The sequence below is a fragment of the Shewanella glacialimarina genome (assembly GCF_020511155.1).
Taxonomy (GTDB): Bacteria; Pseudomonadota; Gammaproteobacteria; order Enterobacterales; family Shewanellaceae; genus Shewanella; species Shewanella glacialimarina.
Genome location: NZ_CP041216.1, coordinates 4210011 through 4255000 on the forward strand (window position 1 = coordinate 4210011; position 44990 = coordinate 4255000).

Sequence of the window (44990 nt, forward strand, 5' to 3'; positions counted from 1 at the left end):
TCGTTCTTGTCTTTACGAAACCACGAGAAAAAACCTTTCTTTGCCATGTTTACTACCAGTGCTCAATATAAAATAAGTTCAATTACAGCGATTTTTTTACGCCAATAGGGGTTATTGGAGAATACTCAGTATTTTTGGTTGAGTTTAATATAAAATATCAGCTGTTTAGGGTGAGCATAGTCTACCACTTTCTTTTTCTTTGTTCAGACAAAATCACGAGGAACACATGGCACGACAAAATAGCAGTAGTGGACAGGTCAGAATAATTTCTGGGCAATGGCGTTCTCGCAAGCTGCCGATCCATGATTTAGAAGGCTTACGCCCAACAACAGACCGTGTGCGTGAAACCTTATTTAACTGGTTGTCGGTCGATATTCGGGGCGCTCGAGTATTAGATTGTTTTGCCGGAAGCGGGGCATTAAGCCTAGAGTCGTTATCACGTTATGCCGAATTTGCGTTAATGTTTGAATTACAAAAAAGTGCTGCCAACCAACTGACCAAAAATCTGCACACCCTTAACTGCATCAATGCCAAAGTGATTAATGGTGACAGTTTGCAGTTATTGGCGAAAGGAACAGATCAAGGTTTTGATGTGGTTTATATTGACCCTCCCTTTCGTAAAGGTTTGGCCAAACAGACTATTGAATTATTAATGGCCCATGGTTGGTTAAATAACGATGCACTCATTTATCTTGAAACCGAAACCGATCTTACTGATCTGGTTATTCCAGCAAATTGGTTCCCACTGAAACAAAAAACAGCGGGACAAGTGAGTTACCGTTTGTATGCTTATCAGTCTGAGACTTAAACAGCACATTTTTCAATGTTAGATCTGTCGCTTGTTGTCATAAGTTACTCCGGTGCCACTGTTAAAATTTATTTAGCTTCATCCATAAAAAAACCTCGTTCACTTGAACGAGGTTTTTTATTCAGTAGCCTAAACCAAATTACTTTTTAGGGTACGGATGGGCGACACCTTTATGACAATCAACACAGGTTTTTCTGTCTTCTGGTGCTTTTTTGAAATTATTTTCATGCATTTTTTTCGCCATTTTCTTCATGCCTTCGGGCTGATTTTCATATATACGAGTATGGCAATGACGACAGTTAGCTGAATCATTAGATTTGAAATACTTTAATGCTAGGTCTGCTTGCTCTTTACGGTTTTCATCTAACCATGCTTGAGTATTGAAATCATCTATCATGATAAAACCGTATAAATCTTTAGAAACAATGATTTTTTTGATCAAGTAATCAACTGGACCATGGGGTAAATGACAATCTTGACATTGAACTGTTACACCTGCATTGCCACCGCCATGAGCTGACGCTAATACTTCATCCTTTAAAGAGTGATTACTGTGACAAGACATACAGAAAGCATCAGTACTTGTTGCATGTAAGGTTTGCTGAGTTGCAAAGTAGCCAACTACACCTAAAATCACACCGACAATAATCAGTACGATAATGGAATATTTTGCGCTTGGTTTAAATAGGGCACGCCAGTTCATGACACATCTCCGTTTTACAGAATTTTATATATTATTAATTTTCAGCAAGTGTAGAGTGTTGTGATACTAAAAAAACAGATATGCCTCTAGGTTTAGGTAATAGGTAGAATTCATCACTTAAACTTTGAAGTTGATCAATAATTGACTAACTATTACTCACTCCAACCTTAAACTAAACTTAATACAACGGAGGTGACTTAACAACAAGACACAAAATATCAACGGTATAATTGCAACACAGATCTCATTTTATGCCATGACCCGCTAATTTAATTATTTATGTTGAGCCAAAATATGCTGTTTTTCACGGGCTAGTATAAGCATCTTCCAACCACCCCACAGCATTATCCCCCCACCGACAAGGATCATGGCGTAAATGATTTGTTGATCCGCCAACATAGGTAAAAAGTTTTTATCAAAGCCAGCAAATATGCCATACAAGCCTAAGCCAAACAGAAGGCTGCCTGGAAAATCAATAATGGCAATCATCAGCATTTTACGATCAATCGCTTTTAGTTGTGTTAGTAGCAGGTCTGACATAACAATTTCATCCTTAAATTAAAAAATTAACATAGCAATAAAAACAATCTGTTATCAACAAGTTTATTTTTTTATGTTTCATCTGCCTTATCACATGGAGGGGAACGTAATGATTAAATCATGCCTCCTTCATTTTCAATTCTTAACATAGGGTTTCACGTATCTTATTGCCCACAGTTAAGCTACAAAACGCCATAAGTGCAAAAAGTCTTCCGAAGAAGACTTTTTATTATGTAAGCCTGTCAAAAACCTACTGGTAAACCGGTAAAATATCCGCCATAGCCAACAAGTGACACGTGGCCGTTAATGCCCCAAATAACACCACAATCATGATCAACATATTGCCTCCTGGTACTTTAAAGCTTTGGCTATTTGGATATAGCTGACGGGTTTTATAAGCCAATAGTGCAGGTACAATAACCGCCCAGATAGTTGCGGCTAAAGCCGCAAAGCCGATAGCCATTAAAAAACCATTAGGAAAGAGTAACCCTAATACTGTTGGTGGAATAAACGTAATTGCTGCGGTTTTTAATCGGCCAGTACGAGAATCATCAAAACCAAATAAATCAGCTAGGTAATCGAATAAGCCTAATGTCACCCCTAAGAAAGATGAGGCAACCGCTAAGTTGGCAAATAAGGTCAGTACGCGTGACAAATTTTCGCTAGCGATAGATTCAGATAAAGCCGCCACTAATACCCCCATATTACCGCCTTGAGCAATAATATCTGAGAACATAGCACGAGAAATATTGCCCATAGTGACCACTAACCAACAGGCATAAATCACCAAGGCAATGGTTGTGCCTAGTACGATAGCTTTTACAATGGTTTTAGCATCTTTACCGTAATATTTAACCAGACTGGGTACATTGCCATGGTAACCAAAACTGGCGAGGCCAAATGGCAATGCAGCCAGCATATAAGGTAAATAACGAGCTTCACCGTCGGGTTCAAACAATCGACTTGGCTCTATTTCAATTAATAAGTTACCCGTAGCTAAAAAGAAAGTGATCACCATGCCACCAAGCATAATGGTGGTAATGCGATCAACAGCTTTAGTGCTGATTAACACAATAAGTGCTAGCACCAATGCAAACACTAATCCGGCGATACTTTGCGGTAAGCTGATGCCAATAGCCTGCAGACTATGATTAACAATCGAGCCACCGCCACTAATATAAGCGTATGTTAGGATGTACAACACAAAAGCAATTGATAAACCATTGACTATTCTACCAAATTTCCCGAGCGTATCACGCGTTAACGTGTCAAAACTGGCCCCTGGCTCAAAATGTAAATTGGCTTCCAGTAATAGTAAACCAGACATCAGCATACAAAACCAAATACCTACTAACATCAGTACAGAATAACTAAACCACATGCCTGCCCCGACCACAGGTAACGAGAACATTCCCGCACCAACGGTCGTACCAGCAATAATCATTGCCCCACCAATAAGAGACTTACTTTTGGGGCTATTTTTAGCCGCATTCATGTGGTTTGCCATTAATTTAAATGCTCCGCGTTTACGCTATCTTGAATGGTTTGTCGTACTGATGGACGTAATAATCCATTCGCGTGATCGCGTATGCGGAACACTTCATCTAATGGCTCACGACTGCATAAATAACCTAGCTCTTTTAGTTTAACGCTCAGGGTATTGTACAATTTTTTATCGTAGAACTCTGGCGCAGTAATACCGTGCAACGCCCCTAACCTTTGGGCCAATAAATGGCTGTCTCGTTCAAGTTCAGCACGCTCTAATTCAGGTTTGATACCTAGCAAATTAAAGATAATGGCATAACGCTGTAATGTTTCACTGACGGTTTCAGCTAATAGCTCTAACTGGGTGATATTCGCTTGGACAACAACACAACGTTTATCACCACTAATTAAATTCTCCTCAACCATTTGATCAAGCACTAAATCAACATAAGCGGGAAGATCAGCAATACCCATAAATAATTCTGCTTTCATCAGCGGGTAAAAGTCCTCAACCACTGCCAGAATTTGTTCACGGTTACACTCTTCATAGCGCACTAAACAACTGGCAATTAATGAAGGAATAATCATGATATGAATAATATTATTACGATAATAACTCAAGGTAATAGCATGGTTAGGGTCAATTGCGACAATGTCCCCGAGAGGGTCTTTTTCTAAGGTAAATTTATTGAGTGATAAGCAATGCTTAACAATGGATGGACCATCACCTTCTGCAACCGATGCATAGTCGGAATAAGGAGCTTGCTTTAACAGTTTTAAATAGAAATTTAGCTGACGCTCAAGCTGATGACGTTCTAACGCATTTTGCTCTGAGGCCAGTAATACTAAACTGGTTAACGTGACTGAACTTGCTGCAGCGGCACCATTTATGTTGGTCATCACTTGATTGGCTAGAAGATTAACTGCTGGCGTAACCCATGATGGTTTCTGGTCAGGATCTTTGGCAATTTCTTCACGCCAATCGGGAGATTGCTGTTTCAAAAAGTTTTGTAAATTGATTGGCTCGCCAAAGTTTACGTAACCCTGGCCAAAATTACCCAGCTTACGAATAGCACCAAATACCTGCCAAAGTGATTCCTTCTCTTTTTTCTTACCACTTAATTCTTTATGGTAAGTAGCCACTTCCATCACATGGTCATAACCAAGATAAACAGGCACTAACGTCACTGGACGTTCAATACCACGCAGTACACTATTAATTGTCATGGCTAACATACCGGTTTTAGGCGCAAGCAATCTGCCAGTACGTGAACGGCCGCCTTCGGTAAAGTATTCAACAGCGTAGCCCTTAGCAAACAGTTGATCTAAATACTCACGAAAAATTGCGGTATACAGTTTGTTGCCATTAAAACTACGGCGAATGAAAAATGCACCACCACGACGGAACATTGGGCCTGCAGGCCAGAAGTTTAAGTTGATACCGGCGGCAATGTGCGGCGGCACCATACCTTGGTAATACAAAATATAAGACAGCAGTAAATAGTCCATGTGACTGCGATGACAAGGCACATATACAATTTCATGACCGTCATGATGCAGTTGACGCACTTGCTCAGCGCCTTTGATGTTAATACCACTGTATAGCTTATTCCATAACCAGGTGAGAAAACGCTCGGCAATTCGTACTAAACTGTCTGAATAGTCGGCCGCGATTTCGTCCAGATACTCAATCGCAGTTTCACGCGCTTTTTCTTTGGAAATCTTCTTATTTGTCGCTTCTTCTTCAATGGCCTTATTGATCGATTCAGACTTTAATAACGAAGCAAACAGAGCTTGACGGTTAGGCAGTTGTGGTCCAGTCATTACTTTACGTTGACGGCGAAAATGTACCCGAGCCACCCGAATTAACTTATGAGCAATCGCCTCATCAGTACCATGTTCATCGGCTAAATAGCGTAATGACATTGCGTTAGAGAACTGCACAAAACTATGGCGACCTAGAAATAGAATCATTAACCATTTACGTAACCAGGTTGGATTCTCACGTTCAAGCACAGCAGCTTTCATCGTGTCATCTTCTTTGCCTGGAGTACGGCCCCAGTAAAGACTTACTGGCACAAGTTGAATATCTAATTCAGGCTGCTGACGGTGGAGCGCTAATAAACTGGTAAAACAGTTTAAAAACTTCTCACCACCCTCACGCTTACCAATAATAGGCTTTCGCCCCTCTAAACAAACAACTCGTGGCACTTTCATACCATCAAGTTGTAATGGCGCATAAGGACTTGGTAAGCCTAAACCTTGGGTCATTTCGCTTAATGCTGCAGTGTCACTTATCGACTCTGTCTTCATGACATAAACAATGGGCTTGTCTGGATCGAAGTTTAGATCTGCAAATGGGTCATGTGGCACAACTATCGTTTGCACCATCAGCTTTTGCACCCTACGCAGCAGTCTAAGCATGATTGAATCTGGTTTTGACATAATAATATTCGCAATAAAGCCCTTTTAATATGGGCACATAGGATACCAGAAACTGGTTACCTTTCACTATATGCTGTACACATCAAGCAAAGCTTTTAAATTCAATAACAAATAAATTAAAGCATGCAATTGATACATATAATAAAAAAACTATTTAAGATAATAAAATTAAAAAATAATTGGTGAATACTTGCGCAAACCAAAACACTGTATATAATGACAGTTACTGTATAGAAAGACAGGAAACAACATGAGACCCTTAACACCACGCCAAGCTGAAATTTTAGAGCTTATTAAAAACAATATCTCTGAAACTGGTATGCCGCCTACTCGTGCAGAAATCGCCACACGCCTAGGTTTCAAAAGCGCAAATGCTGCAGAAGAGCATTTAAAAGCCTTGGCTAAGAAAGGGTTTATTGAAATCATGCCCGGCACATCCCGTGGAATACGATTAACCCAAGAAGATGAACCCGAAGAAACAGGTTTACCTTTAATTGGACAAGTCGCCGCAGGTGAACCTATTTTAGCGCAAGAGCATGTTGAACAATATTATCAAGTTGACCCCAATATGTTTAAACCCGCCGCAAACTTCTTATTAAGAGTGCGTGGTGACAGCATGAAAAACATCGGTATTCTAGAGGGTGATTTACTCGCCGTACATAAAATACAGCAAGCCAGAAATGGCCAGGTAGTTGTTGCTCGTGTTGAAGATGACGTGACAGTGAAACGTTTTGAGAAAAAAGGCAATGTCGTATATTTGCACGCTGAAAATGAAGCGTATGCACCTATAGAAGTAGACTTAAGTTACCAAAGCCTGACTATTGAAGGGCTTGCAGTTGGTGTAATTCGTAATGGAGAATGGTTATGAACAAACTAATGGGTACATCCCCGCGTCATCCTGGTTTATGGGTAGATATACCAACTGCAGATATTAATTTAGCGCAGCCTATCACCACACTCCAAACCGAAACCAATGGTAAAGTGGAACTCGGTCAATATGCTAGCCAGTTGGCACTACTAAGCCAGCAAGGTCGATGGATTGTGCTAATTAACCCCGCCAATATCAATTACAAACAGATGTTAGCTAGTGCCGGGGTAAGAATGGACCGCGTATTGTTAGTACATGCAAAGGATGAAATTGAAACACTTTGGGCGATGGAAAAAGCATTAACCAGTGGCACATCCAGTGCGGTAATTTCATGGACTCAACCATTAGATGCACGCGATAGCCGCCGATTAGAGTTAGTGGCCAAAAGTGCCCGCGCATTAGGTGTAGTAATTGAGGATGTAAGCACTCACTTAGGCACTAATTTGGCAACCAAAGCAATTATTTCAAATCAAAATAATGCTGTTAAAACAATTAATTTCACTTCATTTCATTAGTACTAAACGCCGTGTTTACTGAGCCCTGTCTATGTACAGGGCTTTTTTATGCAAACTTTCAGCTAATTAGCTATAAAAGTGATCTTGATCAATGTTTAATCTACAAGTAATGTGTTTAACAGGGTTGAAACATTTTTAACCTAATTGAAACGCTACAGTCTAGATTTTATCTGACAGATAAAAGCGTCAAATCAGAATTGATAGGTTCAGTTGTAGGTATCAGCGTGGTGCACATAAATATAAATCCGTAAGCCTTACACGCTTACAACCACCAAGGTACTTTGAGGTCATCAAGCTTTTTTGGGAACCGAAGAGTTTACATAGAGCAGAGACTTACTGTGTGACTCTTCTTTGTAGTTGCTATTCGCAATTGGCAGAGGAGAAGTCTTGTGAAGCAATGGTTGTATTGTGTAATGGCGGTGTTAATGGCACCTCCACTTGGGGCAAACGAAATGCCCCTCAACATGACAAAGGGTGTAACGAATATCAGTGGCCAGGTTTATGACCTCCATATGATCATTCTTTATATTTGCTGTGCTATTGGTGTTGTGGTGTTTGGGATCATGATTTATTCAATGATCTATCATCGTAAATCCAAAGGCGCGGTCGCGGCAAATTTTCATGAAAGTACCAAAGTAGAAATTGCTTGGACCGTGATCCCATTCGTTATTTTAATTGGTATGGCCATTCCAGCCACTAAAACCCTTATCGCTATGGAAGATCCGTCTGACGCGGACTTAACCATTAAGATCACTGGTTCGCAGTGGAAATGGCATTACAGTTATTTTAATGAAGATGTCGAGTTCTATAGCATTTTATCCACTCCTCGCACCCAAATTGACGGTGATGAAACAAAAAGCGCAACCTACTTATTAGAAGTAGATAAACCTTTGGTACTGCCTCTTAATCGTAAAGTGCGTTTTTTAATGACATCGGATGATGTAATCCACTCTTGGTGGGTTCCGGCATTTGCGGTTAAAAAGGATGCTAACCCAGGCTTTATTAACGAAGCTTGGACACGAATTGATAAAGCAGGAACTTACCGTGGTCAATGTGCTGAATTATGCGGTAAAGACCATGGGTTTATGCCTATTGTCGTTCAAGCTCTGCCTGAAGCGGAATATGATGCGTGGCTTCTAGACCAAAAACAGCTTGCCAATAATGCAGCTGCCGCGGCTCAAGCAGCATTATCAGAAACCCTTTCAAAAGAAGAGTTAATGACCAAAGGCGAACAAATTTACCTCTCTACTTGTGCAGCATGTCACCAACCTAACGGTGCTGGTTTACCTGGTGTATTCCCATCTCTTATTGGCAGCCCACTCATTAAGGGGCCTGTCGATGGTCATATTAATATTGTGCTTAATGGTAAGCCTGGAACAGCAATGCAATCATTTGCAAAACAGTTAACCGCCAAAGATATTGCCGCGGTTGTCACCTATGAGCGTAATGCTTGGGGGAACAACTCCGGTGATGTTATTCAGGCTGTTGATGTAAGCAATGTTGCCAGTGGTACTCATGCCGCAGAACCTAATCCAGCAAATACGAGCACTCAAGCAGTTGCATCTGCCGATGCATCTGAGCAAGTCAATGCTGCAGTTACCAAAGCAGTCGACATTGTCGCCGAGGTGAAAGAAGTAGATTTATCGGAATTAACTTACGAGCAGTTAATGACCGAAGGTCTACAGGTATACACATCCTCTTGTGCAGCTTGTCATCAAGCAACAGGTGCAGGTTTACCTGGTGCGTTCCCATCATTGATTGGTAGTCCCATAATTACTGGCCCTGTTGATGCGCATATCAATATCGTTCACAACGGTAAACCCGGCACTGCGATGCAAGCTTTCGCCAGTTCATTATCACCTCGCCAAATGGCAGCGGTGATCACTTACGAGCGTAATGCATGGGGTAACAACTCAGGCGATACGGTGCAAGCAGCCGATGTTAATAGCCATGGACAGTAGGGGATAATTAATGAGTACATCTACACACGATACTGCAGTCCATGACGACCATCATCATGGTGCCCCTAAGGGCATTATGCGCTGGCTGCTAACCACTAACCATAAAGACATTGGCTCTTTGTATTTATGGTTTAGTTTTATTATGTTTCTAACTGGCGGTGCCATGGCAATGGTGATCCGCGCTGAGTTATTTCAACCTGGCTTACAGCTAGTTGAACCTAACTTTTTCAATCAAATGACCACAGTTCATGGCCTTATCATGGTATTTGGTGCTGTTATGCCAGCCTTTACCGGCTTAGCTAACTGGCTAATACCTATGATGATTGGTGCGCCAGATATGGCATTGCCTCGCATGAACAACTGGAGTTTCTGGATTTTACCCTTCGCCTTTACCATGCTACTTAGCACATTATTTATGGAAGGCGGTGGACCTAACTTTGGTTGGACATTCTACGCACCGTTATCTACCACCTACAGTCCAGATAGCACGGCATTGTTTGTATTCTCGATACACATTATGGGGATTAGCTCGATTATGGGCGCGATCAACGTGATTGTGACCATAGTTAATATGCGTGCACCAGGAATGACATGGATGAAGTTACCTTTATTCGTGTGGACATGGCTTATCACCGCATTCTTGCTGATTGCGGTAATGCCGGTACTGGCTGGTGTGGTCACTATGGTGTTGACCGATAAGTACTTCGGCACCAGCTTCTTTGAAGCCGCCGGTGGTGGTGACCCTGTTATGTTCCAGCATATTTTCTGGTTCTTTGGCCACCCTGAAGTGTACATCATGATTTTACCGTCGTTTGGCATTATCTCGGCCATTGTGCCCGCCTTTAGCCGTAAAAAGCTATTTGGGTACTCATCAATGGTATATGCGACCGCCAGTATTGCAATTCTGTCATTCTTAGTGTGGGCGCATCATATGTTCACCACGGGTATGCCGGTATTTGCAGAGCTGTTCTTCATGTACTGCACCATGCTGATTGCCGTACCAACGGGTGTAAAAATATTTAACTGGGTAGCAACCATGTGGCGTGGTTCTTTAACGTTTGAAACGCCCATGCTGTTTGCTATTGCCTTTATTATTTTATTCACTATTGGCGGTTTCTCAGGGTTGATGCTGGCCATTACACCGGCAGATTTCCAGTACCATGACACCTATTTTGTGGTGGCTCATTTCCATTACGTACTGGTTACTGGGGCAATATTTTCCATTATGGCCGCAGCTTACTATTGGCTGCCTAAATGGACCGGTCATATGTACAACGAAACCTTAGGTAAATGGCATTTCTGGTGCTCGGTCATTTCGGTTAACGTGCTGTTTTTCCCAATGCATTTCTTAGGACTTGCTGGTATGCCACGTCGAATTCCTGATTACGCTATTCAGTTCGCCGACGTTAACCAGATTGTATCAATTGGTGGATTTGCCTTTGGATTGTCTCAGTTCATTTTCTTAGCCGTAGTGCTTAAATGCATTAAAGGCGGAGAAAAAGCGCCAGATAAGCCATGGGAAGGTGCCGAAGGATTGGAATGGACCCTTCCGAGTCCTGCACCATATCACTCGTTTACTACCCCACCAGAGATCAAATGAGATGAATCAGCCAACAAAATCGAATCGTAAATTACTGACCATGCTTATTTTAGGCGCTGTGGGTATGTTCGGCTTTGGTTTTGCGCTGGTGCCTTTGTATGACGTGCTATGTGATGCCTTGGGGATTAATGGTAAGCCCCAAAGCACCGCCAGCACTTACCAAGCGGTGATTGTAGATAAAAGCCGCACCGTTACCATTGAATTTGTCGCGCAGGTGCAATCTGATATGTCGTGGGAATTTAAGCCTCAGGTCAATCGTATTACAGTGCACCCTGGAGAGCTTACCCATGCGAAGTTTTATGCCAGAAACTTATCGACAAAAGACACGGTTGGCCAGGCGATACCCTCAGTATCACCAGGTCAAGGTGCTGCCTATTTTAATAAAACAGAGTGTTTTTGTTTTAATCAACAACCGCTAGCGGCATCAGCAAGCGCTGAACTTCCATTGGTTTTTTACGTGGATCCTGATTTACCAGAATCAATTCATACATTGACTCTCTCTTATACCCTTTATGACATTACCGACAAAGTCGGCGGTGGTGTAAAGCAAGGAGCAGCAAAATGACCACAAAGCATGAAGCCTATTATGTGCCAGCACAAAGTGCCTGGCCTATCATTGGTGCAATTGGCCTATTTTTAATCGCCTTTGGCGCAGGCAGTTACGTACAACAACTATCAACTGAAGCCAGTTATGGCGGTTATATTCTAATAACCGGTATCGCTGTGATCATATTTATGATTTTTGGTTGGTTTAAAACCGTGATTGATGAATCTATGTCCGGTTTGTATTCGGCGCAAATGGACCGTTCTTTTCGTCAAGGAATGAGCTGGTTTATTTTCTCTGAAATCATGTTCTTCGGGGCATTTTTTGGCGCATTATTTTATGCCAGAATGATTGCAATGCCCTGGTTAGGCGGTGCATCAAATAATGCCATGACCCATGAAGTATTATGGCCAGCATTTGAAGCTGTATGGCCACTGGTTAAGACTCCAGATGGCACAACCACCGAAGCTATGCCGTGGACAGGTTTACCGCTTATCAATACGATATTGTTATTAACCTCTTCGGTAACATTGCATTTTGCTCACACAAGTTTAGAAAAAGCGAAACGTACTCCACTGAAAATTTGGTTAGGACTGACCATTCTTTTAGGTTCTGCGTTTTTGTTTTTACAAGTAGAAGAATATACCCATGCTTACCACGACTTGGGCTTAACGCTTGAGTCGGGTATTTATGGCAATACCTTCTTCTTGTTAACCGGTTTTCACGGTATGCACGTTACCTTAGGGACAGTGTTTTTAATTGTACTGCTTTTAAGGGTGCTGAAAGGTCACTTTACCCAAGACAAACATTTTGCCTTTCAAGCAGGTAGCTGGTATTGGCACTTTGTTGATGTGGTGTGGTTATGTTTATTTGTGTTCGTTTACGTGTTGTAGCAACAGGTAAATAGCGCATATTAGTAAGGCCGTGGGTTAGGCTCAATTATGCCTAGTCCCATGGCAATCAATAACAAAATAACTACGAATGCAGAAAACATTACCCTACGCCCTAAAAAGCGACTCATAGACTGGGTGTTTTCACCCTTTACCATAATAAATAATGCGCGGGCTAAATTAAATAGAATGAATACAAGCAGTAGCACTAAAACTAACTTAACGAACAGAGGGGCTGTCACAGGCAATCCTTTTGCGGGTTTAGGTTGGGCCGCGTTTGTTTTTGTTGCTATTACTGTGAGCGTGTTTAGCATTCTGGTCAAGCTAGGTTTGTGGCAACTTGATAGAGCCGAATTCAAACAAGCTTGGGAACAAACGTTAATTGAAAGACAAAATCAGCCTGCAATTACCTTTAAGTCCTTACAACAAATCATTGCTTCACAGACTACTGATGCGTCTGAGACAAATATTTTGACAGGCTACCGTGTAGCCGTTTCAGCTTCGCCAGCCTCTGACAAGGTTTTATTACTCGATAATCAAGTATACCAAGGTCAAGTGGGTTACTTGGCCTACCAAGTATTTCAAGTAAAGCAGACTGAGCCTCGATTATTAGTCGAACTAGGCTTTATACCAGCCAATAAAGATCGCCGTATTTTGCCACAAATTAACCCTATCTCTGCAGGACGATACAAATTACTCGGGCGAATTTATCAAAAGCAAACTAATCCACTTAGCGACCATCTTATGGCTGAAAGTGGAAATCCTATGCGCTTTCAAAATATTGCCATAGATGAGTTATCACAAACACTGGGGTATCCATTATTACCTGTGGTTTTACAACCTGACAATGTGCCCCATATGGACTTACCACAACCCTGGCAACCCATTCCATTATCGGCCCATAAACATCAAGGATACGCACTGCAATGGTTCACTATGGCCGCAGTGTTTTTAGGATTAATGACTTGGCTGACACTGAAAAAGTGGCAGCAATTAAGGCGTTAAATATTTTTCCATTATATAACAAGTAATAAGAGGAGAGAGAATGAACTCCCAACCTAGAAAAAGTAATAAAACATTAATACTTTTGTTTGTGGTGTTTTTAGTGCCTGTGGCATTGGCCAAACTAGTATTAAGTATGGATTTGTATCATGGCGGCGCAACCAATAAAGGCGCGCTACTCAGTACAGACCTTACTTACAGCACCCTAGATATGGACAACCCTAAGCCACATTTATGGCAATTGGTGTATTTGCTGCCTGAAAAGTGCGATGAACAATGTGTAGACAGATTATATATTATTAATCAAAGTCACATTGCCCTTGGGCGAGACCGCGACAGAATAGTTCCAATGATACTGCTGCAAGACAACAGTGATATCGAGGCACTTAAACAGCTACACATTCCTTTTGATACCGCTGTAATTAATAGCAAGATGGCTGAATTATTACGGTTACAACAAATGATTATCGTCGACCCATTAGGCAGTTTAGTCATGCAATATGACGCAGTATTGGGGCGTGATGCCAATATTGTTCAGGGCAAAGCGATCATTGCCGACCTACGTAAAATGCTTAAGTTGTCGAGGGTAGGCTAATGCATATTCCTCAACTGATTAAATTCACCTTAGTATTTACCTTAATGGTAATTCTAATGGGCGCTTACACCCGCCTGTCAGATGCGGGCTTAGGCTGTCCTGACTGGCCTGGGTGTTATGGTCATTTAACCGTTCCCAATGAAAGCCATGAACTGGCAAAAGTCGAAACCCATTTTCCTGAACACACTATTGAACCGAAAAAAGCTTGGCTTGAAATGATCCATCGCTACATTGCTGGCACATTAGGCCTTATGGTGCTGGTGATTTTAATCATGTGTTTAAAGCAACGTGAAGCGCCAAAAAAGTTGCCAATATTTATCTCAGCCTTAATCATTTTTCAAGCCGCGTTAGGGATGTGGACGGTCACCATGAAACTGATGCCGATTGTAGTGATGTCTCACTTAATCGGTGGTTTTGCCCTATTTTCACTATTATTCATTTTGTATTTACGTACTAAGCCTTTACGTATTCCCGGCGGTGATACTTATGCTCGAAAACTGGCGCCATTGGCTGCTATAGGCTTAGTGGTATTAGTGGTGCAAATCATGTTGGGTGGTTGGACATCCTCTAACTATGCTGCACTGGCCTGTACCACTTTGCCAATTTGTGAGGGGAATTGGATAGACAATCTGCGCTTTGCCGATGCGTTTTCACCCTTTCAAGGTGACCATCCCAGTTTTGAATATGGGGTATTAGATTATCCAACCAGAATGACGATTCACATCACTCATCGTATTTGGGGAGTATTCACCGCAGTAATGCTTGTTTGGTTGGCGTTCAAGTTATTAAAAGCACAATCATCCACCATGTGCACCAGTGCCTATTTACTTATTTTAATGGTAATTGTGCAAGTTGCGTTAGGCATCAGCAATGTGGTGATGAATTTACCATTAGGCATTGCAGTTTCACATAATGGCGGCGCAGCATTATTACTGCTCACCATGGTATTTATTAACTACGCCCTATGGCGTAAAGCGTAACTAGAGGACATAACAATGACAAAACCGATCATCCTCAACGCTCCAAGTGCGGCTCTCACATTCCAGTGGCGGGCATACTTTGAAATGACTAAACCCAAAGTGGTAGCATTAATGCTACTGACGGTATTAGTGGGTATGTGTTTAGCCTTACCGGGCGCAGTACCACTACAACCTTTAATTGTCGGTATGGTCGGCATAGGATTAATGGCAGGCGCAGCAGCCGCTTTTAATCACCTTATTGACCGAAAAATAGATGGCCTAATGGCGCGAACCTATAACCGTCCATTGCCTAAAGGTAAAATATCTGGCGTAAAAGCGGCAGTGTTTGCGGTATCTATTGGGGTGCTAGGATTTGTGATGCTGTATGCCTGGGTTAACCCCCTCACAGCTTGGCTTACCTTTGCCAGCCTAATTGGTTACGCCTTGGTCTATACCACGTATTTGAAACGTGCAACATCGCAAAACATTGTAATTGGCGGCTTAGCAGGCGCAATGCCCCCTTTACTTGGCTGGACCGCTGTCACCAATGAAATGCATGGTCATGCGTTATTGTTGGTGATTATTATTTTCACCTGGACACCGCCGCATTTTTGGGCGCTAGCCATTCATCGACGTAAAGAGTACGCAAAAGTAAATATTCCAATGCTGCCAGTCACCCACGGCGTTGAGTTTACCAAAACCTGTATTTTGCTATACACAATACTGCTCGCCATTGCGTGCTTATTACCCGTGTTAGTCGGAATGTCAGGCCCAGTTTATTTGGTTGGTTCAACGCTACTGAGTTGTGGATTTATTTATAAAGCTTGGCAGCTTAAGTACCATGACTACTCAGGTTTAGCGATGAATGTATTTAAATTTTCTATTTACCACTTAATGGTGCTATTTATTATCTTGCTGGTTGATCATTACTTGTGGGTGAATTAATTCGTTAAGTTTAATAGTGACTTACAATAACAATGCACACGCTAAATTGGCAGCTAACATCAATATCTAGGGAAGTGGTAAATGGGTAAGCGCAGTATTATTGTCGCACTGATAATTATGGCATTCGGGGGCATAGTCGCTAATCAATGGCTAAGCCCTGCAGATAATATGCCTACAACGTCACTTACTAAGTCGCAATACGACTCCCTAGATTTAGCCACCAGCTTTATTTACGATAATCCTCGTAAATTGGCGCCGTTTAGTTTGAGTGATCAATATGGCAACACGATTACCAACAAAGATTTAGAGGGGAAATGGAGCTTATTTTTTATCGGTTTCACCTCATGCCCAGATGTGTGCCCAACCACACTTAACAAACTGGCCGCAGCCTACCCAGCTTTACAGCAAATATCTGACACCATACAAGTGGTGTTTGTATCAGCCGATCCTGACCGTGACACGCAAACCAAACGTCTAGATTACATCAACTTTTTTAATAGTGACTTTAAAGCCATTAGCGCTGAACACGCTCAGCTATTTCCCTTTAGCCGCGATCTCGGCTTTGCTTATGCCATGGTAGGTGATGGTGATGATTATCAAGTCGACCACAGCGCATCATATGTGCTGGTCTCACCTAATGCGGAAAAAATAGCGGTATTTAAAGCCAAGCCTAAGCCGGGTGAGACACCTCAAATACTGAATAATGAGTTAATTGCTGATTTTAAAAAGATCGTTGATAACACTTAACAACTGTTGATTATGCATAAAAAACCGTAAGCCCTAAAAAGTACACTTTAAATATTTTATATCACTACCTTACACATCGGATACTTGATATTGCCTATAAAGGCACCAATACTTGAAAGGCACTCCCGCTCATTTTTCAAAAATAGGTGAACCAACGCATAACTCAACGTTCAAACCGTTATGAATTAATCACGCTCAAAGCCAGCATAACTTAACTACTGGTGTCTAGTTTATAGGACACGCTATTTATTTCGCCCGTAAGGGAGTAACGTATTATTATCACCACTTGAAAGGAGGCTAAATGATTAAAGTATTGGTCATAGATGATTCTGCCTTAATGCGCCAGCGACTCACTCAGATGCTTGATACTGATGATAATATTATTGTTGTGGGTGAAGCAGAAGATCCCTATGAAGCTCGCGAACTTATTAAACAACTTTCACCTGATGTGTTAACCCTTGATGTTGACATGCTAAAAATGGATGGGCTGGCTTTTTTGCGTAATTTAATGCGCCTAAGACCCATGCCAGTCTTGATGGTGTCTTCGCTCACTAAAAAGGCAGCCGACATCACCTTAGAAGCACTCTCTTTGGGGGCTATAGATTATATTGTTAAGCCACAAAACCATTATCAAAATAGCCTATCATTATTTCAAAATAATTTAGTTCAAAAAGTCACCGCTGCAGGACAAGTGTCCTTTGATGCACCACCGGCTATTCGCCATCATCATGCAATAGCTCCCCCAGTGACGGGGAAGTTTAAAAATGGACTTATCGCCATAGGGGCGTCAACAGGAGGCATTGAAGCGATTCAAACCATTCTGATGGCATTACCCGCAAATATGCCACCCATTGTGATTACCCAGCATATACAGCCAGTATTTAGCAGCTCATTTGTAGCTAGGCTAAATCAAAATTGCCACTTAAATGTGATAGAAGCCCAAGGTGGTGAAAAGCTCACCGCAGGTAACGTTTATATTGCCCCAGGGGATCAGCATTTAGCCATCGAACCTGAAGGCAACCACTTTAAAACAAAACTACTTAACACTGGGCCAGTAAACCGCCATAAACCCTCGATAGACGTATTATTTAATAGCGTCGCTGAACATGCGGCTCAAAACTCTGTTGGTATTATACTGACCGGAATGGGCGCCGATGGCAGCACAGGCCTACTTGCAATGAAACAAAAAGGGGCTTATACCATAGCACAAGATGAAGCTTCGTCGTTGGTGTGGCAAATGCCCAGTGCCGCGGTTGCCATTGAGGCAGCCAGTGAAGTATTACCTCTAACTCAAATTAGCGACAAACTACTGACCTTACTCACCATCAGTTAATGTGTTTTTATGAGAATAGGTTTCGCTATTCTTCACGCCAAGTGCCATCATTTTTAGGCCTTACCCAAGCTTGTGAAAACCAATAATAGCCTGTTTGGGTTTTACTAGGCACAGTACAATTGTAGCGCTTTCGTCCTGCGGGTAAATCGCGCTTCGCCTGCACAGAAAAAGTATTATCATTAATCCAAATAGCAGGCTGACTTCCCTGGCCCTGCACAAAACACATCATTTGGTGCTTATCAATATCAGTGGTGTCGACTGTTACCTCAAGCAAAGGGCGCCATTGGCCATTTTTTAATTGTGGATCGGTAATGTTTTGCTTAATTACCGGCATGTTCAAGCTGGTAAACTTGATCGTTAACTCAGACAAGTCGGCATAATCAAAGGCTACCGGGAAACGCGGTAATGCCGTGAGTGATGAATAATTCCCTGCTGCGCCAGATTGCTGACCCAAGCCAACAAAACCCAACTCATCCAGCAATGAGGTTAACTCAGCATTATATTCACCATATGGATATGCCAGCATTTTCACACTTTGCCCTGTTTGCTGCTTAATTTCAGCTTCTGTTTTCAACAGGTTTTGCCCAACCCGCTGCCGCCATTGCACAGTGGTTTCATTGGCAAGATAGCGAATTAAATGCTCATGCCCCCAACTATGATTGGCGATTGTCGCCCCTTGTTCAGTAAGTTTTTTTATCTGCTGCCAGCTCATCATCCCCTTATATCCTGCATCAATAGGCTTAACAGAGATAAACACAGTAAATGGGAATTGATGCTTAGCTAAAATCGGTGCGGCATTGTCAATAATGCTGTCATAACCATCATCAAAGGTAATAACGATTTGCTTAGGCGATCCAGTTTGCTGCAATTTTATTTGTTCAACAGCCTGAGTCAGAGACATAACCGTAAAGTCGTTGTCAGCCAAATATTGCATTTGTTCGGCAAATTGAGCAGGGGTAACTGAGGTACTTTTGGGTGTACTGTCAGACACATGGTGGTATTGTAATATCACCACGGCATTGGCCAATGACGATATAACCCCCGTTAATATTGCGCCCGCCACTAACATGACTTTTTTAAGCATAGTGTTTCCCAAATATGTCTGTGTTTCGTTTACTGTTAAATGGCGATAAAAACCGCCAATTAATGGCGCTAGCCATTCCAATGATTTTATCTAATATCACAGTGCCACTATTAGGTTTAGTGGACACTGCGGTTATTGGTCATCTTGGTGAAGCCTATTACTTAGGCGGAGTGGCGCTGGGCAGTACCATTATTACCTTAATAATATGGTTATTAGGCTTTTTACGTATGTCGACCACAGGGTTAGTGGCACAAGCTTTTGGCGCAAACGATCACCATACCCAGCAGCAATTGCTTATTCAAGGGATCAGTTTAGCGCTTTTACTGGCCTTTTTCGCCCTTCTATTCCAACAGCCAATATTGTCATTAGCGCTGCACTTAACTGAAGCCAGCGAACAGGTACAATTTTATTGTCGTCAGTATGTGGAGATCCGCATTTGGTCATTGCCTTTCGCCTTAACTAACCTAGTGTTATTAGGCTGGCTACTTGGTAGGCAACAACCCAAAGCTGCTATGTGGCAGCTAATTATTGCCAACATTGTTAATATTATTCTAGATGTGGTGTTTGTAATTGGTTTTCAATGGAACGTACAAGGTGCGGCTTTAGCATCGGTGATCGCTGATATGTGTGCATTTAGTGTGGCGGTAATTATGGTTAAACAGCAACTGCAAAAGCAGCCTGGTTTTACCTGGCCACAGTTAACCCAACACTTAAGCTTTACAGGCTTATCACGCTTACTCACCTTAAACCGCGATATATTCATTCGCAGCTTATGCCTGCAAGCAGCATTCAGTTTTATGGCTTTTTATGGCGCGGGGTTAGGTGACGATACCCTAGCCGCTAATGCGGTACTGCTCAATTTATTGATGTTGATATCGTATGCACTCGATGGGGTTGCTTACTACGCCGAAGCAGAAGTTGGCCGCGCTGTAGGGCAGAATAACCCCAGCTTATTGTTTGAATCAGTTAGCCTAGCATTTGCCTGGTCAGCGATTATCGCTGTTATTTTCAGTGTCTTCTTTGGGTTATTTGGCCAACATATTATCAACGCTCTGACCAATATCCCCAGCGTACAACAAACAGCCAGCACCTACCTTATGTGGCTTATCGCCATGCCTATTGTAGCCTTTGGCTGCTATTTATTTGATGGCGTTTATATTGGTGCCGCCCAGGGACATATTATGCGTAACAGCATGATTATCGCCACCTTTGGGGTTTACTTCCCACTCTGGTGGAGCTTGCAATCCTTTGGCAACCACGCCTTATGGGGCGCATTATGTGCATTTATGCTGTTTCGCAGCATTAGTTTGGGTTGGCATTATCAATATCGACTCAAACTAAAATTTGGGTAAATACTTTTGAAATACAATCATCTTGAATCAATCCACCACTCCCTATTGATTACAAAAAAATCACATAGTGATTATCGAAACGTAAACTCGCGGCTTTAAAGATGTTGATATCAACTGCTATGATACCGGCATACTGCTGAGTTTTAGCCCAGCGACTAACATCAAACAATTAATCAATAAGACACCCTATGACCTCATCAACATTGACAGATTTAATCATCAACGACACCCAAATAGGCACAGGTAAAGCCGCCGAAAAAGGTGCATTAATTACCTGTAAATATACTGGCAAACTAGCCGACGGTACTGTGTTTGATAGTTCGGATACATTTCAAGTGGTGATATCCGCTAAGCGGGTTATTCAAGGTTGGTATATGGGCATTATTGGCGACAATCCGATGAAGGTTGGTGGCAAGCGTCAATTGTCAGTGCCAGCAAACCTTGGTTACGGCGAGCGTCAAATTGGCGAGAAAATCCCACCTCATTCAGATTTGTTTTTTGACATCGAATTGCTTGAAGTGTTAACCCGTGATGATTAAGTCACGCCAATAATGGTCTCACACCCTCCACATCGTCCTCTGCAACACGCCGTAAACCCATCCATGGGGGCTTGACGAAAACATCCTGTTTTCAACAGTTTCATATGCCTATATGAAAGGATTATCCTACTGCTAATTTTGCAGCTTCATGCCACATAGCGTCAGGCATAGGCGTCATTAATTTCCAAGTAATACTCATGGGTTGAGTCCCCGAGTGCGCCATGTAAAGCACTTCGCCAAAATTGACAAAACCCATGGTGCGGCCGTTTTCATCTGTCGCTTGCTCACGCACAAACAAAATCAATTTACGGCCCTCTTTTTCATGCTCAATGTAACCCAGACCTCTGCCATATTCGGGTCTTGCACTATTTTGAGATTGCCAATGGAATAACGATTCATTGATCGCGTAATCATGGTACATGGTCGTTGGTGAAAATTGTTTAACTGACTTTTTCAAGGTCACAAACAGCAACTCAACATTAAGCGCTTTAAGGACTAAAACGCCTTCACGGGCTGTCGATTTTTTGCCAAAAGAACTTGCGCCACTGGCTGCGAGTATTTGCTCTCTGGTATACCTTGAATGCACTTTCAAAGATGGAATTGCAGGGATAAGCATTTCAAGTTCATTATGATGTATACGCTCAATAAGTAACGATATGACATCAAGGAGTTCAGCTTGTAACTGAGCATGTCTCAACGCCGCAACACTTTGATTAAGGTTGGTAAAACCTAGCTCGGCGCCCGACTTATCCCAAAAATTATAATGGCACATTAATGCAAATTGGCACTGGGTCGCATCCATATCGTCGAAACTGAAGTTATTGATAATTAGCTGCTTTAAAAACTGTAAATATGAGATAGAACTACAAGCGAACAAATGATTATTTATCGCGCGATAGTAGGCTTTCGCCAGACTTGTATCTAAATTTGGCTCATTTATTTGGTTTTTATGTGCGCTCTCAACGAGCTCTAGCCAGCTCATTTTTAGCTTATAAATATCTTCTAAATTAACATTCGGGTTAAAGCGTAAAAAATTAGCCAAGCTTAAGGTTAGCGTACTTTGGTGCTCGAAATTATTAATGAGCTGGCGCAACCTGCTAGCATTCATGGTTGCACGACTAATATTTCGTAAAATCATTGCCTGAGTCTGTTCTTCTAGCTCGATCCGACAGCCTAATGGCAAATGAGGAAAGTCATTGGTTATCTCATCTTTAATCGATTGATTCGTTTTACCAACCAACGCGCGAAACTTTTGTGAAAAGTCATATTCATCACGAGAATTACCCACAAAGTCCAATACCGTGCAGCACTGTTTATCATCGGTTAAACGCAATCCTCGCCCTAACTGCTGCAAAAAGATGGTTAAGCTTTCGGTTGGACGTAAAAACAATAATGTATCAACGTCTGGAATATCGACGCCTTCATTGAAAATATCCACCACGCATAAAATGTTCACATGACCGCTAATTAAACTCTGGCGTTTTTGTTGCCGTTCATGACTATTATCACTAGTAAGAACATCTGCACTAATACCGGCTAAGTTAAACTTCTTTGCCATATATTCTGCATGTTCCTTACTGACACAGAACGCCAAGGCTTTTATCTGACGAATGTCAGTGACTGTTTCCTTTAGGCTTCTAATAATGCGAGTAACTCGTTGTTCATTATGAGTATAAAGATGGCTTAGCTCTGCGATATCATATCGCCCTTGATGCCATTTAATTTTGCGAAGGTCGGTATCATCATCAATTGCAAAATACTGAAAAGGACATAAATAGCGCTGATTGATGGCTTCAGGCAAACGAATTTCTGCAGCGATTACCCCACAAAAGTCATCAAGGATATTTTGCCCATCATGACGCTCCGGCGTGGCGGTTAACCCCAATAAAATCTTGGGTAAGAAATGCGCTAGTAATCCTCGATAACTACTGGCTGCAATGTGATGTACTTCATCGATCACAATATAATCATAAAAATCAGCGGTGAGTGGCAAGCTTTCTAATTGCAGGTTTAAGCTTTGTACCGAAGCAAACAAATGCCGGTAGCTATTAGGCTTGTGCTCAGCAACCCACAATTCACCAAACTGATTATTCTTCAATACTCCACGATAGGCAGACAAAGCTTGCTTAAGGATCTCTTGTCGATGAGCCACAAATAAAAAATTAGCTTCTGGATGCTGTTTATAAAAACGGGCAAAATCAAACGCTGAAATAAGCGTTTTACCGGTGCCCGTTGCCGCAACGACTAGATTTTTATACCGCTGATGAACTGTGCGCTCAACATCCAGCTGCTCAAGGATTTCTCGCTGATGTGCAAAGGGCTTTATATCAAAATGAAATGCACTGTCGTCACTGTAACCGCCCTTAGCTTCCCGCAACGCCTCGTGAAGTTTGTTTTTAGATTCAATATCACCCTTAAACAATTCAAATTCACTCGATTGCCAATAGGATTCAAAGGTGTTGAGAGATTTGTCTATGATGTGGGGGATTTCTTGGCTGGTTATTTTTAAATTCCATTCAAGGCCACTGGTCAGTGCAGAATGCGACAAGTTAGATGAGCCGATATATCCAGTGTGGAACCCTGTATTACGCAAAAACAAGTAGGATTTAGCATGCAAGCGTTCACGCTTAGTGTTGTAACTCAATTTAACTTCTGTATTTGGCAGGCTTGCTAAAAACTCGACCGCTTTAGCATCTGTCGCCCCCATATAAGATGTCGTGATGATCCGCAGCGTTTTGCCGCTGCGAGTGAACTCTTCAAGTTCATTCTTAAAAATCCGAATACCGGCCCACTTAATAAAAGACACTAACCAATAAATTTTGTCTGCTGAGCGGATCTCACGTTTAAGCTCTGTTTCAAGTGAAATACCCGCATTGCTGCCACAAAACAATTCACTTTGACTTAAGCCTGTTAGAGGATAAATGGCCTTCGTAAACTCTGGGAAATCGGTTGATATTGGGTTTTTCTTTTCGAACAACGCCGTCAAAATACGGCCTTTACTATCAAGCAAGTTTTCAGATATCAACTGATCATCACTGACATGATCTTTTAGCCAAAAAACCAATTTGTTAGCAAGACTAATTTGATTCGCTAACTGGTCATCGCCTTTTGGAACGGCTTCTATCGCATACTTAATGATGTTTGTTAAAAATCTGGATAACCAGATACTGGCTTCAGCACTATCAAGCGGCCTTTCTCCTAAATAGAAAACATCACGATCTATGTTTTTATCAATAAGTTGAGTAATGAGCTTTTCATAAATACCAACTTGCTCCATGTCGGATATGCCTTTTCAAAGTACGGAAGATAAAAATATACTATAACAACACTCTTGTATGAGTAATCTAAATTTTAATATTTATCAATTGAATACAGAAGCATATACAAAACTCACAGCACCAACACATACCTTGTACTTCTGCCGCCCGCGCCAGTTTTGGCCAAACATTGTTGCTCTACAAGCTGGGCCAAATGTCGGGTTGCAGTGGCCCGGCTGACTTTGGCGACTGTCTGATATTGGCTACTGCTGATGCCATCGCTAAAGTCACCATCGAGTAATCTATTAAGCACTTTAACTTGTTCTGTTGTTAACGATGGGGTGAGTGAGCGTCGATCCAAACGAAGCCAGAATTGGGTTTTCGCAATGGTTTGTTCAATGTTATTAAGAGAGTTTTGAACGGCATCGTTTAAGGTTTCTAAAAACCAAAGAAGCCAAGGTGTAATATCGAGAGAAACCTGTTGGGTAGACTCTAATATCGCGTAATAAGCTTTACGTCGCTCAAGTATGCTCACTGACATAGCGTAAAAATGAATCGAACGATGTTCAGCCTGTGCTAAAGCTAAGTCCGTGAGTAAACGAGTGATACGCCCATTGCCATCATCAAGTGGATGCAAGGTGACAAACCATAAATGAGTGACTGCTGCCCGTACTAAAGGATCTAGATCAGCCTGTGTTATTGATTGATTAAACCACTCAATAAACTGTATTAAACTATTGTCTAGCGTATCTCGAGGGGGGGCTTCAAAATGGATCGTCGGTTTGTCTAAACGTCCAGATACCACCTGCATAGGCTCACTACCGCGCAACTGGCCGCCTACAACAGGATTAAACACAGCTTGGTTACTTGGAAACAACAGGGCATGCCAATCTAAAATACGCGTTAAATTCAGTGGTTGTTGCCAATTTCGTAATGCATCTATGGTGATCTCGGCTAAGCCATCTGTTTGTGCCGTGGTGGGATAAGGGTTTTCTTCACTCACCCCAAGTTTATTGGCTAAAGATGAACGTACAGATAATACATTGAGCTTTTCACCTTCTATAGCACTTGAATGGACGATATTGGCGATCATAGTATCAAGTGTCCATTGGTTGGCTGATTCAGTGCCTATTTTCCCAAGCAACAAACCTTGGTTAAATTGAATTTGACGCAATAAAGGATTTATACGGGTTTGATCCCATATAAAGTCAGGCCATTCTTGCTGTTGCCAAATCCACATATTAACCTCTGCTAGCTAACTAAAATACTGTATTGATGAGCACACCAAACTATTCTACTCACAAAATGAGGCAAATAACAAATTATTCGCCTCACATAATGAGGCGAATAGGGTTATTAATTGCCTCATCACGATCACTTTTCACTTCAATAACACTTTAAATAGTCATTTCGGTATAATCACTTACCGGCTAAATAAACACGATGCGAAAACGACTGAATGACTTCTAAGCTGCCCCATTCAACATCATCATTGTCAACGATACCTAATCCCACTTTGCCGAATAAACAGGCAAATAAAGTGTTTATTATTGGCCTGCCACGTACGGGTACGACTAGCGTGAGTGTGGCTTTACTTGAGCAAGGCTTAACGGTTGCTCACCAGGCCTTTACTAAGCAGGCGTTTATGTTGGCCGATGCGGTGTCTGATGCGCCGTGCTTTAGTGACTATCAACAACTTGATGCGCTATTTCCCAGCGCTAAGTTTGTTTATTTAGATAGGCCAATGGATAAATGGCTACCGTCGATGCAAATGTTGCTGAGTAAGATGATGGTGCATTTAGATAAAGACAATGGCCGTTTTCATCCGATAATGAAACGCAGCTTTAATCATTGTTTTGATATATGGCAGATTGAGGATGTATGTAATGAAGCGCATTTAGCAGAGTGTTATTTACGCCACCAGCAGCAAGTAAGCGATTACTTTGCGGGGCGGGATGACTTTATCAGTATTGATATTGGTCAGCCGAATAGCTTGCAAACCTTATTGACCTTTTTAGGGATAAAAGATGACGATGCTATCGACTTCCCTGTGCTTAATGTCGGTCGCAACGTGGCCAGCTGGGATGAGTATAAACATCCGCATAAAATCAGTAGCAATGCCGCTGGCCCTGATAAACGAAAGTTTTTTGGTTACACCTTACCTAAACCATAATAGCCATGGCTTAAGTCACCTCAGCTCAATGTATTATTCGTCTGCGTTTTCGTGAGGTTTTCGCTTTACGATCCGTTTGGTTACGGTAAGCCAATCTAAACTCACCCCTGATATGGCACTAAAGCCCTTAATACGGAATATGAGTTGTAAAAATTGCGGCCTTGGCCGAATTTTAGGTTCAATAGAGCGCGGAATAAACCATAACGTGACCATACAGCGCATCACAGTAGACACAATAAACACCACAAATATCGGGCTAGATAACCATTGATTAAGTCCGGTGAATACCAAGAAGTCATTGGCATAAGTGGCAATAAACCCACCGACCATGGCACCGACAAATACAAAACCTGCACTTAATGATGCCTGTAATGCGGCATAGGTCGCAAAGTCGCTGCGAAAAGGCCGAATGTCGTATAAGTAGTTAGCGGTACAAAGGGTAAAGCCACTCCACGCTAGACCTGAAAAAACTTGTAGGGCAATGATATACCCATAGTGATCAGAAAAAATCCACAATAGTGGCAAACAAGGAATTAAGCAGCTGGTGATTATCATCACAATTCTATTGCCATATAAATCGCTAAAACGGCCCCAAAACCGCAAAGTAACAAACTGGGTAAAAATGGAGGCGACACTGGCGAACACAAATTCTAAATAGGTAAAATGTAAGTCTTCTAACATGTAAACCGCAAAAAACGGTGCAGAGATTGCCACCATACATTGCATGCCGGCGACAAATAAACTGTATTGACGGAAAACCTTATCTGCCCAAGCACTGCGAAAATTGACCAATGTCTGGGTAAAATAGCCTTTCTCTTTTGCGCAACAAGGTTCAGGGTCATGCATTTGCAGTAATAACCATGCTGACACTAATCGTCCCATAAAGGCGATTGAAAACAGTAAACTAAACCCTAGCCAGGCCATTTGATAGCTGTCGGTAAGACTTAAAATACCGCCGCCAACAAAAAACACGCTCAAGGACGCTGCCATAGTTAATCTGGTGCGGGCAGCAAAAAAGGCTCCTCGACGTTTGTCGGGCACTATCGCCCCCATCCACGCTCGCCAATGGGGCTGAATCAAGTTAATAAAACCGTGATATAACACCGCTAAGCCAATAAACATCCACACTGCATTATCAGGCCTGAGGGCGGCGACTAATCCCATTGCCAATACCACCAGCGCTTGTAAGATGGCTGATGTGACAATAAAAAGTTTACGGCTAAAGTGACTGGCTAACCACACTGACAATAACTGCGATATCGCACCAAATAATTGCGGTAATCCGGTAACAAAACCCATTTGCCCCATGCTTGCGCCTAAAAATATGGCATAAGCATTAAAAAAGTTATCACTGGTGGCGGTCATGGCTGACGATGCTATGGCTTCTTGCTGAGAACGGCGCAACGTCCGTCGCAGCCACGACAATCTATCGCGACTGCGTGAACAAGGGTTAGTGCTGCTAGACGAATGTTCTAAAGCCATAAGATGTATGAATGCACGCCATTGATAAGTGATTGATTACGATTACTGATTAACGTTACTGTTTAAAATTATGTCTGATAAGTGTCCAGCTAACAATCTATAATGATCACATAATCCGCTATTATCATTGTAAGCTTTTATGTTTACAGTGCTGTTTAAGCCCTGTAAACATAAAAGCCCTGCTGGTATCCACCAGCAGGGCTTTTTGATAAATGGGTGTTAGCCAAACTATTCAAACCAATAACGCTATAGTTACGCTTTTTTGGCTGCGATGGCTGCGTTAACTTGATTAATCGCAGTGCCGCCCAGTACGTCACGTTTTTCTAAACACGCTTCAATGGTGAGGTTTGGATACACATCATCGCTAATCACTTGGGCAAATTTTTGTAACTCAGCCACGCTTAACGCTTCAATCGGCTTTTGCTGACCAATAGCAAATACCACTACTTCACCAACCACATGGTGCGCTTCACGGAACGGCATGCCTTTGGCGACAAGGTAGTCTGCTAATTCTGTCGCGTTAGCATAACCTTGCTGAGCTGCCACTAGTGCTTGCGGGCGATTCACTTTTAAGCCCGACAACACTAATGCGGCCATGTCTAAACAAATTGCCCAACTGTCGACCACATCAAACAAGCCTTCTTTGTCTTCTTGCATGTCTTTATTGTATGCCAATGGCAAGGCTTTCATTGTGGTTAAAATACCCATTAAACTGCCATATACACGGCCGGTTTTACCCCGAATAAGCTCTAACGCATCCGGGTTTTTCTTTTGCGGCATCAATGATGAACCAGAAGTGACTTCATCGGCTAGCGAGATAAAATTGGCTTCGCCAGAGTTGAAGAAAATTAAGTCTTCGGCCATACGGCTTAAATGCATCATGCTGATTGATGCTGCGCTACACAATTCAACCACGTGATCGCGATCTGACACACTGTCTAAGCTATTCAGTGTTGGGCGAGCAAAGTTTAACGCTGACGCTAACGCATGGCGATCTATCGGGTAGGCTGTGCCAGCAAGTGCACCAGAACCTAATGGACATGAATCGGCACGCCCCAATGCATCTTGTAGGCGACTAATGTCACGCTCATACATTTCAACATAAGCTAACGCCCAATGGCCAAATGTTACTGGCTGTGCACGCTGTAAATGGGTGTAACCTGGCATAACGGCGTCAACTTCACGTTCTGCTAAGGCAATTAACTCCGCATGTAATGTACCTAAACGAGCCAGCAGTGCTGCACCTTCTTTTTTACACCACAGTTTTAAATCGGTAGCAACCTGGTCGTTACGTGAACGGCCAGTATGGAGTTTTTTACCTAAGTCACCCACTTTGGCAATCAGCTTTTGTTCAACAAAGCTGTGAATATCTTCGGCGCCGTTGCTGATAATCGCTTGGGGATCATTACCCACTTCAAGAAGCAATTCATTTAATGCCGCTTTTAAATCACTACATTCTTTGGCTGTAATAATACCTACGCTCGCAATGGCGTCCGCCCAGGCGATAGAGCCGACAACATCTTGTTCAAATAAGCGGTAATCCACTGGCAATGAGTCATTAAATAATTTGAAAAGTGCACTGGTTTCGCCTTGAAATCTTCCGCCCCATAACGCCATCTCGGTATCCTCTTTTTTGCTATTCAATTAAGTCGATTAGATCAATATTGTCTTCTGGTAATCACTCTTTAAGCACTCTTTTATTCACTATTTTGTAAGAAGAAAAGTGATTACAAGAAGGGCGCTTTACAGCGCCCTTTTTAGATTGCTTAAGGTTTATTTCGTATTTAGCGCGCGAATACGGCTAGCTAATGAATATAAACGAATAAAGCCTTCTGCATGCTTTTGGTCATACACTTCATCTTCACCAAAGGTAGCAAAAGCTTCTGAATACAAGCTGTTTGGTGAGCGTTTTTTAACTGGTGTAGCTTGGCCTTTGTAAAGCTTGATCACCACATCACCATTTACTGATTCAGCTAGCGACTCAGATGCGGCAATAAGTGACTTACATAATGGCGTAAACCAACGACCGTCATAGACTAAATGCGACATTTGGGCAGCGATCTGCTCACGCCAAGTACGGCTAGTTTTATCTAGCACTAATTCTTCAATGGCACGAAGACCTGCAAACATCACAGTGCCGCCGGGTGTTTCATAACAACCACGGGACTTCATGCCGACTAAACGGTTTTCAGTAATGTCGATACGCCCTACGCCATGTTTACCGGCAATGTCGTTTAACTTCATTAATGCGGCATACGGCGATAATGCTTCATCGTTTACATGGGTGATTCGACCGTGTTTAACCGCCAGGGTTACATATTCTGGCTCATTCGGCGCATCTTCAGGCGCTACGGTTAAGGTCCACACACCTTTTGATGGCTCGTTCCATGGGTCTTCTAACTCACCGCCTTCGTGGGAAATATGCCATGCGTTAGCATCACGGCTATAAATTTTAGTCGCCGATGCACTGGTTTTAATATCACGCTCAGCTAAGTAGGCAAGCAAGTCTTCACGGCTACGCATTTCCCATTCACGCCAAGGGGCGATCACTTTTAAATCCGGTGCTAGGGCAGCAAAACAGCCTTCAAAACGTACCTGGTCATTACCTTTACCGGTACAACCATGACATACGGCGTCTGCGCCGACTTTACGGGCAATTTCAACCTGTGCTTTGGCAATAATTGGACGCGCCATTGAAGTACCTAACAAGTAAGTGCCTTCATAAATCGCGCCGGTAGCAATAGTTGGGTAAATATAATCAGCAACAAATTCTTCTTTCAGGTCAACGATGTAGCATTCTGATGCCCCTGAAGCGATGGCCTTTTCGTGTAAGCCCACTAATTCCTCTTCGCCTTGACCTACGTCGGCACAAAAGGCCACGATTTCACAATCATCATAGGTTTCTTTTAACCATGGGATGATGGCTGAGGTATCTAACCCGCCTGAATAAGCGAGGACGACTTTTTTAACGCCGGTTTTTTTCACTGCACTAGACATGTTTATTTTCCTACAATCGATTACGTATATTTTGATATATGAATAACGCCAATGGCATTACTGACTTAATCATCAGACTAACTTAATAAGGTGACCAATACTGCATTTTGAGCATGCATACGGTTTTCCGCTTGATCTAAAATTAATGAACCTTTGCCATCGATAACTTCATCAGTTACCTCAACACCACGGTGAGCAGGCAAACAATGCATAAAATATTTTGCACCCGCTTTAGTCATTAATGCTGCATTAACTTGGTATGGGCTAAAGCGCTCTTTAATTTCAGCTAAAGAGGTTTCATCACCCATTGAAATCCAGGTGTCGGTATAAATGGCGTCATGGCCTTCAATCTGATTGATATCAGTAGATAATGTCAGCTTACCACCATTTTGTGCTGCTAAAGCTTGTGCCTCGGTAACCACCAATGCATCAGGAAAATACCCTTCAGGGCAAATCACTGTCATGGTTAAGCCTAAAATAGCTGCACCATATATCAATGAGTGGGTGACATTATTGCCATCCCCTACATAGGCTAATCTCGCCTGACTAACATCATCAAACTTTTCTGATAATGATAAAAAGTCTGCCAATGCCTGGCATGGGTGATATAAATCAGATAACGCATTAATAACCGGTACACTACCGTACTTAGCTAATTTCTCTATTGTGCTATGCAGGTATGTTCTTGCAACAATGGCATCAGCCCAGCATGAAATATTAGTGGCAAAATCAGCCACTGACTCTCGTTCACCTAAAGCACCGTTTTGCTGGTCAAGGTACAAACAATGACCTCCTAACTTGTTGATGCCAATATCGAAGCTTACTCGGGTACGCAGTGATGGCTTTTCAAATAACATCACAACGCTTTTTCCATCTAACGCACGACGGTACTCAGCTGGGTTAGCTTTCATTTTTTTAGCTAAAGCTAAAATATCCAGTAACTGAGTTTGAGATAACTCTTTTATCGACAACAGGTGCTTCATAAACTACTCCATTAAGGCTGTATTTGGGTCCCAATGGACCCACCTTGTGCTAATGTTTTTAACTGTTCAGTATCTTGCCAAGAAGCAACTAAAACCGGCTTGCCCATCCATTGAGCCACTTCTAACGCGGCTTCAACTTTGACTTTCATGCCTTTTTCAATCACGCCTTCAGCGATTAGGGTATCAATTTGGCTTTTATTTAAACTTTTAATCACTTGCTTGTTCGCATCCCACACGCCTGACACATCAGATAACAGCACTAAAGTCCCGTTAACTAATTTGGCCAATGCGGTTGCTGCCTGGTCTGCATTAACATTGAGCATCTGGCCGGCATCTGAAATGGCGATTGAACTACAAATTGGCAGCCAGCCCTGCTGTAAAATGAAGTTTAAGTAGCTAGGATCATTTGGGGTCACTTCCCCAACCAGCCCTAAACGCTCATCTTTAATATTAGCCTTAACAACCTGGCCATCACCTAAACTCATGCCTACACTAACTACGCCAGCTTTGGCGGCTGCAGCTTGTAAGATTTTGTTCGATGTACCCGCTAATGCACCCACCACAATGCCAATTTGATCGGCTGGGGTAACGCGTAAACCGTCAAGTTTAATAATCTCTTTACCATTAGCCGTTAATTGCTCATCAACTAAGCAACCGCCACCGTGAACTAAAACAATTTTCTGCCCTGCGGCAGTCATGTCTTTAATCGCCGACATTAAATTAGCCATACCGGTTTCGGTTTGCAGTAATGCGCCACCCACTTTAAGTACTAAAACAGAATTAGTTATCATTTTTGTTATCCTTGTTTTATGTAGTGATTAAACGCCAAAGTGGATCTTGATGCACTGTAAACCTTGGCTTGCAGCACCTTTCATTAGGTTGTCAATCGCGCTGGCAACCACTAGATAGCCGCTGTTTTCGTCGTATTTCCAACCTAAATGACAGTTTGGTGTCAATACCACATCGTCCACTTTAGGAAATTGATTATGCTTAACCGTCACAATGGGTGAGCTGTCATAAACGCTATAGGCTTTAGCAACATCAGCTTCTGTTGTACCTGGCTTTAACTGCACAGTAATTGTGGCCAAAATACCACGCTTGAAATTACCTAAATGCGGTGTAAATATCACTTCTTGGCCTAATTGCGTGGCAATTTCAGGCTGATGCCTGTGACCTAATACGCCATAAGGTGTCAGGCTGACTTCACAAAAACTGGTATGTAAATGCGCTTTACGTCCCGCTCCTGTGACACCACTTACCGCATTAATCACTGGATAAGCGGCAGTAAGCAAAGGCTTCAAAGGTTTTAGTGCTGTTAATGATGCCGTTGGATAACAACCAGGCACGGCAATCATTTTAGTTTGCTTAATTTGCTCGCTATTCCATTCAGCTAATCCATATACCGCATCAGCAAGTACGTCTGGGTGAGTATGTTCAAAGCCATACCACTTAGGGTATTGAGCGACATCAGCAAAACGATAAGCACCACTTAAATCAAATACTGCTAAGCCTTTTTTATAAAATTCTGCCGCTAATTCCAAACTAATTGAATGCTCTGTTGCCAAAACTACGCCATCCGCTTCAGCAATAATGGTTGCTTTAGCTTCGTCGGTTAATGGAGATAGCACATAAGGCATATGACTATAAGTTGGATAAAGATCAGCAAGTTTACGCCCTTTATCTAGGCTACCTTCAGAGACATACAACCCCTGAACAGATAAATTAGCGTCAGCATTTATCAAAGACGTAATTTGTGCTCCTGTGTAACCACTGGCACCAATAATTGCGATGTTTTTCATTATGTTGTTGTCTTTTTTTGTTATAAATGGAAGTGTTAGCATAGTACATTTAGACGGGGGACGTCTAATCTAGAACTATCGTCGCAGGAAGTTCTTATTGATTATTGGTATATTGGATTTAACAGCAAAGTTACACATATTTATTTTCATTTCTTACATTCTAGTTGTAGTGCCTTAGTCATCTGTTTGCTAGACTAGCACACAATAATTTTTATGCAATATTATTGAATAAGTATTTTAATAATTTCCGACATAGGACAACTAATGAGTACACTCCCTGACCTAAAAAGTGCTTTTACACAGCTAATTGGCACTCCATCTATCAGCGCGCTTGAGCCGGAGCAAGATATGAGTAACCATGCAGTTATTGCCTTGTTACAAGATTGGTTCAGCGAGTTAGGCTTTAGCTGCGAAACCCCAACGGTTGAAGATTCACGCAATAAGCAAAACCTTATTGCTCGTATTGGCCAAGGGGAAGGCGGTTTACTATTAGCTGGCCACACAGATACAGTGCCTTTTGATCAAGGACGCTGGAGTCAAAGCCCATTTGAGTTAATTGAAAAAGATAATCGTTGGTACGGCCTAGGTACCTGTGACATGAAAGGCTTTTTTGCCTTGGTACTTGAAGCGTTAAAAGACATGCCTCTAGCAGACTTTAAACGCCCACTGACTATTTTTGCCAGTGCCGATGAAGAAACCACTATGAGTGGTGCCAAAGCATTTGCCGACTCAAAGGTCATTGCACCTGATTATGCGGTGATCGGTGAGCCCACCAGCTTAAAACCTGTTTATATGCATAAAGGGCATTTAGCTCAAGGTATTCGAGTCATTGGTCGCAGCGGTCATTCATCTGACCCAGCCCGCGGATTAAACGCCATTGAAGTAATGCATAAAGTCATGGGGCAGTTATTGAAACTTAAACAGCATTTAAGTGAAAACTATCGCGAAGATGCCTTTACCGTTCCCTACCCTACAATGAACTTTGGCCATATTCACGGTGGTGATGCAGCTAACCGCATTTGTGGTTGTTGTGATTTACACTTAGATATTCGTCCTTTACCAGGAATGGAATTGACCGATCTTGAACTCATGGTGCTGAATTATTTAAGTGACATTAGTAAAGAATATCCAGGCAGTATTAGCGTGAGTACCTTATATCCTGGCGCTGAATCATTTGCGGGCAAAGCAGACAACCCATGGACAAAACTGGTTGCTGAATTGTCAGGCCATGAAGCTGAGGTAGTTAACTACTCAACCGAAGCGCCTTACATTAATAAGTTAGGCTGCCAAACCTTAGTTTTAGGACCTGGGAGTATTAATCAAGCCCACCAACCCGATGAGTTTATTGGCTTAGAATATCTCACACCGACAGTAGAATTGATCAAAAAGATGATTTATCACGCATGTATTAAGTAATTTTTAACCAAAAAAGCCTTAAAACCGCTTTTGTTGAAATTTTTTAACGAAATAAAATTACCAAACGCGGTGTTTGTGTATTGACCGAATACTGTACGATGGTTATTGTGATAGTAAGTAGTGCAAGTTTAACCTAGTTTACTTTGGAGTATGTATGGCAGAGCAAGTGGCAGATATGTATGCCTCACTGAGATCGAATGTGGGACATTTAGGCCAAATTTTAGGTGAAACGATGCAAAGCCACCTCGGCGATGCATTTCTTGAAAAAGTAGAACAAATTCGAATTCTTGCTAAACAGGCACGTAAAGGCGATGAATCCTCTCGCGAGCAAATGTTAGCATTGCTGACCTCATTGCCAGATGAAGAATTAGTGCCGTTTGCCAAAGCATTTAATCAATTTTTGAACCTAGCTAACATCGCCGAGCAATACCACACCATTAGCCGTAATTGCGATGAGTTAGTCTGTGTGCCAGACCCAGTAGAGCAACTGCTTGGGCGTATTCTTAACACAGACTTAGATGAAAATGATGTGATTAATTGCTTAAAGCAATTAGAAATTGATTTAGTGTTAACCGCGCATCCAACTGAAATATCTCGTCGTACTTTGATCCAAAAATATGCTGCGGTTGTCGATTGTTTAACAGATCAAGAAAACAGCCAACTGTCAGACCGTGAGCGCAACCAAAACAACTTACGTTTACGTCAATTGATTGCCCAAATTTGGCATACTAATGAAATTCGCAGTGAACGCCCAACACCTGTAGATGAGGCTCGATGGGGCCTAAGCACAATTGAAACCTCTCTATGGCAGGCTATTCCTGACTTTCTACGTCAATTAAATGATCAAGTCGAACAGCGAACCGGTAAAGAATTACCGATTAACATCGCCCCGGTTCGTTTTTCTAGCTGGATGGGCGGTGATCGCGATGGCAACCCATTTGTGACCCACAAAGTCACCCAGGAAGTATTAGACAGAAATCGTCATGCTGCAGCGCGTCTGTATTTGAAAGATATTGTGGCATTGGTTGGCGAGTTATCTATGGAGCAGGCTACACCTGAACTGCTTGAACTCACTAACAATAGCAATGAGCCGTACCGTGATGTGTTACGCCAATTACGTTGTAAACTGCGTAAAACCATTGATTATTTGAATATTCGACTTGAAGGTCGCTTTCCTGATGTTGATACCAGTGAACTGATTTGGCAACAAGCGGATCTGCAAGCGCCATTAGAACTGCTTTATAATAGTTTATGTGACAGTGGCATGAAACTGATTGCCAATGGGTTACTGCTCGATATCTTACGTCGTCTAGCCAGCTTTGGTATTCATATGCTGCGCCTGGATATTCGTCAAGATTCGACTCGCCACAGCGATGTGATTGCCGAGCTGACCCGTTATTTGGGCTTGGGTGATTACAACCACTGGGATGAAAATGAAAAACAAGCATTCTTGCTGCGCGAGCTCACTAATCGCCGCCCATTAATTCCAGCGAATTGGCAGCCAAGCGAAGATGTTGCCGAAGTCATCAAAACCTGTGAACTGATTGCCAAACAGCCTAAAGAATCTTTGGGATCATATGTTATTTCGATGGCGGGTAAGCCGTCAGATGTGTTGACCGTTTTATTGTTATTAAAAGAAACCGGTTGCAGCCACCCGATGCGCGTAGTGCCATTATTTGAAACCTTAGAAGATTTAACCAATGCCGCTAGCTGTATTGAGTCTTTATTGAATATCGATTGGTATCGTGGATACACCAAAGGCATGCAAGAAGTCATGATTGGTTATTCTGACTCAGCTAAAGACGCCGGTGTTATGGCTGCAGCTTGGGCGCAGTATCGCGCACAGGAACAGTTAGTCGAAGTCTGCAATAAAGCCAACGTCAAACTGATGTTGTTCCATGGCCGTGGTGGTTCTATCGGACGAGGAGGTGGGCCTGCTCACAAAGCCATTCTATCTCAACCACCGGGTTCAGTAGATGGCCGTATCCGTGTAACTGAGCAAGGTGAGATGATCCGCTTTAAATTTGGTTTGCCAAAATTAGCGGTACAAAGTTTAGCGCTTTATACCTCTGCGGTAATGGAAGCGACTTTATTACCGCCACCTGAGCCGAAAAAAGCATGGCGCGATTGTATGCAGCGCATTGCCGAAGAATCAGTGCTGCATTATCGCGGTATAGTGCGTGAAGAAAAAGATTTTGTGCCTTACTTTCGCGCGGCGACACCTGAAGTTGAACTGGGTAAATTACCCTTAGGCAGCCGTCCTGCTAAGCGCAAAGTCGATGGCGGTATTGAGAGTTTACGTGCTATTCCTTGGATTTTTGCTTGGTCACAGAACCGCTTAATGCTACCGGCATGGTTAGGTGCTGGTGAAGCGCTAAATGCCGCCATCGAACGTGATGAACTATCATTATTGCGCGAAATGGAAGCAGAGTGGCCATTTTTTGAAACACGTATTTCTATGCTAGAAATGGTTTACATGAAAGCTGAGCCTAACTTAGCCCGCTATTATGAAAAGTGTTTAGTGAAGCCTGAATTACATCATTTAGGCGAGAAGTTACGTCAACGCTTACAACTGGGTATTGATACCGTATTGTCATTAACTGAGTCAGATCAGTTAATGTCGCATACTCCCTGGAATCGTGAATCAGTTAAACTTCGCAATCCTTACATTGATCCATTAAACTTCCTACAAACCGAGCTATTAGCCCGTACACGTAAAGAAGCTGAGCCTTCTAAGCACGTACAACTGGCGCTAATGCTTACTATCGCGGGCGTTGCCGCAGGCATGAGAAACACAGGTTAATGAAAACACTAAAGCTGATTTTTATCAGTTCCTTGCTAGTACTGACAGGTTGTGCCAGTCAGTACAGCATTACTGAAAATGAGATAGAAAATTACCTTAATAAAGAAATGCATTTTGAGGTAAAGCAAGGTAACCAAATTATTGGTATTAATTTGGTGCTTAACGACATGCAAGTCAGCTTAGGTGATAAACCTAATACTATGGGATTAACGGCAACGACTCTTGTGCGTATTCGTAATCCTTTAATGCCAATTAGTGCTAAGCTTAAAACAACGTTTGAAGCACAGCCTTGGTATAACAGCGAAACTAAAAGTATCTATTTACGCAATTTGGATTTAGTTAATGTCAGTGCAGATCCGGCCGATTTAGAGCAAGCACTGACAGCCATTACCCCACAGGTAATGAGCTTCTTACGTGGATTTCTAGAAAGTCAGCCGGTTTACACCCTTGATATGAATGATTCAAATCAAGCGTTAATGGCCAAAATGACCAAAGAGCTCGCCGTTCAAAAAGGCAAATTGGTAGTTAAGTTTTAAGCCCGAAAAAGTATGATTAAATAAAAGCGCCAATAGGCGCTTTTTTGTTTTTTGTTTTTTGTTTTTTGTTTCAGGCATCTATTGCACAGACTTTAAAATAAAAATACGATAACTGCGCATTGTATATAAAGGATACTGATCATGTCGTTAATGGATGACGTCAACCAGCTGAAAGATGAGCTCGAAACACTTAAACAACTACAAACTAACAATCAAACTCTGCTAGCAGATCATTTAGCCGCTTTCGGCGAGAAGCTCGACTTGCTGTCGAGCCAAGTTAACGCCTCGGCTGATGATGATCAGGCATCACTAGAATTAATCACTCAGCCCGATATCGCTCAATTAGCCATAGACACCCTAAGCCCTGAAGATGTGACCGTCACGCAAGTTCATCTTGATATTCATGGTAATATTACTCACCAATTACCCGCATCAAAAGGTTCGTTGTCAGCATTACTTGAACAACTTACTAATGGGTTATTTGAGCTATCTTCACAAGCGCTGTCACCATTTTCTGAGGTCAGCAGTAAAGCGCGACAGTTTTATCAAGATTACCAAGCCAAAGGCTTAGGCCCAGTTTTCTTAATGACACTGGCTGGCATTATTACCCTCACACTCGGATTTGGCTATTTACTGCAGTTTTCCATTAATCATTGGCTGTCTGATTTGGGTAAAGCTTTACTGGGCTTAGCCACTTCCAATGCAGTCATTCTCGGCGGCATATTTATTCATATGAAGCGTCCAGGAATGCGCGAGTACTCCTCCGCAATTGTCGGGCTAGGCTTAATCCTTAATTATCTTTGTCTGTATTATTTAGGTCCTTATTTTCAATTGGTTCCAAACAGTATTAGCTTAGGTTTGTTACTCGCTAACACCTTACTAGGTTACGGGCTGTCAAATAAACTGGAAACTAAAGTTGTTGCTATCGTCGCCATGTTAGGTGGGTCGCTAGCGCCGCTATTGCTGTTTGACGGAGCGACTGCAGCTACCTTATATTTGCCTTACTTAATGTTATTAGGCTGTTGTTCTTTATATCAAAGCTATAAATTAACTTGGCCGACACTGATAGAAATCACCGCGATACTTCATATTGCATGCATACAATATGCCTCGGTTTATATCGGTATTTCCAGTGATGTAAATACCTTATACGCTATTAATTTATTCGCTCTGCATGGAATGTTTTATTTATACAGTGTGGTGAGTTTATTATTACTAATCAAAACATCACTTAGCGCCAGACTATTAGTGATACCCATTTCTCTATTGGTGTTTTTTGTTTATATCATCGGTGATTTATACCATTTTGCTGGTGAGATATTCCTGGTTAATGCACTCGTATGCTCGCTACTTTACTGGTGGATAAAACAGGACAAACAAATTGGGGAGTTAACATTGGCTTTTGCAGCCAGCTTTGCAGCATTTGCCGCGTTATACATGCTCAGTCCTCATTTGCTTGGTTTGGTATTATTACTCGAAGGCTTATTACTTATCTGGATTGGTTGCAAACAACAGTTAATTGCTATTCGTTTTGAATCTTATGTATTGCTGATTTTAGGGCTGCTCAATAGTATCGTCACCTTACTCGATGCCCTAACTAGTTCGCTCTCATCTGCTTGGCAAACATCATTGTCGATTAGCGTAATGATGATTATCAGTTGCGGCATTATCTTCGCCGCGACTAGATTATTACTGCAGCATAAAGTGCATTTAATACCACTAGAAAAAACCATTACCATCGTCGGACAAGAGTTTTTTAACCTTTTATACTCGATTACTTTTTTAATTATTATTTACTTTATTTCACCAGAATACTGCTTAAATGCTATTCCTATTATAACTGGATTATTACTGGTATTAAGTGCACGACATTCATTAAGATTTACAGAAATTCTGGCATGGCTATGGCTAATTCCGTTAATGGGTTTGGTCGCTTATGGCATTGTAGAGGCAAACAGCTTTAGTCTTTCCGCTCAAATGTTGAATGCTAAACTCGCTCGCATCGAATTATTTGTTTGTTTATTGGCAGGTTATTATTTGTACCAGAAATACTATCCACAAGCCAAACTGATCAAACTCGCTTATTACACTCAATTGGTATGTTTCTTTGTGCTGCCATTGTTGTTTTTACCTAAAGTGATACGTAATTACGCAGACTATGTGCCTATCGCATTATGGTTAAGTACGGTGATAAGTATTAGTTTAGCCTATTACGTTAACCATAAGGTTTTACGAGTGCAGGCTAATGCATTAGCCTTTATAGCCACTTTCGCCACTGCAATATTCTGCATCGAGCAACAATGGCAGGGGTTAGTCGCGTTATTAGTTGGCACTGTACTGATGGGTCTTATAGCTAAGCGTTACCTCTCTCTCAATGATAAGTGGCAATCAACCATTAAACCAATCTGGCATTTAAGCCCCTATTTCGCTGCGCTAGTCATTGTAGTGATTGTTCAAACGGGCATTGGCTTTATTGATAATTCTTGGGCCATTACCTTAGCCATTTTAAGTGGTTACTTTATGCTAGTGACCGAACGCACCAACCCTATTGGTCGCTTCTTTTTAGCACCGATTAAAGTCAGTTATCGTATCGGCTTTTATGCTATTTTTGGCTTTGCTGCATTGCCTATTTTAGTTCATTTCGACATGCCACTTGCTGTAAACATCAGTAATGGATTACAAGTTGCAGCTGAAATCATCGTATTGTTAAGCTTAGGTTATTACCTCACTAAACGGCGTTCTGGAATAAAAATAAACTGCTCGTCAATCGCGAAAATCGGCTTTAAGTGGGGATGGCATACACTATTAGTCGTGAGTTATTTGATATGGGCAAAAGCATTAGCAGGCGATCTTGCAGCAACTGTAAGTGCAATTCTAATGGTGATACATGGCAGTGTATTGATGTTTTTAAGCTTACGACCACATCATCAAGATTTACTCAAATTGTCAGGCATTTTATTTGGGATAACAACGTTAAAAGTCATTGTTGTCGATATGGCTTCGTTCATACTGGTGCAAAAGGTTATTGCTTTCATGCTAATCGGGATCATATTGCTCACGGTTGCGTATTTTTATCAGCGCAGAAAAAATCAAATATCCCCAAAGAGCGAACCTGAGGGGATTAATTGATTAATGACTTAATGCCGACGTTTATTATTTTTCAAATCGACTAATTGATGGGTAATCTACTATGACAGCTTCATCCAATAACGCACGACGTAACATGTCATAAGCAACGGCAGTGCTGAGGCTTCTCACTAACTGTCGAGAGCGACTAGGCAGCTTAACCATTTGACTGTAGATACCATTACGCGTCGCGAGTGCTATTGCAACTGTGCCGACTGGCTTTTGATCAGAACCACCTTCAGGGCCAGCAATTCCGCTGGTCGCTAAAGCGAAGTCACTGTCGAGTATTTTACGCACGCCTTCAGCCATTGCTTCGACGGTTTGAATAGAGACAGCTCCGTGATCATCTAATATTTGCGGATTAACGCCAAGTACTTTTACCTTGGACTCATTGCTGTAGGTCACTAAGCCATGATGTAGGTATGATGAGCTGCCAGCGAAATCAATTAACTGACTGGTGATCATTCCGCCAGTACAAGATTCTGCCACACTTAAACTAAAACCGGACTGGTATAACCTTGTATGGATCTCTTCAGCTAAGGTCGGCTTATTTTCCGCCACAACGGCAGTGCCTAAACATTCCTTAACCGCTTTTGTCACCTGAGGCAACGCGCGAATAGCCTTATCACCGCGGGCAAAAATCTTAATTTCGATATGCGGCATAGAAGAGCGATAGCCTAGCTCGATACCCTGGGGGAAAGTCAGCTCAGTCAACATATCAGCAAGTGTAGATTCGCCGTAACCAATGGTGAGCAGCTTATGCAGCTGCGTGTTATCACCTGAACCAAACTCTTCGGTAATAAAAGGCACAAATTGTTCTTTAAACATGTGTTTTAGTTCAAAAGGTACTCCCGGAGTAAAGAATAACCAGGCCTTATTTAACTTCACCCTAAAACCACAGGCGGTGCCTACGGGATTATCGATCATCACCGCCGACTCAGGCAACCAAGCTTGTTTTAAGTTGCTCTTCGACATCACACGGCCATTTTTGGTAAACCAATTCTCTAGATGATCGCGCCATTGCTGATTCTCTATTAGGTCCTCACCTTTCGCTTTTGCCATAGCAAGCGCAGACATATCATCACTTGTTGGACCTAACCCACCATTCACTAAAATAACGTCAGCATGCATACTCCTCTCTTGAAAAGCAGCCACTAAATCCGCTAATCTATCGCCAACAGTAGTGCGTTGTTGCATCTCAATACCCAAAGACATTAATTCATTGGCAACCCAGGCGGCATTGGTATCAACAATCTGGCCAGATAACACTTCCTCACCAGTACAAATCATCTCAAGCTTCATTGCTTTTTCCTTTATAACAACAATTGCCCCATAAGTTAGGCAACCAATATGGCAATAGCAAGAAAATAGATCGATTTATCTGTTCCTATTAAGTGTTAACAAGAAAACAGCTGGTTCATCAGGCAGATAACAGACAAAAAGTGTCACCAGATTAGCCACACAAAGTGTAAAAATAGATTGATGACAAACATCGACAGGAACGACATTAATCTAAAATAACGCTATCCAATTGGCCCTTATTAACTTATTACAACGAAAGCATCAACAATAATACCAAATTCCAGATACGAATAAGGCCTTCGAATTGCTGCAAAAGCCTTTTTCGTATCGGTGAAATGGACGCTTATTGTCTATAAAACAAACCATCTGACATCGATATGTCAGGCTAACGATACTCTAGAGCAGTAAACGATCCGTAATGTTGGTCTATTTCTATTCGCAAAATGCAAAGCATCAACAATAATACCAAATTCAACATACGAAACAGGCCTTTGCATTGCTGCAAAGGCCTTCGGCGAAGCGAACGCTGCTGGTAACAAGAGTGAACCAGCGCCCCCCGGCGTGACAGGCCGCTGCCCCGAATCTATGTCTCGAAAAAGTCTTAACCAACAAAACTTTCACCAATATTTATAAATTTCACATACGAAAAAGGCCTTTGCATTGCTGCAAAGGCCTTCGTCTTAAGTTGGCGGAGCGGACGGGACTCGAACCCGCGACCCCCGGCGTGACAGGCCGGTATTCTAACCAACTGAACTACCGCTCCTTTAGCAAATTGCTTACGCACGATGCTAAATCTTTTTAAGTCACTGATATGTCACTATCAGGAGACTTCTCTTTCTTAAAAGAGAAATTAGGCGCCTGGAAATGACCTACTCTCACATGGGGAGACCCCACACTACCATCGGCGATACTGTGTTTCACTTCTGAGTTCGGAATGGGATCAGGTGGTGCCACAGCTCTATGGTTTCCAGACAAATTTGGTTATCTAACGCCATTTAACTAGCATTAAATAATAATTCGGAAAGCTGATTGCTCATTAGAGCTTCTTGAGTTCGCACTGTCTAAGTGTCCCATCCTAACAACTAAGGTTAGTAAAACCCATCTGGGTTGTATGGTTAAGCCTCACGGGTCATTAGTACAAGTTAGCTCAACGCCTCACAACGCTTACACACCTTGCCTATCAACGTAGTAGTCTCCTACGGCCCTTTAGAGAGCTTAAAGCTCTAGGGATGACTCATCTTGGGGCTCGCTTCCCGCTTAGATGCTTTCAGCGGTTATCGATTCCGAACGTAGCTACCGGGCAATGCCATTGGCATGACAACCCGAACACCAGCGGTTCGTCCACTCCGGTCCTCTCGTACTAGGAGCAGCTCCCCTCAATCATCCAACGCCCACGGCAGATAGGGACCGAACTGTCTCACGACGTTCTGAACCCAGCTCGCGTACCACTTTAAATGGCGAACAGCCATACCCTTGGGACCGACTTCAGCCCCAGGATGTGATGAGCCGACATCGAGGTGCCAAACACCGCCGTCGATATGAACTCTTGGGCGGTATCAGCCTGTTATCCCCGGAGTACCTTTTATCCGTTGAGCGATGGCCCTTCCATTCAGAACCACCGGATCACTATGACCTACTTTCGTACCTGCTCGACGTGTATGTCTCGCAGTTAAGCTGGCTTATGCCATTGCACTAACCGTACGATGTCCGACCGTACTTAGCCAACCTTCGTGCTCCTCCGTTACTCTTTGGGAGGAGACCGCCCCAGTCAAACTACCCACCAGGCACTGTCCTCAACCCCGATAAGGGGCCAGAGTTAGAACATCAAAACTACAAGGGTGGTATTTCAAGATTGACTCCACTCCATCTAGCGACGAAGCTTCAAAGTCTCCCACCTATCCTACACATGTAGGTTCAATGTTCAGTGCCAAGCTATAGTAAAGGTTCACGGGGTCTTTCCGTCTAGCCGCGGGTATACGGCATCTTCACCGCAATTTCAACTTCACTGAGTCTCGGCTGGAGACAGCGTGGCCATCATTACGCCATTCGTGCAGGTCGGAACTTACCCGACAAGGAATTTCGCTACCTTAGGACCGTTATAGTTACGGCCGCCGTTTACCGGGGCTTCGATCATGAGCTTCTCTTGCGATAACCCAATCAATTAACCTTCCGGCACCGGGCAGGCGTCACACCGTATACGT

General features: G+C 42.4%; 36 protein-coding genes, 1 tRNA gene and 2 rRNA genes (2 of these 39 cut by a window edge). 20 read left to right on the top strand and 19 right to left on the bottom strand.

What is annotated here, in order from left to right; genetic code table 11:
• Positions 1-47, bottom strand: partial view of a signal recognition particle-docking protein FtsY gene (gene ftsY / locus FJ709_RS18400; RefSeq protein ID WP_226411878.1) — the 5' portion only. 1618 nt of this gene lie to the left of the window's left edge; the window shows 47 of its 1665 coding nt (coding positions 1-47); its start codon is at positions 45-47; its stop codon lies off the left edge, out of view.
• 179 nt (positions 48-226) lie between these two features.
• Here ftsY and rsmD point away from each other — a divergent pair, with 179 nt between their 5' ends.
• Positions 227-808, top strand: a complete 582-nt coding sequence (gene rsmD, locus FJ709_RS18405) for a 16S rRNA (guanine(966)-N(2))-methyltransferase RsmD (RefSeq protein ID WP_226411880.1) — start codon at positions 227-229, stop codon at positions 806-808.
• A 139-nt stretch (positions 809-947) separates the two neighbouring features.
• On the opposite strand, the gene FJ709_RS18410 is transcribed toward rsmD, so the two are convergent.
• From FJ709_RS18410 to plsB, 4 genes are all read right to left on the bottom strand, one after another.
• Positions 948-1511, bottom strand: a complete 564-nt coding sequence (locus FJ709_RS18410; protein WP_226411882.1) for a NapC/NirT family cytochrome c — start codon at positions 1509-1511, stop codon at positions 948-950.
• A gap of 273 nt (positions 1512-1784) precedes the next feature.
• The gene (locus tag FJ709_RS18415) at positions 1785-2051 is read right to left on the bottom strand and encodes a hypothetical protein (protein ID WP_226411884.1); all 267 of its coding nucleotides are present in this window, start codon (positions 2049-2051) and stop codon (positions 1785-1787) included.
• Between the two features lie 250 nt (positions 2052-2301).
• A complete protein-coding gene (mtr, locus tag FJ709_RS18420; RefSeq protein ID WP_226411886.1) occupies positions 2302-3558 on the bottom strand; it encodes a tryptophan permease in 1257 nt (418 codons plus the stop codon).
• Complete coding sequence (gene plsB, locus FJ709_RS18425; protein WP_226411888.1) at positions 3558-5981, bottom strand: glycerol-3-phosphate 1-O-acyltransferase PlsB; 2424 nt, start codon at positions 5979-5981, stop codon at positions 3558-3560. Before plsB ends, mtr begins: the two co-directional genes overlap by 1 nt.
• Before the next feature lie 250 nt (positions 5982-6231).
• Here plsB and lexA point away from each other — a divergent pair, with 250 nt between their 5' ends.
• The 6 genes from lexA (at position 6232) to FJ709_RS18455 (ending at position 12362) form a co-directional block, all read left to right on the top strand.
• A complete protein-coding gene (gene lexA / locus FJ709_RS18430; RefSeq protein ID WP_226411890.1) occupies positions 6232-6849 on the top strand; it encodes a transcriptional repressor LexA in 618 nt (205 codons plus the stop codon).
• Positions 6846-7364 carry a cell division inhibitor SulA gene (locus FJ709_RS18435; protein WP_226411892.1) on the top strand — a complete coding sequence of 173 codons (519 nt, stop codon included), beginning with the start codon at positions 6846-6848 and terminating at the stop codon, positions 7362-7364. Before lexA ends, FJ709_RS18435 begins: the two co-directional genes overlap by 4 nt.
• Before the next feature lie 389 nt (positions 7365-7753).
• Entirely contained in the window at positions 7754-9325 is a 1572-nt protein-coding gene (gene coxB / locus FJ709_RS18440; RefSeq protein ID WP_226411894.1) for a cytochrome c oxidase subunit II, read from the top strand.
• A 10-nt stretch (positions 9326-9335) separates the two neighbouring features.
• Positions 9336-10925: a cytochrome c oxidase subunit I gene (ctaD, locus tag FJ709_RS18445; protein ID WP_226411896.1), complete on the top strand. Its 1590-nt coding sequence runs from the start codon at positions 9336-9338 to the stop codon at positions 10923-10925.
• Position 10926: 1 nt separating this feature from the next.
• On the top strand, positions 10927-11490 hold the full coding sequence (locus tag FJ709_RS18450; RefSeq protein ID WP_226411898.1) for a cytochrome c oxidase assembly protein: 564 nt from the start codon (positions 10927-10929) through the stop codon (positions 11488-11490).
• On the top strand, positions 11487-12362 hold the full coding sequence (locus tag FJ709_RS18455; protein WP_226411900.1) for a cytochrome c oxidase subunit 3: 876 nt from the start codon (positions 11487-11489) through the stop codon (positions 12360-12362). Before FJ709_RS18450 ends, FJ709_RS18455 begins: the two co-directional genes overlap by 4 nt.
• 20 nt (positions 12363-12382) lie before the next feature.
• Here FJ709_RS18455 and FJ709_RS18460 read toward each other — a convergent pair whose 3' ends face one another.
• On the bottom strand, positions 12383-12601 hold the full coding sequence (locus FJ709_RS18460) for a DUF2909 domain-containing protein (RefSeq protein WP_226411902.1): 219 nt from the start codon (positions 12599-12601) through the stop codon (positions 12383-12385).
• Here FJ709_RS18460 and FJ709_RS18465 point away from each other — a divergent pair.
• From FJ709_RS18465 to FJ709_RS18490, 6 genes are all read left to right on the top strand, one after another.
• On the top strand, positions 12549-13364 hold the full coding sequence (locus tag FJ709_RS18465) for an SURF1 family protein (protein WP_226411904.1): 816 nt from the start codon (positions 12549-12551) through the stop codon (positions 13362-13364). The genes FJ709_RS18460 and FJ709_RS18465 overlap by 53 nt on opposite strands.
• 40 nt (positions 13365-13404) lie before the next feature.
• Positions 13405-13956 carry a hypothetical protein gene (locus FJ709_RS18470; RefSeq protein ID WP_226411906.1) on the top strand — a complete coding sequence of 184 codons (552 nt, stop codon included), beginning with the start codon at positions 13405-13407 and terminating at the stop codon, positions 13954-13956.
• Positions 13956-14936: a COX15/CtaA family protein gene (locus FJ709_RS18475; RefSeq protein WP_226411908.1), complete on the top strand. Its 981-nt coding sequence runs from the start codon at positions 13956-13958 to the stop codon at positions 14934-14936. The genes FJ709_RS18470 and FJ709_RS18475 overlap by 1 nt, the downstream gene beginning before the upstream one ends.
• 15 nt (positions 14937-14951) lie before the next feature.
• Complete coding sequence (gene cyoE / locus FJ709_RS18480) at positions 14952-15860, top strand: heme o synthase (protein WP_226411910.1); 909 nt, start codon at positions 14952-14954, stop codon at positions 15858-15860.
• An 81-nt stretch (positions 15861-15941) separates the two neighbouring features.
• The gene (locus FJ709_RS18485; RefSeq protein WP_226411912.1) at positions 15942-16607 is read left to right on the top strand and encodes an SCO family protein; all 666 of its coding nucleotides are present in this window, start codon (positions 15942-15944) and stop codon (positions 16605-16607) included.
• 301 nt (positions 16608-16908) lie between these two features.
• Complete coding sequence (locus FJ709_RS18490) at positions 16909-17940, top strand: protein-glutamate methylesterase/protein-glutamine glutaminase (RefSeq protein WP_226411914.1); 1032 nt, start codon at positions 16909-16911, stop codon at positions 17938-17940.
• A gap of 25 nt (positions 17941-17965) precedes the next feature.
• Here the strand turns inward: FJ709_RS18490 and FJ709_RS18495 are convergent, their stop codons facing one another.
• Positions 17966-19024 (bottom strand): polysaccharide deacetylase family protein, encoded by a 1059-nt coding sequence (locus FJ709_RS18495; protein WP_226411916.1) that lies wholly within the window; start codon positions 19022-19024, stop codon positions 17966-17968.
• 14 nt (positions 19025-19038) lie between these two features.
• Here FJ709_RS18495 and dinF point away from each other — a divergent pair, with 14 nt between their 5' ends.
• Both dinF and FJ709_RS18505 read left to right on the top strand, forming a co-directional pair.
• A complete protein-coding gene (gene dinF / locus FJ709_RS18500) occupies positions 19039-20376 on the top strand; it encodes an MATE family efflux transporter DinF (RefSeq protein ID WP_226411918.1) in 1338 nt (445 codons plus the stop codon).
• 188 nt (positions 20377-20564) lie between these two features.
• Positions 20565-20915: an FKBP-type peptidyl-prolyl cis-trans isomerase gene (locus FJ709_RS18505; RefSeq protein ID WP_226411920.1), complete on the top strand. Its 351-nt coding sequence runs from the start codon at positions 20565-20567 to the stop codon at positions 20913-20915.
• Positions 20916-21036: 121 nt separating this feature from the next.
• On the opposite strand, the gene FJ709_RS18510 is transcribed toward FJ709_RS18505, so the two are convergent.
• On the bottom strand, positions 21037-24192 hold the full coding sequence (locus FJ709_RS18510) for a DUF3427 domain-containing protein (protein WP_226411922.1): 3156 nt from the start codon (positions 24190-24192) through the stop codon (positions 21037-21039).
• A 113-nt stretch (positions 24193-24305) separates the two neighbouring features.
• Positions 24306-25412: a Fic family protein gene (locus tag FJ709_RS18515; RefSeq protein ID WP_226411924.1), complete on the bottom strand. Its 1107-nt coding sequence runs from the start codon at positions 25410-25412 to the stop codon at positions 24306-24308.
• Positions 25413-25631: 219 nt separating this feature from the next.
• On the opposite strand from FJ709_RS18515, the gene FJ709_RS18520 reads away from it, so the two are divergent.
• Positions 25632-26345 (top strand): sulfotransferase family protein, encoded by a 714-nt coding sequence (locus FJ709_RS18520; RefSeq protein ID WP_226411926.1) that lies wholly within the window; start codon positions 25632-25634, stop codon positions 26343-26345.
• Positions 26346-26378: 33 nt separating this feature from the next.
• On the opposite strand, the gene FJ709_RS18525 is transcribed toward FJ709_RS18520, so the two are convergent.
• The 6 genes from FJ709_RS18525 to argC form a co-directional block, all read right to left on the bottom strand.
• Entirely contained in the window at positions 26379-27827 is a 1449-nt protein-coding gene (locus FJ709_RS18525) for an MFS transporter (RefSeq protein WP_226411928.1), read from the bottom strand.
• 252 nt (positions 27828-28079) lie between these two features.
• A complete protein-coding gene (gene argH / locus FJ709_RS18530) occupies positions 28080-29444 on the bottom strand; it encodes an argininosuccinate lyase (RefSeq protein WP_226411930.1) in 1365 nt (454 codons plus the stop codon).
• Positions 29445-29600: 156 nt separating this feature from the next.
• The gene (locus FJ709_RS18535; protein ID WP_226411932.1) at positions 29601-30824 is read right to left on the bottom strand and encodes an argininosuccinate synthase; all 1224 of its coding nucleotides are present in this window, start codon (positions 30822-30824) and stop codon (positions 29601-29603) included.
• A 77-nt stretch (positions 30825-30901) separates the two neighbouring features.
• Positions 30902-31807, bottom strand: coding sequence for an ornithine carbamoyltransferase (locus FJ709_RS18540; protein WP_226411934.1), 906 nt, complete (start codon positions 31805-31807; stop codon positions 30902-30904).
• Positions 31808-31818: 11 nt separating this feature from the next.
• Positions 31819-32598 (bottom strand): acetylglutamate kinase, encoded by a 780-nt coding sequence (gene argB, locus FJ709_RS18545; protein WP_226411936.1) that lies wholly within the window; start codon positions 32596-32598, stop codon positions 31819-31821.
• A gap of 27 nt (positions 32599-32625) precedes the next feature.
• Positions 32626-33606, bottom strand: coding sequence for an N-acetyl-gamma-glutamyl-phosphate reductase (argC, locus tag FJ709_RS18550; RefSeq protein ID WP_226411938.1), 981 nt, complete (start codon positions 33604-33606; stop codon positions 32626-32628).
• 264 nt (positions 33607-33870) lie between these two features.
• Here argC and argE point away from each other — a divergent pair, with 264 nt between their 5' ends.
• The 4 genes from argE (at position 33871) to FJ709_RS18570 (ending at position 41490) form a co-directional block, all read left to right on the top strand.
• On the top strand, positions 33871-35022 hold the full coding sequence (gene argE / locus FJ709_RS18555; RefSeq protein WP_226411940.1) for an acetylornithine deacetylase: 1152 nt from the start codon (positions 33871-33873) through the stop codon (positions 35020-35022).
• Positions 35023-35176: 154 nt separating this feature from the next.
• Positions 35177-37825, top strand: a complete 2649-nt coding sequence (gene ppc, locus FJ709_RS18560; protein ID WP_226411942.1) for a phosphoenolpyruvate carboxylase — start codon at positions 35177-35179, stop codon at positions 37823-37825.
• Positions 37825-38361, top strand: coding sequence for a DUF1439 domain-containing protein (locus FJ709_RS18565; protein ID WP_226411944.1), 537 nt, complete (start codon positions 37825-37827; stop codon positions 38359-38361). The genes ppc and FJ709_RS18565 overlap by 1 nt, the downstream gene beginning before the upstream one ends.
• A 141-nt stretch (positions 38362-38502) precedes the next feature.
• Positions 38503-41490 (top strand): DUF2339 domain-containing protein, encoded by a 2988-nt coding sequence (locus FJ709_RS18570; protein WP_226411946.1) that lies wholly within the window; start codon positions 38503-38505, stop codon positions 41488-41490.
• 24 nt (positions 41491-41514) lie between these two features.
• Here FJ709_RS18570 and FJ709_RS18575 read toward each other — a convergent pair whose 3' ends face one another.
• The 4 genes from FJ709_RS18575 to FJ709_RS18590 form a co-directional block, all read right to left on the bottom strand.
• Complete coding sequence (locus tag FJ709_RS18575) at positions 41515-42789, bottom strand: CinA family nicotinamide mononucleotide deamidase-related protein (protein ID WP_226411948.1); 1275 nt, start codon at positions 42787-42789, stop codon at positions 41515-41517.
• Positions 42790-43475: 686 nt separating this feature from the next.
• Positions 43476-43552, bottom strand: a tRNA-Asp gene (locus FJ709_RS18580).
• Between the two features lie 93 nt (positions 43553-43645).
• Positions 43646-43761 (bottom strand): 5S ribosomal RNA (gene rrf / locus FJ709_RS18585).
• Between the two features lie 139 nt (positions 43762-43900).
• Positions 43901-44990 (bottom strand): 23S ribosomal RNA (locus tag FJ709_RS18590); it runs 1813 nt beyond the window's last position.

What these genes read in the sequence shown, in the direction of transcription:
- rsmD (WP_226411880.1), top strand. Translation starts at nt 227, where the DNA reads ATGGCACGACAAAATAGCAGTAGTGGACAGGTCAGAATAATTTCTGGG.
- FJ709_RS18410 (WP_226411882.1), bottom strand. Translation starts at nt 1,511, where the DNA reads ATGAACTGGCGTGCCCTATTTAAACCAAGCGCAAAATATTCCATTATC.
- FJ709_RS18415 (WP_226411884.1), bottom strand. Translation starts at nt 2,051, where the DNA reads ATGTCAGACCTGCTACTAACACAACTAAAAGCGATTGATCGTAAAATG.
- mtr (WP_226411886.1), bottom strand. Translation starts at nt 3,558, where the DNA reads ATGGCAAACCACATGAATGCGGCTAAAAATAGCCCCAAAAGTAAGTCT.
- plsB (WP_226411888.1), bottom strand. Translation starts at nt 5,981, where the DNA reads ATGTCAAAACCAGATTCAATCATGCTTAGACTGCTGCGTAGGGTGCAA.
- lexA (WP_226411890.1), top strand. Translation starts at nt 6,232, where the DNA reads ATGAGACCCTTAACACCACGCCAAGCTGAAATTTTAGAGCTTATTAAA.
- FJ709_RS18435 (WP_226411892.1), top strand. Translation starts at nt 6,846, where the DNA reads ATGAACAAACTAATGGGTACATCCCCGCGTCATCCTGGTTTATGGGTA.
- ctaD (WP_226411896.1), top strand. Translation starts at nt 9,336, where the DNA reads ATGAGTACATCTACACACGATACTGCAGTCCATGACGACCATCATCAT.
- FJ709_RS18450 (WP_226411898.1), top strand. Translation starts at nt 10,927, where the DNA reads ATGAATCAGCCAACAAAATCGAATCGTAAATTACTGACCATGCTTATT.
- FJ709_RS18455 (WP_226411900.1), top strand. Translation starts at nt 11,487, where the DNA reads ATGACCACAAAGCATGAAGCCTATTATGTGCCAGCACAAAGTGCCTGG.
- FJ709_RS18465 (WP_226411904.1), top strand. Translation starts at nt 12,549, where the DNA reads ATGAATACAAGCAGTAGCACTAAAACTAACTTAACGAACAGAGGGGCT.
- FJ709_RS18470 (WP_226411906.1), top strand. Translation starts at nt 13,405, where the DNA reads ATGAACTCCCAACCTAGAAAAAGTAATAAAACATTAATACTTTTGTTT.
- FJ709_RS18475 (WP_226411908.1), top strand. Translation starts at nt 13,956, where the DNA reads ATGCATATTCCTCAACTGATTAAATTCACCTTAGTATTTACCTTAATG.
- cyoE (WP_226411910.1), top strand. Translation starts at nt 14,952, where the DNA reads ATGACAAAACCGATCATCCTCAACGCTCCAAGTGCGGCTCTCACATTC.
- FJ709_RS18485 (WP_226411912.1), top strand. Translation starts at nt 15,942, where the DNA reads ATGGGTAAGCGCAGTATTATTGTCGCACTGATAATTATGGCATTCGGG.
- FJ709_RS18490 (WP_226411914.1), top strand. Translation starts at nt 16,909, where the DNA reads ATGATTAAAGTATTGGTCATAGATGATTCTGCCTTAATGCGCCAGCGA.
- FJ709_RS18495 (WP_226411916.1), bottom strand. Translation starts at nt 19,024, where the DNA reads ATGCTTAAAAAAGTCATGTTAGTGGCGGGCGCAATATTAACGGGGGTT.
- dinF (WP_226411918.1), top strand. Translation starts at nt 19,039, where the DNA reads ATGTCTGTGTTTCGTTTACTGTTAAATGGCGATAAAAACCGCCAATTA.
- FJ709_RS18505 (WP_226411920.1), top strand. Translation starts at nt 20,565, where the DNA reads ATGACCTCATCAACATTGACAGATTTAATCATCAACGACACCCAAATA.
- FJ709_RS18510 (WP_226411922.1), bottom strand. Translation starts at nt 24,192, where the DNA reads ATGGAGCAAGTTGGTATTTATGAAAAGCTCATTACTCAACTTATTGAT.
- FJ709_RS18515 (WP_226411924.1), bottom strand. Translation starts at nt 25,412, where the DNA reads ATGTGGATTTGGCAACAGCAAGAATGGCCTGACTTTATATGGGATCAA.
- FJ709_RS18520 (WP_226411926.1), top strand. Translation starts at nt 25,632, where the DNA reads ATGACTTCTAAGCTGCCCCATTCAACATCATCATTGTCAACGATACCT.
- FJ709_RS18525 (WP_226411928.1), bottom strand. Translation starts at nt 27,827, where the DNA reads ATGGCTTTAGAACATTCGTCTAGCAGCACTAACCCTTGTTCACGCAGT.
- argH (WP_226411930.1), bottom strand. Translation starts at nt 29,444, where the DNA reads ATGGCGTTATGGGGCGGAAGATTTCAAGGCGAAACCAGTGCACTTTTC.
- FJ709_RS18535 (WP_226411932.1), bottom strand. Translation starts at nt 30,824, where the DNA reads ATGTCTAGTGCAGTGAAAAAAACCGGCGTTAAAAAAGTCGTCCTCGCT.
- FJ709_RS18540 (WP_226411934.1), bottom strand. Translation starts at nt 31,807, where the DNA reads ATGAAGCACCTGTTGTCGATAAAAGAGTTATCTCAAACTCAGTTACTG.
- argB (WP_226411936.1), bottom strand. Translation starts at nt 32,598, where the DNA reads ATGATAACTAATTCTGTTTTAGTACTTAAAGTGGGTGGCGCATTACTG.
- argC (WP_226411938.1), bottom strand. Translation starts at nt 33,606, where the DNA reads ATGAAAAACATCGCAATTATTGGTGCCAGTGGTTACACAGGAGCACAA.
- argE (WP_226411940.1), top strand. Translation starts at nt 33,871, where the DNA reads ATGAGTACACTCCCTGACCTAAAAAGTGCTTTTACACAGCTAATTGGC.
- ppc (WP_226411942.1), top strand. Translation starts at nt 35,177, where the DNA reads ATGGCAGAGCAAGTGGCAGATATGTATGCCTCACTGAGATCGAATGTG.
- FJ709_RS18565 (WP_226411944.1), top strand. Translation starts at nt 37,825, where the DNA reads ATGAAAACACTAAAGCTGATTTTTATCAGTTCCTTGCTAGTACTGACA.
- FJ709_RS18570 (WP_226411946.1), top strand. Translation starts at nt 38,503, where the DNA reads ATGTCGTTAATGGATGACGTCAACCAGCTGAAAGATGAGCTCGAAACA.
- FJ709_RS18575 (WP_226411948.1), bottom strand. Translation starts at nt 42,789, where the DNA reads ATGAAGCTTGAGATGATTTGTACTGGTGAGGAAGTGTTATCTGGCCAG.